The sequence below is a fragment of the Rhodovulum steppense genome (genome assembly GCF_004339675.1).
Lineage (GTDB): Bacteria > Pseudomonadota > Alphaproteobacteria > Rhodobacterales > Rhodobacteraceae > Rhodovulum > Rhodovulum steppense.
Genome location: NZ_SLVM01000008.1, coordinates 1 through 56,255, shown reverse-complemented (window position 1 = coordinate 56,255; position 56,255 = coordinate 1). Strand labels below are relative to the sequence as shown.

Annotated in this window: 51 protein-coding genes, 3 tRNA genes and 1 pseudogene (1 of these 55 running past the window's edge); 29 read left to right on the top strand and 26 right to left on the bottom strand. The window is 66.0% G+C overall.

Annotation, left to right across the window (positions count from 1 at the left end; genetic code table 11):
• The 7 genes from EV216_RS06895 to EV216_RS06865 form a co-directional block, all read left to right on the top strand.
• Positions 1-1,038 carry the 3' portion of an ABC transporter substrate-binding protein gene (locus tag EV216_RS06895; protein WP_132694326.1) on the top strand. Its footprint begins 555 nt before the window's first position, so the window shows 1,038 of its 1,593 coding nt (coding positions 556-1,593); its start codon lies off the left edge, out of view; the stop codon is at positions 1,036-1,038.
• Positions 1,039-1,103: 65 nt separating this feature from the next.
• Positions 1,104-2,198, top strand: coding sequence for a M24 family metallopeptidase (locus EV216_RS06890; protein ID WP_132694325.1), 1,095 nt, complete (start codon positions 1,104-1,106; stop codon positions 2,196-2,198).
• A complete protein-coding gene (locus tag EV216_RS06885) occupies positions 2,195-3,205 on the top strand; it encodes an ABC transporter permease subunit (protein ID WP_132694324.1) in 1,011 nt (336 codons plus the stop codon). The genes EV216_RS06890 and EV216_RS06885 overlap by 4 nt, the downstream gene beginning before the upstream one ends.
• A complete protein-coding gene (locus EV216_RS06880) occupies positions 3,202-4,080 on the top strand; it encodes an ABC transporter permease subunit (RefSeq protein ID WP_132694323.1) in 879 nt (292 codons plus the stop codon). The genes EV216_RS06885 and EV216_RS06880 overlap by 4 nt, the downstream gene beginning before the upstream one ends.
• 3 nt (positions 4,081-4,083) lie before the next feature.
• Entirely contained in the window at positions 4,084-5,049 is a 966-nt protein-coding gene (locus EV216_RS06875; RefSeq protein WP_132694322.1) for an ABC transporter ATP-binding protein, read from the top strand.
• Complete coding sequence (locus EV216_RS06870; protein WP_132694321.1) at positions 5,046-6,005, top strand: ABC transporter ATP-binding protein; 960 nt, start codon at positions 5,046-5,048, stop codon at positions 6,003-6,005. The genes EV216_RS06875 and EV216_RS06870 overlap by 4 nt, the downstream gene beginning before the upstream one ends.
• A 77-nt stretch (positions 6,006-6,082) precedes the next feature.
• Complete coding sequence (locus EV216_RS06865; RefSeq protein ID WP_132694320.1) at positions 6,083-7,891, top strand: SUMF1/EgtB/PvdO family nonheme iron enzyme; 1,809 nt, start codon at positions 6,083-6,085, stop codon at positions 7,889-7,891.
• Positions 7,892-7,895: 4 nt separating this feature from the next.
• On the opposite strand, the gene EV216_RS06860 is transcribed toward EV216_RS06865, so the two are convergent.
• The 9 genes from EV216_RS06860 to EV216_RS06825 form a co-directional block, all read right to left on the bottom strand.
• Positions 7,896-9,098 (bottom strand): OpgC family protein, encoded by a 1,203-nt coding sequence (locus EV216_RS06860; RefSeq protein WP_132694319.1) that lies wholly within the window; start codon positions 9,096-9,098, stop codon positions 7,896-7,898.
• On the bottom strand, positions 9,085-10,857 hold the full coding sequence (gene mdoH, locus EV216_RS06855) for a glucans biosynthesis glucosyltransferase MdoH (RefSeq protein WP_132694318.1): 1,773 nt from the start codon (positions 10,855-10,857) through the stop codon (positions 9,085-9,087). Before mdoH ends, EV216_RS06860 begins: the two co-directional genes overlap by 14 nt.
• 10 nt (positions 10,858-10,867) lie before the next feature.
• Positions 10,868-11,041, bottom strand: a complete 174-nt coding sequence (locus EV216_RS18185) for a hypothetical protein (RefSeq protein WP_165899179.1) — start codon at positions 11,039-11,041, stop codon at positions 10,868-10,870.
• The gene (locus EV216_RS06850) at positions 11,038-12,654 is read right to left on the bottom strand and encodes an OpgD/OpgG family glucan biosynthesis protein (protein ID WP_132694317.1); all 1,617 of its coding nucleotides are present in this window, start codon (positions 12,652-12,654) and stop codon (positions 11,038-11,040) included. Before EV216_RS06850 ends, EV216_RS18185 begins: the two co-directional genes overlap by 4 nt.
• Positions 12,655-12,992: 338 nt before the next feature.
• A complete protein-coding gene (locus EV216_RS06845; protein WP_132694316.1) occupies positions 12,993-14,360 on the bottom strand; it encodes an FAD-binding oxidoreductase in 1,368 nt (455 codons plus the stop codon).
• A 62-nt stretch (positions 14,361-14,422) separates the two neighbouring features.
• Positions 14,423-16,015 (bottom strand): ATP-dependent DNA ligase, encoded by a 1,593-nt coding sequence (locus EV216_RS06840; RefSeq protein WP_132694315.1) that lies wholly within the window; start codon positions 16,013-16,015, stop codon positions 14,423-14,425.
• On the bottom strand, positions 16,012-17,019 hold the full coding sequence (locus EV216_RS06835) for a ligase-associated DNA damage response exonuclease (RefSeq protein WP_132694314.1): 1,008 nt from the start codon (positions 17,017-17,019) through the stop codon (positions 16,012-16,014). The genes EV216_RS06840 and EV216_RS06835 overlap by 4 nt, the downstream gene beginning before the upstream one ends.
• Before the next feature lie 40 nt (positions 17,020-17,059).
• Positions 17,060-18,040 (bottom strand): alpha/beta fold hydrolase, encoded by a 981-nt coding sequence (locus EV216_RS06830; protein ID WP_132694313.1) that lies wholly within the window; start codon positions 18,038-18,040, stop codon positions 17,060-17,062.
• Between the two features lie 17 nt (positions 18,041-18,057).
• Positions 18,058-18,345, bottom strand: a complete 288-nt coding sequence (locus tag EV216_RS06825) for an SCP2 sterol-binding domain-containing protein (RefSeq protein WP_132694312.1) — start codon at positions 18,343-18,345, stop codon at positions 18,058-18,060.
• Between the two features lie 72 nt (positions 18,346-18,417).
• Between EV216_RS06825 and EV216_RS06820 the strand changes: the two genes are divergently transcribed.
• From EV216_RS06820 to EV216_RS06800, 5 genes are all read left to right on the top strand, one after another.
• Entirely contained in the window at positions 18,418-18,972 is a 555-nt protein-coding gene (locus EV216_RS06820) for a tetratricopeptide repeat protein (protein ID WP_132694311.1), read from the top strand.
• A gap of 21 nt (positions 18,973-18,993) precedes the next feature.
• Positions 18,994-21,744, top strand: coding sequence for a helicase-related protein (locus tag EV216_RS06815; RefSeq protein WP_132694310.1), 2,751 nt, complete (start codon positions 18,994-18,996; stop codon positions 21,742-21,744).
• A gap of 4 nt (positions 21,745-21,748) precedes the next feature.
• Positions 21,749-22,129, top strand: coding sequence for an RNA-binding S4 domain-containing protein (locus EV216_RS06810; protein ID WP_243642001.1), 381 nt, complete (start codon positions 21,749-21,751; stop codon positions 22,127-22,129).
• A gap of 51 nt (positions 22,130-22,180) precedes the next feature.
• Positions 22,181-22,519, top strand: coding sequence for a ferredoxin FdxA (fdxA, locus tag EV216_RS06805; protein ID WP_132694309.1), 339 nt, complete (start codon positions 22,181-22,183; stop codon positions 22,517-22,519).
• A gap of 271 nt (positions 22,520-22,790) precedes the next feature.
• On the top strand, positions 22,791-23,300 hold the full coding sequence (locus EV216_RS06800) for a CarD family transcriptional regulator (protein ID WP_132694308.1): 510 nt from the start codon (positions 22,791-22,793) through the stop codon (positions 23,298-23,300).
• 73 nt (positions 23,301-23,373) lie between these two features.
• Here the strand turns inward: EV216_RS06800 and EV216_RS06795 are convergent, their stop codons facing one another.
• Positions 23,374-26,109: a hypothetical protein gene (locus EV216_RS06795; protein WP_132694307.1), complete on the bottom strand. Its 2,736-nt coding sequence runs from the start codon at positions 26,107-26,109 to the stop codon at positions 23,374-23,376.
• A 169-nt stretch (positions 26,110-26,278) separates the two neighbouring features.
• On the opposite strand from EV216_RS06795, the gene EV216_RS06790 reads away from it, so the two are divergent.
• The gene (locus EV216_RS06790; protein ID WP_132694306.1) at positions 26,279-26,965 is read left to right on the top strand and encodes an SIMPL domain-containing protein; all 687 of its coding nucleotides are present in this window, start codon (positions 26,279-26,281) and stop codon (positions 26,963-26,965) included.
• 45 nt (positions 26,966-27,010) lie between these two features.
• Here the strand turns inward: EV216_RS06790 and EV216_RS06785 are convergent, their stop codons facing one another.
• From EV216_RS06785 to EV216_RS06775, 3 genes and pseudogenes are all read right to left on the bottom strand, one after another.
• A complete protein-coding gene (locus EV216_RS06785) occupies positions 27,011-28,297 on the bottom strand; it encodes an O-acetylhomoserine aminocarboxypropyltransferase/cysteine synthase family protein (RefSeq protein WP_132694305.1) in 1,287 nt (428 codons plus the stop codon).
• 245 nt (positions 28,298-28,542) lie between these two features.
• Positions 28,543-28,746: pseudogene (locus EV216_RS06780) on the bottom strand (hypothetical protein); the annotation flags it as partial.
• 199 nt (positions 28,747-28,945) lie between these two features.
• Positions 28,946-29,461: a hypothetical protein gene (locus EV216_RS06775; RefSeq protein WP_132694304.1), complete on the bottom strand. Its 516-nt coding sequence runs from the start codon at positions 29,459-29,461 to the stop codon at positions 28,946-28,948.
• Between the two features lie 323 nt (positions 29,462-29,784).
• Here EV216_RS06775 and EV216_RS06770 point away from each other — a divergent pair, with 323 nt between their 5' ends.
• The 3 genes from EV216_RS06770 (at position 29,785) to EV216_RS06760 (ending at position 34,661) form a co-directional block, all read left to right on the top strand.
• The gene (locus EV216_RS06770; RefSeq protein WP_132694303.1) at positions 29,785-32,088 is read left to right on the top strand and encodes an AAA family ATPase; all 2,304 of its coding nucleotides are present in this window, start codon (positions 29,785-29,787) and stop codon (positions 32,086-32,088) included.
• Positions 32,089-32,476: 388 nt separating this feature from the next.
• A complete protein-coding gene (locus EV216_RS06765) occupies positions 32,477-32,914 on the top strand; it encodes a terminase small subunit (RefSeq protein ID WP_165899178.1) in 438 nt (145 codons plus the stop codon).
• Positions 32,904-34,661 (top strand): phage terminase large subunit family protein, encoded by a 1,758-nt coding sequence (locus tag EV216_RS06760; RefSeq protein WP_132694301.1) that lies wholly within the window; start codon positions 32,904-32,906, stop codon positions 34,659-34,661. Before EV216_RS06765 ends, EV216_RS06760 begins: the two co-directional genes overlap by 11 nt.
• A gap of 234 nt (positions 34,662-34,895) precedes the next feature.
• Here EV216_RS06760 and EV216_RS06755 read toward each other — a convergent pair whose 3' ends face one another.
• Positions 34,896-35,159 carry a hypothetical protein gene (locus tag EV216_RS06755; RefSeq protein ID WP_132694300.1) on the bottom strand — a complete coding sequence of 88 codons (264 nt, stop codon included), beginning with the start codon at positions 35,157-35,159 and terminating at the stop codon, positions 34,896-34,898.
• A 465-nt stretch (positions 35,160-35,624) separates the two neighbouring features.
• On the opposite strand from EV216_RS06755, the gene EV216_RS06750 reads away from it, so the two are divergent.
• The 6 genes from EV216_RS06750 to EV216_RS06720 all read left to right on the top strand — a co-directional run bounded on the left by EV216_RS06750 (position 35,625) and on the right by EV216_RS06720 (position 41,245).
• Positions 35,625-36,161, top strand: coding sequence for a hypothetical protein (locus tag EV216_RS06750; protein WP_132694299.1), 537 nt, complete (start codon positions 35,625-35,627; stop codon positions 36,159-36,161).
• Positions 36,161-37,507: a phage portal protein gene (locus tag EV216_RS06745; RefSeq protein ID WP_132694298.1), complete on the top strand. Its 1,347-nt coding sequence runs from the start codon at positions 36,161-36,163 to the stop codon at positions 37,505-37,507. Before EV216_RS06750 ends, EV216_RS06745 begins: the two co-directional genes overlap by 1 nt.
• 128 nt (positions 37,508-37,635) lie before the next feature.
• A complete protein-coding gene (locus EV216_RS06740; RefSeq protein WP_165899177.1) occupies positions 37,636-39,384 on the top strand; it encodes a phage major capsid protein in 1,749 nt (582 codons plus the stop codon).
• On the top strand, positions 39,384-39,599 hold the full coding sequence (locus EV216_RS06735; RefSeq protein WP_132694296.1) for a phage head-tail joining protein: 216 nt from the start codon (positions 39,384-39,386) through the stop codon (positions 39,597-39,599). Before EV216_RS06740 ends, EV216_RS06735 begins: the two co-directional genes overlap by 1 nt.
• Positions 39,600-39,601: 2 nt before the next feature.
• Positions 39,602-39,934: a capsid cement protein gene (locus EV216_RS06730; protein ID WP_132694295.1), complete on the top strand. Its 333-nt coding sequence runs from the start codon at positions 39,602-39,604 to the stop codon at positions 39,932-39,934.
• Between the two features lie 255 nt (positions 39,935-40,189).
• On the top strand, positions 40,190-41,245 hold the full coding sequence (locus tag EV216_RS06720) for a tyrosine-type recombinase/integrase (RefSeq protein ID WP_132694293.1): 1,056 nt from the start codon (positions 40,190-40,192) through the stop codon (positions 41,243-41,245).
• A gap of 79 nt (positions 41,246-41,324) precedes the next feature.
• On the opposite strand, the gene EV216_RS18180 is transcribed toward EV216_RS06720, so the two are convergent.
• Positions 41,325-41,408 (bottom strand) — tRNA-Tyr (locus EV216_RS18180).
• 109 nt (positions 41,409-41,517) lie between these two features.
• Between EV216_RS18180 and rlmB the strand changes: the two genes are divergently transcribed.
• On the top strand, positions 41,518-42,303 hold the full coding sequence (gene rlmB, locus EV216_RS06715) for a 23S rRNA (guanosine(2251)-2'-O)-methyltransferase RlmB (protein WP_341539357.1): 786 nt from the start codon (positions 41,518-41,520) through the stop codon (positions 42,301-42,303).
• 202 nt (positions 42,304-42,505) lie between these two features.
• Positions 42,506-42,982, top strand: coding sequence for a CoA-binding protein (locus EV216_RS06710; protein ID WP_132694291.1), 477 nt, complete (start codon positions 42,506-42,508; stop codon positions 42,980-42,982).
• A gap of 67 nt (positions 42,983-43,049) precedes the next feature.
• On the opposite strand, the gene EV216_RS06705 is transcribed toward EV216_RS06710, so the two are convergent.
• The 4 genes from EV216_RS06705 to EV216_RS06690 form a co-directional block, all read right to left on the bottom strand.
• On the bottom strand, positions 43,050-43,361 hold the full coding sequence (locus EV216_RS06705) for a phosphoribosyl-ATP diphosphatase (protein ID WP_132694290.1): 312 nt from the start codon (positions 43,359-43,361) through the stop codon (positions 43,050-43,052).
• A complete protein-coding gene (hisF, locus tag EV216_RS06700; protein WP_132694289.1) occupies positions 43,361-44,119 on the bottom strand; it encodes an imidazole glycerol phosphate synthase subunit HisF in 759 nt (252 codons plus the stop codon). The genes EV216_RS06705 and hisF overlap by 1 nt, the downstream gene beginning before the upstream one ends.
• Positions 44,120-44,299: 180 nt before the next feature.
• The gene (hisA, locus tag EV216_RS06695; RefSeq protein ID WP_132694288.1) at positions 44,300-45,019 is read right to left on the bottom strand and encodes a 1-(5-phosphoribosyl)-5-[(5-phosphoribosylamino)methylideneamino]imidazole-4-carboxamide isomerase; all 720 of its coding nucleotides are present in this window, start codon (positions 45,017-45,019) and stop codon (positions 44,300-44,302) included.
• A gap of 81 nt (positions 45,020-45,100) precedes the next feature.
• Positions 45,101-45,403 (bottom strand): DUF6476 family protein, encoded by a 303-nt coding sequence (locus tag EV216_RS06690; protein ID WP_132694287.1) that lies wholly within the window; start codon positions 45,401-45,403, stop codon positions 45,101-45,103.
• Here EV216_RS06690 and EV216_RS06685 point away from each other — a divergent pair.
• The 3 genes from EV216_RS06685 (at position 45,402) to EV216_RS06675 (ending at position 48,662) form a co-directional block, all read left to right on the top strand.
• Positions 45,402-46,442: an RluA family pseudouridine synthase gene (locus EV216_RS06685; RefSeq protein WP_132694286.1), complete on the top strand. Its 1,041-nt coding sequence runs from the start codon at positions 45,402-45,404 to the stop codon at positions 46,440-46,442. The two genes, EV216_RS06690 and EV216_RS06685, sit on opposite strands and share 2 nt — an antisense overlap.
• A 177-nt stretch (positions 46,443-46,619) precedes the next feature.
• Positions 46,620-47,519, top strand: a complete 900-nt coding sequence (gene rpoH, locus EV216_RS06680; RefSeq protein WP_132694285.1) for an RNA polymerase sigma factor RpoH — start codon at positions 46,620-46,622, stop codon at positions 47,517-47,519.
• Between the two features lie 108 nt (positions 47,520-47,627).
• On the top strand, positions 47,628-48,662 hold the full coding sequence (locus EV216_RS06675; protein ID WP_132694284.1) for an ankyrin repeat domain-containing protein: 1,035 nt from the start codon (positions 47,628-47,630) through the stop codon (positions 48,660-48,662).
• Positions 48,663-48,668: 6 nt separating this feature from the next.
• Here the strand turns inward: EV216_RS06675 and EV216_RS06670 are convergent, their stop codons facing one another.
• Genes EV216_RS06670 through EV216_RS06640 form a run of 7 tightly spaced genes read right to left on the bottom strand, consistent with a single transcriptional unit; the run spans position 48,669 to position 55,111 of the window.
• Positions 48,669-49,598, bottom strand: a complete 930-nt coding sequence (locus EV216_RS06670; protein WP_132694283.1) for an AEC family transporter — start codon at positions 49,596-49,598, stop codon at positions 48,669-48,671.
• Complete coding sequence (locus EV216_RS06665; RefSeq protein WP_132694282.1) at positions 49,598-50,398, bottom strand: MBL fold metallo-hydrolase; 801 nt, start codon at positions 50,396-50,398, stop codon at positions 49,598-49,600. Before EV216_RS06665 ends, EV216_RS06670 begins: the two co-directional genes overlap by 1 nt.
• Positions 50,395-51,204 (bottom strand): TatD family hydrolase, encoded by an 810-nt coding sequence (locus tag EV216_RS06660; RefSeq protein ID WP_132694281.1) that lies wholly within the window; start codon positions 51,202-51,204, stop codon positions 50,395-50,397. Before EV216_RS06660 ends, EV216_RS06665 begins: the two co-directional genes overlap by 4 nt.
• 6 nt (positions 51,205-51,210) lie before the next feature.
• Positions 51,211-52,344, bottom strand: a complete 1,134-nt coding sequence (locus tag EV216_RS06655) for a DNA polymerase III subunit delta' (RefSeq protein ID WP_132694280.1) — start codon at positions 52,342-52,344, stop codon at positions 51,211-51,213.
• Complete coding sequence (gene tmk, locus EV216_RS06650) at positions 52,341-52,967, bottom strand: dTMP kinase (RefSeq protein ID WP_132694279.1); 627 nt, start codon at positions 52,965-52,967, stop codon at positions 52,341-52,343. The genes EV216_RS06655 and tmk overlap by 4 nt, the downstream gene beginning before the upstream one ends.
• Position 52,968: 1 nt before the next feature.
• Complete coding sequence (locus EV216_RS06645; protein WP_132694278.1) at positions 52,969-54,141, bottom strand: D-alanyl-D-alanine carboxypeptidase family protein; 1,173 nt, start codon at positions 54,139-54,141, stop codon at positions 52,969-52,971.
• A 13-nt stretch (positions 54,142-54,154) separates the two neighbouring features.
• Positions 54,155-55,111: an SPOR domain-containing protein gene (locus EV216_RS06640; protein WP_132694277.1), complete on the bottom strand. Its 957-nt coding sequence runs from the start codon at positions 55,109-55,111 to the stop codon at positions 54,155-54,157.
• 287 nt (positions 55,112-55,398) lie between these two features.
• Between EV216_RS06640 and EV216_RS06635 the strand changes: the two genes are divergently transcribed.
• Together EV216_RS06635 and EV216_RS06630 are read left to right on the top strand one after the other, a co-directional pair.
• Positions 55,399-55,488, top strand: a tRNA-Ser gene (locus EV216_RS06635).
• 474 nt (positions 55,489-55,962) lie between these two features.
• A tRNA-Ser gene (locus EV216_RS06630) sits at positions 55,963-56,052 on the top strand.
• The last annotated feature ends 203 nt before the right edge of the window (positions 56,053-56,255 follow it).

The following is a 56,255-nucleotide window of genomic DNA, read 5'->3' as shown; positions in this document are numbered from 1 at the left end:
GATGCGATGCTGGCCGCGGGCACGCCCGAGATGCTGAACCAGAAGCCCGTGGGCACCGGCCCGTTCCGCTTTGTCGCCTATCAGAAGGATGCGGTGATCCGCTACCAGCGCAATGCCGATTACTGGGACGCGGGCAAGCCCAAGGTCGAGAATCTGGTCTTTGCCATCACCCCCGATGCGTCGGTGCGCTACCAGAAGCTGAAGGCGGGCGAATGCCATGTCATGCCCTTCCCGAACCCCGCCGACATCCAGGCGATGAAGGACGATCCGGGCATCAACGTGCTGGAACAGGAAGGGCTGAACGTGGGCTATCTGGCCTACAACACCACCATGGCGCCGTTCGACAATGCAAGGGTGCGCAAGGCGCTGAACATGGCGATCGACAAGCAGGCGATCATCGACGTGGTGTTCCAGGGCTCGGGCGAGATCGCCAAGAACCCGATCCCGCCAACCATGTGGTCCTATAACGACGCCGTCGAGGACGATCCCTACGACCCCGAGGCCGCCAGGGCGATGCTGGAGGAGGAAGGCGTCAGCGGCCTGAACATGAAGGTCTGGGCGATGCCGGTGCAGCGGCCCTACAACCCGAATGCGCGCCGCATGGCCGAACTGATCCAGGAGGATTTCGCCAAGATCGGCGTGGGCGTCGAGATCGTGACCTATGAATGGGGCGAGTATCTCAGCCGGTCGCGCGAACTGGACCGCGATGGCGCGCTGCTTCTGGGCTGGACCGGGGACAATGGCGATCCGGACAACTTCCTGGCGGTGCTTCTGGGCTGCGACGGGCGGGGCAGTTCGAACCGCGCGCAATGGTGCTACGAGCCGTTCGAGGATCTGATCCAGATGGCCAAGGTCACGACCGATGTGGCCGAGCGCACCGCGCTTTACGAAGAGGCGCAGGTGGTCTTCAAGGACCAGGCGCCCTGGGCGACCATCGCGCATTCGGTCGTGTTCATGCCGGTGCGCCCCGAGGTCGAGGGCTACAAGGTGCATCCGCTGGGCGGGCATATCTTCACCGATGTAGGCCTTTCGCAGTAAGGCACTGAAAGAACCGGGGCGGGGCCTGTCAGCGGGCCCCGCCCCCTGCACGGGGGCGCGCGGACATGGCGGGATTGTCGGACTATGCGGGGCTTGCGGCCCGGCTGGGGGTGGATGCGGTCGCCATCGTGCCGGGGCCGAATTTCGCCCGGATGACGGGGTATGATTTCCACACCAACGAACGGCCGCTGGTGATCGTGATCCCCGCCGACGGGCCGCCCGCCGCGGTGGTGCCGAACCTTGAACTGGCGTCCTTCGATCTGCTGGGCTTTTCCGGCGCGGTCTTCGACTGGCGCGATCAGGACGGCTATCAGCCCGCCTTTGCGGCGCTGGCGCGCCATCTTCCGGTTGCCAGCCTTGCGGTCGAGGGGCAGGTGATGCGCGTCTTCGTCCAGCTTGCGCTGGCGGCAGCATGGCCGGGGCTGCGCATCGTCGATGCCGAGCGCGAGATCTCGGGGCTGCGCATCCGCAAGACCGCGGCCGAGATCGCCGCGCTGGAGCGTGCCATCGCGATTTCCGAACGCGCGCTGGCCAATGTGCTGGACAATGTGCGCATGGGGCAGACCGAGAAGCAGGTCGAAAGCCTGCTGGTGCAGGCGCTGTTCGCCCAAGGGGCCGAGGACATGGCCTTTGCCCCGATCGTGGCCGCGGCCGACAATTCCGCACGGCCCCATGCCAGCGCCCGGCCCGATTACGCGATCCGGCCCGGCGACGCGCTGCTTCTGGATTTCGGCGCGCGCTGGGGCGGGTTATGTGCCGACATCACGCGCACCGTCTTTGTCGGGCATGCAACCGACGAGGCCGAACAGGTCTATGACACCGTCCTGCGCGCCAATCAGGCGGGCCACGCGCACACGCGTCCGGGGGCGAGCGCGCATGAGGTGGACGACGCGGTGATCTCGGTGCTCGAAGCATCGCCCTTTGCCGACCGCATCCGCACCAAGACCGGCCATGGGCTGGGGCGCGAGGTGCATGAGGCCCCCTATATCATGCGCGGCAACCATCAGGTGCTGGAACCCGGCATGGTCTTTACCAACGAGCCGGGGCTTTACCGGATCGGCGGCTTCGGCGTGCGGATCGAGGACGACATTCTTGTGACGGATACCGGCTGCCGGTCATTGACAGCCTGCCCCCGCGAACTGATCGTGGTCGGGCCATGATCCGCTATCTGCTTGCCCGGCTCCTGACCTTCGTGCCGACCTTTCTGGGCGTGACGCTGATCTCGTTCGCCTTCATCCGCGTGCTGCCGGGCGATCCGATCATCGTGATGGCGGGCGAGCGCGGGCTGACCGAGGAACGCTATGCCGAACTTGTCACCCAGTTCGGCTTCGACAAGCCGCTGCCGGTGCAGTTCTGGACCTATCTGACGGGGGTGTTGCAGGGCGATCTGGGCGTGTCCTATGTCACCAAGCGCCCGGTCTGGGACGAGTTCTTTGCGCTGTTCCCGGCCACGCTGGAACTGTCGCTCTGCGCGATCGTCTTTGCCATCGCGATCGGCCTGCCCGCCGGGGTGATCGCGGCGGTCAATCGCGGCAAGCTGTTCGACAGGGCGCTGATGTCCACGGCACTTGTGGGCTATTCGATGCCGATCTTCTGGTGGGCGCTGCTGCTTATCATCGTCTTTTCAGGAAATCTGGGCTGGACGCCGGTTTCGGGGCGGATGGGGCTGCTGTACTTCTTCGAGCCGGTGACAGGCTTCATGCTGATCGACTCGGTGCTGTCGGGGCAGTCGGGGGCGTTCGGCTCGGCGGTGCGGCATCTGATCCTGCCGACCATCGTGCTGGGCACGATCCCGCTGGCGGTGATCGCACGCCAGACCCGGTCCGCCATGCTTGAGGTGCTGTCCGAGGACTATATCCGCACCGCCCGCGCCAAGGGCCTGTCGCCGCTGCGGGTGAACGGGCTGCATGCGCTGCGCAACGCCATGATCCCGGTCGTCACGGTGATCGGGCTCTCGGTGGGCACGCTGCTGGCCGGCGCGATCCTGACCGAGACGATCTTTTCCTGGCCCGGCATCGGCAAGTGGATGGTCGACTCAATCTTCCGGCGCGATTACCCGGTGGTTCAGGGGGGGCTGCTGCTGATCGCGTCGATGGTGATGGTGGTGAACCTGACGGTCGACATCCTGTACGGCTTCATCAACCCCAAGATCCGGGCACGCAAATGAGCGTGGCGCTGCGACAGGGGCCGCTGGCCGAGTTCTGGTACTATTTCCGCGAAAACCGCGGCGCGGTGATCGGGCTGTGGGTCTTTGCGGCCTTTGCCTTCGTGGCGCTGTTCGCGCCGCTGCTGGCCCCCTATGACCCGACCCAGCAATTCCGCCAGAGCGTCCTTCTGCCGCCTGCCTGGATCGCGGGGGGCGACTGGGCCTTTCCGCTGGGCACCGATCCCCTGGGCCGCGACATGCTTTCGCGGCTTATCCATGGGGCGCGCTATTCCTTCTTCGTCGGCATCGTGGTGGTGGTGGTCGCGGCCTCGGGCGGGATCCTTCTGGGGCTGATCGCGGGCTTCTCGCCGCGATGGCTGGACAGTCTGATCATGCGGCTGATGGACGTGATCCTTGCCTTCCCCTCGCTCTTGCTGGCGCTGGTGCTGGTGGCGATCCTGGGCCCGTCGCTGACGAACGCGATGATCGCCATCGCGCTGGTGCTGCAACCCCATTACGTCCGGCTGACCCGCGCCTCTGTGCTGTCGGAACGCACGCGCGATTACGTCGTCTCGGCGCGAGTGGCGGGGGCAAGGCTGCCGCGGCTGATGTTCGTCACCGTCCTGCCCAATTGCCTTGCGCCGATCATCGTGCAGGCGGCGCTGTCCTTTTCCACCGCGATCCTGGATGCTGCGGCGCTGGGCTTTCTGGGTATGGGCGCGCAACCCCCCACGCCCGAATGGGGCACGATGCTGGCCGAGGCGCGCGAGTTCATCCTGCGCGCCTGGTGGGTCGTGACCTTTCCCGGTGTCGCGATCCTGGTCACGGTGCTGGCGATCAACCTGATGGGCGACGGGCTGCGCGATGCGCTTGACCCCAAGCTGAAGCGGAGCTGAGGCATGGCGCTTCTGTCGATCCGCAACCTCTCGGTCGAGTTTGCAACCGCTTCGGGCAGCTTCCGCGCCGTCGATGCCATCGACGTGACGGTGGACCCGGGCGATATCCTGGCCATCGTGGGCGAAAGCGGCTCGGGCAAGTCGGTGTCGATGCTGGCGCTGATGGGGCTTCTGCCCTGGACCGCGACCGTCACAGCCGACGAGATGCGCTTTGACGGGAAGGACCTGCGCGCGATGACGCCGCGCACCCGGCGCAGGATCATCGGCAAGGACATCGCGATGATCTTTCAGGAGCCGATGTCCTCGCTGAATCCGTGTTTCACCGTCGGTTTCCAGATCAAGGAGGGGCTGAAGAAGCACCTCGGCCTTGACGCCCGCGCCCGCCATGCCCGCGCGCTGGAACTGATGGAGATGGTGGGCATCCCCGATCCCGTCCGGCGGCTGAGCGCCTATCCGCACCAGATGTCGGGAGGCATGAGCCAGCGGGTGATGATCGCCATGGCCATCGCCTGCCGCCCGCGGCTGTTGATCGCGGACGAACCGACGACCGCGCTGGACGTCACGATCCAGGCGCAGATCCTCGATCTGCTGACCGCGTTGCAGGCCGAGACCGGCATGGCGCTGATCCTGATCACGCATGACATGGGCGTGGTGGCCGAAACCGCGCGGCGCGTCAGCGTGCAATATGCCGGCCAGAAGGTCGAGGAACAGCCCGTCGGCCCGCTTTTCGCCACGCCCCATCATCCCTATACCTCGGCGCTGCTGGCCGCGCTGCCCGAACGGGCGACGACCCGGCTGTTGCCGACGATCCCGGGCGTGGTGCCGGGGCAGTTCGACCGCCCGCCCGGCTGCCTGTTCGCGCCGCGCTGCGCCTTTGCCGACGCGACCTGCCAGAACACGCCGCCCCCCGTGCAGCCGCCCGCCAAGGGGCTGGTGCGCTGCCATTACCCGCTGGGAGGCCCGGCATGAGCGCCGCCGTCCTGATGGCCGAGGGGCTGTCGCGCGTCTATGAAATCGGCGGGGGGCTGTTCGGTAAGCCGCGCGAGATCCGCGCGCTGTCGGATGTCAGTTTCGAGATCGCCCGCGGCAGGACGCTGGCCGTGGTGGGCGAGTCGGGCTGTGGCAAGTCCACGCTCGCGCGCGTCGTCACCATGATCGAGCCGCCCAGCGCGGGCCGCTTTGCCATCGACGGCACCGACGTGACGCCCGGGCGCTGGGCCGGGCTGCGCGATGCGGTGCAGATCGTGTTTCAGGACCCCTACGGCTCGCTCAACCCGCGCCAGCGGATCAGCGCGATCCTTGACGAACCGCTCAAGATCAACCGCAAGTCCCTGTCGCGTGCCGAGCGCGAGGCCAAGGTGCGCGAGGTGATGGCGCTGGTGGGCCTGCGCCCCGAATTCCACGATCGCTATCCGCACATGTTCTCGGGCGGACAGCGCCAGCGCATCGCCATCGCCCGCGCGCTGATGCTGGAACCCCGGGTGCTGGTGCTCGACGAACCGGTATCCGCACTGGATCTGTCGGTGCAGAGCCAGATCCTGAACCTGCTGATGGAATTGCAGGAACGGCTGGGGCTGACCTACCTGTTCATCTCGCACGACCTGTCGGTGGTGCGCCATGTCTGCGACGAGGTGATGGTGATGTATCTGGGCCGCGCCGTCGAGACGGGGGCCAAGGCCCAGGTCTTCGACAGCCCGCGCCACCCCTACACCCTTGCGCTGCTGTCCGCGACGCCGGTGGCCGACCCGGCCCGGCGCAAGGAGCGGATCAAGCTGACCGGCGAATTGCCGTCGCCGCTGGACATCCCGCTCGGTTGCGCCTTCGCCGCGCGCTGCTGGAAGGCGCAAGACCGCTGCCGGGCCGAACGGCCCGATCTTGAGGGCGATGGCCACAAGGTCGCCTGTTTCTTTCCCGAGGGGGGCTGAGGCTCGGGAACACGGCCTTGGCCAAACGCCCAGCGAATCGCTACCCTTGTGTCAGGGAGACAGCGCAGGCGGGAACCATGCGGATCATCGTCGGGATCGTGATCCTTTTCCTTGCGGCCCTGCCAGGGCGGGCAGAGCGGCGCGTCGCGCTGGTGGTCGGCAACGGGGCCTATGCCATGGCGCCCGCGCTTCCGAACCCGGGCAATGACGCCGAAGCGGTCGCTGCGGCACTGGAGCGGATCGGCTTCGAGGTGGAACGCGGGCTCGATCTGGACGGCGCGGCGATGCGCGCGCGCATCCGCGATTTCGGTCGGCAGGCAGAGGGGGCGGATCTGGCGCTGTTCTTCTATGCTGGCCACGGTATCCAGATGGCGGGGCGGAACTACCTGATCCCGACCGATGCGGCGCTGGAACGCGAGGGAGATCTGGACCTTTACGCCATGCCGCTGGATCTGGTGATCGCCGAGATGGAGCGAAGCGCCAAGACCAATATCGTGCTGCTGGACGCCTGCCGCGACAACCCGTTCGAGACGCAACTTTCACGCGCCATGGGGCAGGCGCGGTCCACGGCGCTTCTGGGCCGCGGGCTGGCGCCGGTCGAGACGGCCGGAGGTTTGTTCGTGGGATTCGCCACCGATCCGGGCCGCGTCGCCTTTGATGGGGCAGGGCGGCACAGTCCTTTCACCGAGGCGGTACTGGATCATGTCGCGACCGCGGGGCTGGAGATCAACGCGATGATGACCCGAGTGCGGGCAGATGTGTTCGAGACGACTGCCGGGCGGCAACGCCCCTGGTCGACCTCATCGCTGCTGCGCGAGGTCTACCTTTCCCCCGCAGCGCCCCCGCCGGCCGACGACACGGCGCAGGATATCGCGATGTGGCAGGGTTTGGGCGAAGCGGCCGGGGAAGAGGCATTGCGCGCCTATCTCGACGCCTTCCCGCACGGGCTGTTCGCCGAGGTCGCGCGCGACCGGCTGGGCGCGATCGAACTGGCGGCCCTCCTGCCCGAACGGGGCGCGCTGACCTCGTCCGATCCCCCCCTGGAACCTGCGCCTGCGCCGGTCGCCGTTGACCCGACGCGCGAGTGCGAGTTCTGTCCGACCATGGTCCGCGTGTCCGGCGGCGCGACAGTGCTGGGCTCGCCCGACCCGCAGGCTCCCGCCGCCGAGCGGCCCGCCACCCCCCAGACGCTCGCCCCCTTCCTGATGGCCGAGCACGAGGTCTCGGTCGGGCTTGTCCGCCGCTACGAGGCCGAGACCGGCCATACGATTCCGCGCGGCTGTTATGTCTGGACGGCGGATGGGCGCATGCGGATGGACCGGGCGGCCTATTGGCGCGCGCCCGGCTATGACGTGACGGATGCCTCGCCTGCCGCCTGCCTGAACTGGGAGGACGCCATGCGCATCACTGCCTGGTTGAACGAACAGGCGCCGGGCGCGGGCTATCGGCTGCCCTCCGAGGCCGAGTTCGAATTCGCGTTGAAGGCAGGGGGGGACGGCCCCTATCCTTGGGATGGCGGCGCCGAGAACGCCTGCGGCCATGCCAATGCGGCCGATGCCTCGTCGCGGTTTCGCTGGCGCAACACCGCCTGCGACGATGGCGCGCCCGATATCGCCATGCGCGGGTCGTTTCCGCAGAATGCCTACGGGCTATTCGATCTTGCCGGCAACCTGTGGGAATGGACGGCGGATTGCTGGAACGACAGCCACCGGGGCGCAGCCGCCGATGGCAGCGCACGCACCGAGGGACTGTGTTCCAGCCGCGTTTTGCGCGGCGGATCCTGGGACGATCCGCTGGCCAATCTGCGCGTCACCTACCGCGTGGGCATCCCCGCAGCGCAGCGGCAGGCGAATGTCGGGATGCGCGTCGTCCGGCCTGCGCCCTGAACGGTTATTCGGCCGGAACCGTCACCCCGGCGGAGGCGTGCGGCGCAGCCTCGGGGCGGGATCGCGGCCGGGACGCGGCCTCGCGCAGCGCCGCGATTGCCAGCAAGGCCAGAACCCCCAGCGGCGGCAGCACCCAGCGCAGCCAGACCTCATCGGGATAGCCCTGGAAGATCACCTGAAGGAACAGCGCGATCAGCGTGCCCGCGGCGAAGGTCAACAATCCCTGCCGTCCCAGCAGCCTGAGCGGCGCCAACGCGACACTTCCCGTTAGGCGCGTGACGGCCGGAATGCAGGACAGCACATAGACGAGCGCCAGGATATGCAGAAGGCGGGGCAGGGCCAGATAAGTCTTGTTGTGCGAGATCAGGTGGAACGGCGCCCCGGCCTTGCCAAGCTGCCAAAGCTGGTTGTTCATCCACTGGCCCAGCGGCCCGATCTTCATCCAGCAGATCACGAAGACCAGATAGCCCGCCGCCAGCGCGAAAAGGATCGCCGATTTCGGCACCAGCCGCTTGCCCTCGCGCAAGCGCAGCCCGATCAGAAGGCCGGTGAAGAACAGTGCCTGCCAGGACAGCGGGTTGAAGAACCAGCCGCCCGGATTGGGATAGTTCGGCAGGTTGATCCGGTAGAACCCCGCGCAGAACCAAAGGACCGCCGCAATCAGCGCTAGTCCAACCGTGCTGCGCAGCCCGATATAGATGGCCAGCGGCGTGGCCAGCAGCAACACCGCATAGGCGGGCAGGATGTTGACATAGCCCAGTTGGTGCATAAGCGCCGGAATGCCGATCAGCGCCGCTTCGGTGTTCTGGAAGACCTGCCTCAGGTTGATCTTGGTCAGCAGTTCCGGCAGCCCGAAGGTGGTTGCTCCCCAGGCGAAGATCGCGATGGCCCAGGCCGTCAGGAAGATCTGCGTCAGATACAGCGTCCAGGCCCGCCCCCAGACCGGCCGGACCGCCGCCCACAGCCCGTTCTGCGCCAGCGCGCCCCTCTCGAACCGCGCCGAATAGGCCAGCGCTGCCGCGATGCCCGACATCACGAAAAACGCCTCGGCCGCGTCGGAGAAGCCGAAATTCCGGCTGGTGAACTGCTCGTAGGGGTTCCTGGGCGCGTGGTTGATGAAGATCATCACCAGCGCGAGGCCGCGGAATGCGTCGATCCGCGGATCGCGTGGCCGCTTGAACCGGGGTTCGGGCTCACGCGGCCGCATCGAGTGCCTCCCTCGGCTGCGCGGCGGGCTGGCTCAAGCACGCCTGCCAGCGGTGGAAGGAGCGGATCACCGGGCTGGGGTCGGTCTCCTCGGGGGTGGTGAAAAGACCGCGGGCAATCGGGTGCGAACTGGCCCAGATCAGAAATGGTGCGGCCAGCATCGGCAGGCAGATCGGCAGCAGCCAGATCGCCAGCGACGGGGCGAGCATCTTGACCGCGGCCAGCGCGATCGCGCCCCCGGCAAAGATCCAGAACCCTGCCACCAGGCTCTGGCCAGGGCCCAGACGCCCCTCGCCGCGCTGGTTTGCGGGCCAGCCGCCATCGCGCCCCGCCAGCACCTGCATCACCGCACGGGACTGATACATCAGCATCACCGGGGCCAGCAGCGAGGACAGCACGATCTCGGCCAGTACCGAGCCTGCGGCCCGTGCCTTTCCGCCAAAGCGCCTTGTCCGGTCGGACAGCGCCGCAGCCCCCAGGATCGAAAGCTTGGGCAGCAGCAAAAGCCCCACGATCCCCAGCGCAAGCGTCACGATTTCCTTGGTCCGGTCCGAGGGGAAGACCGGGAAAAGCTGATAGGGTTCGGGGAAATAGTTCGGCGGCGGTGCCGTGACGGTGGCCGCGATCGAGGCGACAAGGAACGCGCCCCAGAACAGCGATGCGACATAGGCAAAGATGCCCTGGACAAAGACGAACCGGCTCCACGGTGCAAGGCCTGGGGCCGCCAGAAGACGCGCATGCTGGAGGTTGCCCTGGCACCAGCGGCGGTCGCGCCGCGCATGGGCAAGGATGTTGTCGGGGCCTTCCTCGAACGATCCCTCGATGGTCTCGTCGAGTTCTACCTTCCATCCCGCCCGCGCCAGCAGCGCCGCCTCGACATAGTCGTGGCTGAGGATGTGCCCACCGAACGGGGGCGGGCCGTCCAGCGCGGGCAGTCCGCAGCTTTCGGCGAAGGCCTTGACCCGGACGATGGCGTTGTGCCCCCAGAACGGCCCGGTCGCGCCCTGCATCCGCGCCAGCCCGCGGGCGAAAACCGGCGCGTGGAAGGCGGCGGAGAACTGCATCGCACGGCCAAACAGCGAACGCGCGCCGATGATTTTCGGCAATGTCTGCAATAGCCCCAGTTTCGGGTCGGCCTGCATCCGCGCGATCAGATGGCGGATCGTCTCGCCCTCCATCAGGCTGTCGGCGTCGAGGATAACGGCAAAATGGTAGGCACCGCCCGAGGTGCGGATGAAATCCTCGATATTGCCGGCCTTGCGGCCACGGTTGTCCATGCGGCGGCGATAGAACAACCGCCCCGCGCCGTCGGTCTCGGCCAGAAGGCGGGCGAAGGTGTCCCGCTCGCGCGCCGCGGCCAGGTCGTCACGGGTGTCCGACAGGATCGCGATGTCCACACTCAGCCCTGCGGCCCGGATCGAGCCGTCCATTGCAGCGATCCGGGCAAAGGTCGTCACCGGGTCCTCGTTGCAGATCGGCACCAGCACCACGGTCGGTGGTTGCGGGAGGGTCAATGGCGGCGGCACGGAGCGGTGGCGCCGGTTCGGCAAGCCGACAAAGGCCCCCGCCGCTCCCCAGGCAAGCCAGGCCGTGGTCACGAAGATCAGCGTGGTGCGCACCACATCCCACAGATGCACCCCGTCCTCGGTCGAGGCGGCGGCCAGCAAGGCCGCAGCTGCCCCCGCCGCAAGCACGGCGAAGCCGATCGCGGCGGTCCTCAGCGTCAGCGTCGGGAAGTCGGGGACGGGAACACGGGCCATGCCGGGGGACTCAGCCGTGCTGGACCGGACGCAGCAGAAGCCGCGTCAGCCAGGCGATCACGCCCGCGTGGTGAGGGGCTTCCAGCAACTGGCGCGGCATGTCCATCGGCGCGACGGGCGGAGCCCAATGCGCGGCCTCGACCGCAGTCACGGTCTGGGAGTCGATCAGACGTTCGGCACTCATTCCTTGATCCATTGGTAAAGCCAGGTTTCGCTGAGGTCGCGCCCGAAGCCGGTGATGCCCGCGCGCAATTCGACCAGTCCGCCATCGGGGGCGCTGGCCTCGATCACCAGCCGCCATTTATTCGTTCCCGAGACCCGGGACAGCACGGTCTCGACGATCTCGCCGCCGCCGGCATGGACTTCGGGCTCGAGCTTGGCGTCGGCGGGCAACCCGGACAGGGTGCCGCCTTCGAAGTCGATCACGAACTTCCGGCGGTCATGGACGTTGCGCACACCCGCGACGCCACCCTTGCCGACCCGGGTGCGGACGATGCGCGCGCGTTCGACGCACCCATCGCCCGGCGGTGTCATGCCCCAGTGCAGCCGGTAGGCGACCTCCAGCGCATCGCCCCTGCGGACCTTGCCCTCGGGCACCCAGAAGGCCACGATATTGTCGTTTCCTTCCAGATCCGACGGGATCTCGACCAGCCGCACAGAGCCCTTGCCCCAGTCGCCCAGCGGCTCGACGATCAGCGAGGGGCGCAGTTCGTAATGCGCGCCCGCGTCGAGATAGCTGTCGAAGGCGCGGTCGCGCTGGATCAGCCCGAACGAGGCCGGGTTGCGCGCGCCCAGATAGGAACTGGCCAGCCGCGGCGGGTTGTTCAGTGGCCGGATATAGGTGTCGCCGCTGCGGGTGTTCAGCACCAGCGCCTCGCTGTCATGCACCCGCGGACGGAAATCGTCGAAGGCGCCGCGGTCGTTGTCGCCCAGCAGATACATCGAGGTCAGCGGCGCGACGCCAAGTTGCGCGACATCCTCGCGCAGGAACAGCCGGGCCGTTACCTCCATCACCGTGGTCTCGCCCGGCACGATCTCGAATCGGTAGGCGCCGGTCACCGAGGGGCTGTCGAGGGCCGCGAACAGCGTGACGGCGGTCGCGCCGGGGGCCGGGCGTTCGATCCAGAATTCGCTGAAGAGCGGGAATTCCTCGGGTCCGCCGATGGCGGTGTTGACGGCCAGCCCGCGCGCACTGATCCCGTAGACATTGCCGCGTCCGAGCGCACGGAAATAGCTGGCGCCCAGGAATGCCACGACCTCGTCGAAGATATCGGCACGGTTCAACGGTGCATGCAGCCGGAAGCCCGCCACCGTGGGCAGCGCCATGTCGGCAGGAACCCGGTCGGCGAGCGTGCCCTCATACTCGAAATCCTCGGCCGAGAAGCCCATCGGCTGCACCACCCCGTCAACCACCTCGTGGACCGCGACCGGCGTCTTGAACAGCCAGCCCGGGTGGAAGGCATGCAGCCGGAAGAACGAGCCCTCGCCCTGCCAGCGGGCATGGTCGGGCCGGAACCGGATCCGGCGATAGGCGTCGTAATCGAGCCCGGCGATCAGGCCCTCATGCTGGGCGGCGGGGATATAGGCGCCGACGGCGCGCGCGCGCATCCGCTCGGCAAGGATATCGAACGAGAAGGTCTCGGGTTCGGGCAGGGGGGACATGTCCTGCTGCGCCAGGGCATGACTGGGCAGCAAGGCCGCTGCGGCGACCGAGCAGGCAAGTCCGCCAAGTGCCTTTCGGCGCGTCACATTCGCCACGGCGGTCCATCGTCCCGAGGTGGGAAAGCCTTCTGTCATCAGGTACCTCCTGCGCCGCGGCCTGCATCACTGGTTGCCACAAGAAACGCGCCCTGTCCCGGGATGTCGCAATTCCGACATGCTGCACGGCAGAATCACGCCGTTCCCGCGGGCGTTGTCGGCGGAATGTGGTGAATCTTTCAGCGGCTGCAATGTTACATTCGGCGCGCATGATTGAATTGCCCGCTAAACCCCTGCCTGATAGGCGGAAATCTGCTCAAGGACATGCTGTCCCGGCGATTCCGGGGGCGGTTCGCGACTTCGTTCCCGGCTCGGTAGGCCCGACGTGATGCTGCACATGCGAAGCCTTGGCGTCCGGGCCGATCCTGCCTCCGGACTTAGCCTTCGGGCGGCAGCATCTTGCCGGGATTCAGGATGCAGGCCGGATCGAACGCCGCCTTGAGCGTGCGCATCCAGTCCAGCGCGGCGCCGTGCTCGGCGGCCATGTATTTCTGCTTGCCGATCCCGATCCCGTGCTCGCCCGACACCGTGCCGCCCAGCCGCAGCGCGGTTTCGGCCAGCCGCCCCGAAAACTCCAGCGCACGGGCCATCTCGGCGGCGTCGTCAGGATCGACCCGCACGCCGCAATGGAAATTTCCGTCGCCGACATGGCCGACGATGGCGCTGGTCAGGCCCATGGCGCGGGCCAGATCCTGCGCCTCGACCACCGCTTCGGCGAGTTTCGAGATCGGCACGCAGACATCGGTGGCCAGCGTCCGCTTGCCCGGCTCCAGCGCGCCGGTGGCGTGGTGGGCGTTGTGGCGCATCGCCCAGAGCGCGTTGCGCGCCTCTGTCGTGGTGGCGTCCTGCCAGCCTGCGACGCCGAACCCGTCCGCAATCTCGCGGAAGGCGGCGGCCTGTTCGGCGACAGCGGCGGGGCTGCCGTGGAATTCAAGGAAAAGATGTGGGTTTTCAGGCAGATCGGTGCCGGAATGCAGGTTAAATCCGCGCACCATGGTTTCATCGACCAGTTCGATTCGGGCCATCGGAATGGCCGACTGGATGACCGCGATCACGCAATCGACGGCCGCCGCCACGCTGGCAAAGCGGCAGATCGCGGCCGAGATCGCCTCGGGCTGGGGATGCAGGCGCAGCGTCAGTTCCGTGATGATGCCCAGCGTCCCCTCGCTGCCCACCAGAAGATGGGTCAGGTCATACCCGGCGGAGGATTTCCGCGCCCGGCTGCCGGTGCGGATCACCGCGCCATCCGCCATCACCGCCTCGAGCGCGAGGACGTTTTCGCGCATCGTGCCATAGCGCACCGTCGTCGTGCCGCTGGCCCGCGTCGCTGCCATGCCCCCTAGCGAGGCATCGGCGCCCGGATCGACCGGAAAGAACAACCCCGTGGCGCGCAGATCGGCATTCAGGCGGGTGCGGGTCAGGCCCGGCTGGACAATTGCGATCTGGTCTTCGGGATGGATCGCAAGCACGCGGTCCATGCGCGACAGATCCAGACTCAGCCCGCCCCGGATCGGCAGATGCTGGCCTTCCAGCGAACTGCCCGTGCCGAAGGCCGTGATCGGCAGGCCATGCGCGGCGCAGGCGCGCATGATCGCGGCGATCTCGGCGGTGGTTTCGGGGAAAGCCACCGCCTCGGGCAGCGTCGGCGGGAAATGCGCCTCGTTCCGGCCATGCAGCGCGCGCACCGACTCTCCGGTCGATAGCCGCGGGCCAAGGATGTCGGCAATCTCGGCAAGGGCGCCCATTCTCGTCTCCTGTCGCGGGGTTCGGCCCCGATCAACCGCGTCGGGGGACGGATTGCAAGGGCTCAGCCGTGGCTGGCCAGCAGCGCGCGCAGGTCGTCCAGCGTGTTCGCCTCGGCCGGGGGCTTGTCGCGGCGCCAGCGCGCCATGCGCGGAAAGCGCAGCGCGATGCCCGACTTGTGGCGCGGGCTTCTCTGGATGCCCTCGAAGGCGATCTCGAAGACATGCTCGGGTTTGACCTGCCGCACCGGGCCAAAGCGTTGCAGAGTGTTCCGGCGCACCCAGGCGGTGATCTCGCGGAACTCGGCATCGGTCAGGCCGGAATAGGCCTTGGTGAAGGGCACCAGATCGCCCCCGTCCCAGACCGCAAAGGTGAAATCGGTGTAGAGCGTCGCGCGCCGGCCATGGCCCGCCTGAGCATAGATCATCACCGCATCGACCGTCAGCGGGTCGAGCTTCCATTTCCACCAATCGCCCTTCTTCCGCCCCGCCAGATAGGGCGCGGCGGCGCGTTTCAGCATCACGCCCTCGGCCCCCGCGGCGCGGGCGGCGGCACGGGTCTCGGCCAGCGCCGTCCAGTCGACAAAGGGCAGAAGCGGCGACAGGCGCAGCGGCGCGCGGTCGGGCAGGCAGGCAAACAACGCCTCCAGCCGGGCGCGGCGCTCGGCCAGCGGGCGGGGGCGAAGATCGGTGCCGTTCTCTTCTAGCAGGTCATAGGCTTTCAGCACCACCGGCGTCTCGGCCAGCAGCCGTTTCGACAGGCTCTTGCGGGTGATGCGTTTCTGAAGCGCGGCAAAGGGCAGGGGGCGGCCATCGGCCCAGCCAAGGATCTCGCCGTCGATCACGGTGCCCTGGGGCAGGAAATCGCGGGCCTGAGCCAGTTCGGGGAAGCGGTCGGTCATCAGTTCCTCGCCGCGCGACCACAGGAAATGCGTCCCGCCCCGGACGATCAGTTGCCCGCGGATGCCGTCCCACTTGTATTCCGCGCACCAGTCGGCGGGATCGCCCAGCGCCTGCGGGTCCCCCTCGATCTGATAGGCAAGGTAGAAGGGGTAGGGCCGCGACAGCGCGGCCGTCGGGTCGGGCGTTTCGATCAGCGCGGCCCATGTGGTCGTCGCGGGCGTCCAGTCGCCCATCAGCCGATGCGACAGATCGGCCTCGGCGATGCCGGTGGCCCGGGCCAGCGCGCGGGTCATCAGCGTCTGGCTGACACCGACGCGAAACCCCCCGGTGATGAGCTTGTTGAACAGCAAGCGTTCCGTGCCGTCGAGCCTGTCCCAGACAGTCAGGATATGCGCCTTGCGCGCGGGCTCGTCCATCTGTGCCAGGGCCGCGATCTCGGCCATGTGGTCCGACAGGCTGGCCGTGCTGGTGCCGCCTGCTTGCGGCAGCACCAGCGCGATGGTTTCGGCCAGATCGCCGACCACCGGGTAACATTCCTCGAACAGCCAGAGCGGCAGCCCCGCCCGTTCCGCCGCCCATTCGCGCAGCCGCGTGGTCGTGACCGCCCGGCGCGGGCGGCGGCCCGACAGAAGTGCCACGGTCCAGAGCCGGTCGGTCTGGGGCGCATCCGTGAAATAGGCGGCCAGCGCCTCGATCTTGGCATTGGTGCGGGTGGTCCGGTCCAGCGCGGTGAACAGGGCGGCGAAGCGTTTCATGGTGCGTCCTCGGCGCTGTCGAGGGTTTCGCCCTCGTAGGCGGTGCGCACGATCTCGGCGTCGTAGCCCTGATCGGCCAGCCAGCGGCGGAAGACGCTTGTATAGCCGTGGGTCACGAAAACCCGCTCGGCGCCCGTCTCGCGGATCGCGGTGTTCAGCCCCGACCAGTCCGCATGATCGGACAGCACGAAGCCGCGATCCGCGCCGCGCCTGCGCCGCACGCCGCGCAGCGCCATCCAGCCCGAGGCAAAGCCCGTCGCCGCCGCCCCGAAGCGCCGCGCCCAGGGCCCGCCCAGCGCCGAGGGCGGGGCCAGCACCAGCGCACCGGCATGTGCCTTGAGATCGGTTTCGGGCGTGACCGGCACGGTCGGGGGCAGGGCGATCCCCTGCGCGCGCATCACCGCACAGGTGGCCTCGATCGCGCCATGGGTCAGGATCGGGCCGATCCCGGCATCCACACCCGCCAGAAGCCGCTGCGCCTTGCCCAGCGCATAGGCGCCCAGCAGGCTGAAGCGTCCCTCGGCGGCATTGGCAGCCCACCAGTCGTCGATCCCGGCCAGAACCTGCGCCTGCGGCGCCCAGTTGAAGACCGGCAGCCCGAAGGTGCATTCGCTGACGAAGGCATGCGCCCGGACCGGCTCGAACGGTTCAGACAGGCCATCCGCCTCGGTCTTGTAATCGCCCGAGACGACCCAGACCTCGCCCGCCACCTCGATCCGGATCTGGGCCGAACCGGGCACATGGCCCGCGGGGTGAAAGGACACGAGCGCATCGCCGATCCGGCGGCGCTCGCCATAGGCGATCGTGTCCAGCGCGATGCCGCCCAGCCGGTGGCGGATCACCGGGGCAGCCGGGGCGGTGGCCAGATAGCGGCGATGGCCGGGGCGGGCGTGGTCGGAATGGCCATGCGTGATCAGTGCGCGGTCCACGGGCGCCCAGGGGTCGATGAAGAAGTTGCCGACCGGGCAGAAGATGCCGCGCTCGGTGAAGGTTAGGACGGACATGGAACGCAATATGGGTCGGGCGGCCGACCGGGCCACCGGATTACAACTGGCCGATGCGGTCGAGAACGCGCATGGGCGGGCGCGGCGCGGCGTAGTGCGTGAAATGCGCCGCCGCCTCGTCAAAGACGCGGGTGCGGGTGGGCGCGTCTCCCATCATCACCTCGTGGCGGGCGCCCTCGATCTCGCGCAGCGTGCCCGCGGGCCAGGCGCCCTTGAGCGTGCGGATCGCGTTCGGACAGACGATCCGCTCGTCGCTGCCCAGATAGGTCAGCGTGGGCACGCTCGGCGGCGGTATCCGCGCCAACAGGCGCGTCTCGCGTAGCGCCTCGTGCAGCCAGCCCAGGCTGGGCCCTCCAACCGCCAGTTCGGGCCGTGCGGCCAGTTGGCGCCGCATGTAACCGAACATCTCGGGATCGCCGGTCAACTCGTTGTCGTCGAAGTGGCAGGCCAGCACATAGGTCCTACCCCCCTTGGTCGGTGTGACCCGTCGGTCCAGCCCCAGCGGTCGACTTGCCGCGCTCAGCGCCCAGGCGGCGCGGCGCATCAGCGGCGAAAAGCGGATACCCCACATCGGCGCCGTAAACACGGCCGAGGCCACATCCAGCCCCTCATGCAGCGCGCGCAGACCGATGCAGCCGCCCATGGAATGAGCCAGCAGGTGAAACGGCCGGGGCAGGTCCAAAGCCTGTGCAACATCCAGCATCGCCGCGACATCGCGCTGGTAGGTGTCGAACCGGTCGACATGACCAAGCACCGGATCGTCATGCAGCCGGTCGGCCAGTCCCTGACCGCGCCAGTCGACGGCTACCGTGGCAAAACCGCGCGCCGCCAGCTCGCCAGCCGCGCGGCCATATTTCTCGACATATTCGGTGCGCCCGGGAAACAGCAGCACGGTTGCCCGCGCCTGCGCCGCCCCCCAGACCGCCACGCGGATGCGAACCCCGTCGGGAGCCATGACCCAGAACGCGGCGGTGTCCCCGGGGCCTTCGGCGATGTCGTTGTGAAAGGGCGCGCGGTCCATCGTTTCCTTGCGCTCGATCAGGTGAAGATATGAGCAAGCTGCATCGCCTTGCCCATGTCGCCCTCGATCCGCAGCTTGCCGGTCATGAAGGCGGTGGTCGGATTCAGATCGCCTTCCATCATGTCGCGGAACGTGTCGAGAGAGGCGGTCAACGTCACCTCGGCTTGCGTGTCGCCGGCATGGGCACCCTCAGAATCGACCATGATCGCGCCTTCGTCCTCGATCACGAACTTGGCGACGCCGTCGAAGCCCCCGTCGATCTTCGCGTTCAGGGTCTCGACTGCCTTTTCTATCACGTCGCTCATGGAAATCCTCCGGTCGTGAATGCGGGGATATCGCTTTTCCCGCAGGTTGCGCTAATCTTTCTGGTTATGGGCATGCGGCGGAACATTCTCAATCCTCTCGTCACGGCAATTTGCGCAGCATTCTGCCTGTCGGCCGCCGCTTGGGCGCAAGAGGACCGGGCGGACACGCTGCTGGACGAGTTGCAGCGGCCCGATCTGCCGAACTGGAAACAGGTCGAGCGCGAGGTCTGGGAGGAATGGGCGAAATCCGGCTCGCCTTCGATGGATCTGCTGCTCAAGCGGGGGCGCGAAGCGATCACCGTGGGCGCGTTCGAGACCGCGATTGCGCATCTGACCGCGCTGACCGACCATGCGCCGGATTTCGCCGAAGGCTACAACGCGCGGGCGTTGGCCTATTTCCGCGCCGGGCTTTACGGCCCCGCCATCGCCGATCTGGCGCGCACGCTGGAACTCAACCCGCGCCATTTCGGCGCGCTTTCGGGGCTTGGCGCGATTCTCGAGGAGAGCGGCCAGTTGCTGGCCGCGCGCGACGCCTATCTGGCAGCCCGCGCTATACATCCCCACGATCCCGACCTAGAAGGAGCCGTCGAGCGGCTGGAGTTGCTGACCTCTGGCCGCACGCTCTGAGGCTGGGCGAAAGGGCAGAAGATGTCAGATCAGGCGAGGGTCGTTGCGGTCCTCGGGCCGACCAATACCGGCAAGACCCATTACGCCATCGAACGCATGCTGGCCCACCGGACCGGCGTGATCGGCCTGCCGCTGCGGCTGCTGGCGCGCGAGGTCTATGACCGGATCGTTGCCCTGCGTGGGCCGTCCGTGGTGGCGCTGGTCACCGGCGAGGAACGGATCGTGCCGGATCGCGCGCAATACTGGGTCTGCACGGTCGAGGCGATGCCGGTGGGCACGGGGGCCGATTTCCTGGCGGTGGACGAGATCCAGCTTTGCGCCGATCCCGAGCGCGGCCATGTCTTCACCGACCGGCTGCTGAACGCGCGCGGGCTGCACGAGACCCTGTTCCTTGGCGCCGACACGATGCGCAGCGCCATCGCCGCGCTGATTCCACGCGCGCAGTTCATGCGGCGCGAGCGGTTCTCGGATCTGTCCTATACCGGCTCGAAGAAGATCAGCCGCATGCCGCCGCGGTCCGCGATCGTCGGCTTCTCGGTCGAGAATGTCTATGCCATCGCGGAACTGATCCGCCGCCAGAAGGGCGGCTGCGCGGTGGTGATGGGGGCGCTTTCCCCGCGCACCCGCAACGCGCAGGTCGAACTCTACCAGAACGGCGATGTGGATTACCTGGTGGCGACGGATGCCATCGGGATGGGGCTGAACCTCGACATCAAGCATGTCGCCTTTTCCGCCCTGTCGAAATTCGACGGCCGCCGGATGCGGCCGCTGCATGCCAACGAGCTGGCCCAGATCGCCGGCCGCGCGGGGCGGCACACCCAGCCCGGAACGTTTGGCGTGACCGGCGAGGCGCGGCCGCTGGAGGCAGAGGTGGCCGAAGCCATCGTCGAGAACCGCTTTGCCCCAGTGCGCAAGCTGGAATGGCGCAATTCCAGGCTGGATTTCGTCAGCCCCGAGCGGCTGATCGCCGCGCTCGAGGCGCGCCCCGCGGGCGAATGGCTGACCCGCGGGCGCGAGGCCGACGATCTGCACGCGCTCAAGACGCTTTCGGCGCTGCCCGATCTGCGTGACCGACTCGGGGATGCGCGCGACGTGAAACTTCTGTGGGATGTCTGCCGGGTACCCGATTTCCGCGGCATTTCCCCGGTCGAGCATACCGGCCTTCTGGAACGCATCTTCGGTTTCCTGCACCAGGGCGGGCGGGTGCCCGACGACTGGCTGGCGCGCCAGGTGCAGCGGATCGACCGGACAGATGGCGACATTGACACGTTGTCGAAACGGCTGGCCTATGTCCGGACGTGGACTTATGTCGCGCAGCGGTCCGGCTGGGTCTCGGACGAAGCCCATTGGCGCGGCGTCACGCGCGCTGTAGAAGACCGCCTGTCCGATGCGCTGCATGGCGCGCTGACGCAGAGATTTGTTGACCGGCGGACGAGCGTTCTCCTTCGCCGGTTGAAGCAGAAGGAGAGCCTTGTGGCCGAGGTGAACGACAAGGGTGAAGTGACGGTCGAGGGGCAGTTCGTCGGCCGTCTGGAAGGCTTCCGGTTCCGACAGGATGCCTCGGCCAGCCCGGACGAGGCGCGCACGCTGCGCCAGGCGGCGCTGGCGGCGCTGGGACCGGAGTTCCACCTGCGCGCCGACCGCTTCTACAATTCGCCTGATACCGAGTTCGATTTCACCGAACAGGGCGGGCTGATGTGGGGAAGCCATGCGGTGGGCAAGCTGGTGGCAGGCGCCGATCCGCTGAAGCCCCTGGTCGAGCCCTTCGTCGATGACGAGGCCGGCGTCGAGGTGGCCGAGAAGGTGCGCCGTCGGCTTCAGCATTTCATAGACCGCCGAGTAGCGACCCTGTTCGAGCCACTCTTGAACCTGCAGCGCGACGAGGCGTTGACCGGGCTGACCCGCGGCTTCGCCTTCCGCCTGGTCGAGGCGATGGGCATCCTGCCGCGCGATGGCGTCGCCCAGGAGGTCAAGGATCTCGACCAGGAAAGCCGCAGCGCACTGCGCAAGCACGGCATACGCTTCGGACAGTTCACGATCTTCATGCCGCTTCTGCTGAAACCGGCGCCGACGCGGCTGCGGCTGGTGCTGTGGTCGCTGCATCGGGGGCTGGACGAGTTCCCCGAAAGTCCTCCGCCCGGCCTGGTGACTATCCCCTCGGTCGAGGCGGTGCCGGTCGAGCATTACACGCTGGCGGGCTATCGCCCTGCAGGCGCGCGGGCGATCCGAATCGACATGCTGGAACGGCTCGCCGACCTGTTGCGCGCCGAGGATACTCGGGGCGGATTCGAGGCAAAACCCGACATGCTCTCGATTACCGGCACCACGCTGGAACAGTTCGCCGACCTGATGCAGGGGCTGGGCTACAGCGCCGAGCGCGGCGAGCGGCCCAAGCACAAGCCTGCGCCCTTGCCGCCGTCCGATGAGGCGATGGCGGACGGGGCGGAAGCACCCGTCGCCGAGGCCCCCATGCCCGAGCCGGAGGCAGAGCCCGCCCCGGCAGAAATCGAGATTTTCTATACCTTTGCCTGGATGCCTCAGCGCAAGGGCGGCGGCCAGAAGCCCCGCGGCGGCGAGCGCCCGCAGGGCAAGGGCAAGCCGGGCGGCCGGTCCGATGGCAAGCCGCGCGGCGGCAAGCACAAGGGCAAGCCGGGCGGTCCACGCCCCGACAGGCCGCAGAATTTCGAGGCCCGCCCGCCGCGCAAGGAAAAGCCCATCGACCCCGACAACCCCTTCGCCGCCGCGCTAATGGGGCTGAGGGACAAGTCCTGACCGCGTGAGCGATTCCGGCCCAAGCCCAACGATAAGGCTGGACAAGTGGCTCTGGCAGGCGCGGTTCGTCAAGTCGCGCACGCTGGCCGCCGCGCTGGTCGCGGGCGGGCATGTGCGGGTCAATGCCAACCGTACCGACAAGCCGGGCGCCCGCGTGGGGCCCGGCGACACGCTGACATTCCCGCAGGGCCATGAAATCCGCGTGGTGCGCATCCTTGCGCCCGGCGAGCGCCGCGGTCCCGCGACCGAGGCGCGCACCCTTTACGAGGACTTGACCCCGATCAAGGCAAGCCCACCCGAAAACCCACGATATGAGGGCAACGGGCGCCCTACGAAAAAGGACCGTCGGCAGATCGAGCGCCGGGACAAACCCCCGCTTGAATGATCCGCCCCGGTGTTCTAGTTCCTGCCCGACAAGGAAATCGAGAGCCTGCACATGACCTATGTCGTCACCGACAACTGCATCGCCTGCAAATACACCGACTGCGTCGAGGTCTGCCCCGTGGACTGCTTCTACGAGGGCGAGAACATGCTGGTGATCCACCCCGACGAGTGCATCGACTGCGGCGTGTGCGAGCCCGAGTGCCCCGCCGACGCGATCCGGCCGGATACCGAGCCGGACATGGACGAATGGGTCGAGTTCAACCGAAAGTATTCCCAGGTCTGGCCCGTCATCATCACCCGCAAGGACCCGCTGCCCGAAGCGACGGAACGTGACGGCGAGACCGGCAAGCGCGAGAAATATTTCTCCGAGGTGCCGGGCGAGGGCGGCTGACGCCCCGTCGGCGGCCAGTCGGCCCGTTTTCGGGCATGAAATGACCTTGCTGCCCAAGCTCTTGGTGTCGGCGCAGAGCTACGGTGCTTTTCCTGCGCCGTTTTTTATGTTACGTTGCCTTAATAAATGGCCGACCGAATCCTGATCGCCACGCGCAGAACATGTCGTCTGCGGGGTGGTTTTTCAGCGCCAAAGTGCCCAGATGGCCGGAAAAAATGCTTTCCCGGCGAAGCTTTGGTGCTGTGCAGGGGTCCATGCGAGGAAGAACTGAATGTCGAAGACCAAGAGAGCCGAGTTCCGCCCCAACGACTTCGTCGTCTATCCCGCGCATGGCGTGGGCAAGATCGTGTCGATCGAGGAGCAGGAGATCGCGGGCATTCCGCTCGAACTTTTCGTGATCTCGTTCGAGAAAGACAAGATGACGCTTCGCGTGCCTACCAACAAGGCGACCGAGATCGGGATGCGTTCGCTCTCGACGCCGGATATCGTGTCCAAGGCCATGGCTACGTTGAAGGGCAAGGCCAAGGTCAAGCGCGCGATGTGGTCGCGCCGCGCCCAGGAATACGAGCAGAAGATCAATTCGGGCGACCTGATCTCGATCGCCGAGGTGGTCCGCGACCTGCACCGTGCCGATGATCAGCGCGAACAGTCCTATTCGGAACGCCAGCTCTACGAGGCTGCGCTGGAGCGTCTGACTCGCGAAGTTGCGGCCGTTTCGGGCGTGGACGAGGCCGGTGCGCAGAAGCAGGTTGACGAGGTCTTGGTTTCGCGCGCGGCCTGACCCGGCTTTCGCAGGAACTGAAAAGGCCGCGGCCTCGCGCCGCGGCCTTTTCGTTTTCCTTTATCGCCGAGGATCAGCGCCCCGGCAGGTCCAGCACCAAATTGCGTCCATTCTTGACATAGCGCAACTGGTTTTCCCCGATTACGGCGACGCGACCGCCATCCAGCCGGTCGCCGACCTTGACCTTCTCGTAGCGCCCGTTCGCCAGGCGGACCAGCGCACGTCGGTCGCCTGACGCGCCATAGACCCCGATCAGGTTGATCTGGCGCAGGTTGATCGCCTTGGGCACTGTGGCTTGCCGCGCAACATTGGCCGTGGTCGGAATGCGCGGCGCGGCGGCAGCGGCAGTGACAGGAATGGCAGGAGCGGTGCTGCTGCCCAGATCCGAGGGGCGGGACGAGGGACGGATCGAGCGGGCGATCGCAAGATCCGATTCCGCGGCCTCATCCGCTGCGGCTTCCTCGGCGGCGAGGGCGGCGGCGAGGGCGGCCTCGATATCGGTCGAGCGATCGGCCATTGGCGGGGGGGCAGCGGCTGCCAGCGCCGCCGGTCGCGGGGCCGGGCGCAGAGCGGGTACGTTCACGCTTGCCGTGGTGGTGGCCTGGGCTTCGGTTGCCAGATCGCTCGGACGCAGGCGCGGACGATACGCGGCAAGCCGTGTCGCGACGGCCGGGTCGGAGATCAGCGCCGCGGCGTCCGGCAGGGCCGCGGAGTCTGCCTCGAGACTTGCCGCGTTCGCGCCGGTTCCAGCTCGCGGAGCCACCCTGACCTCGTCTCCGGTGCCGGGTTCAGGGTCGGACCTTGCGTCGGGCTCTGTTGTCGTGTCGGGCGCCGTCGGAGTCTCGATCTCGGCCGGGGCGGTAATCGGCTCTGGCTGCGAGCGTTCTGGCGGCGTGACCGGGGGGCGTCCCATGACGACCGGCACGACGAACTCGGGACGTTCGGGCGGGGTGACTGTGGGCGCTCCCTCAATGACGGTGACGCCTTCCTCGCCCCCCCTCGTCGCCTCGGCCAGCCCGGATCCGGCGTCTTCGCCTCCGGCCTCCGCGGCGGGGACCTCCGATATCGCGGCGGCGTCTGCCGCGGTTTCGATACGGTCTGCGGGTGCGGGCTCGGGTATTTCGGCGGTGACGGCTTCGGGAGCCGCGGCGGGGTCGGCTGCCCGGCCGCGCGGCAACAGGGGAGGCTGGCCGGCAAAGACCATCACGCCGTCCGGCGTCAACGCACCCTCGGGGGTCGCGGCGACAAGGCCCCTGTCGTCCAGCACGAAGACCTGATCGTGCCCGGGTGGATCGGCCTGCAACGCCAGCGGCAGATCAAGGGCCCGGCCAAGCTGGGAATCGGGCAGCGTGGATGAGACGGGCGGACGGATGGAGGGGTCGAGTGCGGCGACGAACAGGTCGTCGATCCGCCCGGGCGGCGGCGCCGTCATTGGATCGGGCGCAAGCTGCCACAGTCCGGTCGTGGCATAGCTTTCCGCAGCCTCGGTTTCACTAAGCGCTGGCAGCGCCACGATATCCGCATCCGACGCTTCCTCGGTTGGGTCGGACTGGGCCGCGAATTCCACGGCGGCCCCTGTGGACGGGGTGTCGGGGGCGGCCGCCGACTCGGCAATTGTGCTTGGCGCGTCGGCGCTTTTCTCTCCGCTGGGGAGCAGCGACCAGAGCACCACGACCGCCATCACCACCACCAGGCCGCCCGTCAATGCCAGGCCAAGCCGCAATTTACCGTCCTTGACCGCCGATACGGGCTCATCCTTGCCCAGCGGCCAAGGGGAAGGTGGTCTTGCGCGCGGGGCTGTCGGGGTGGCAGGTATGGCGTCCCGCCCGGGATCTGTCGGTATCCCGCTGACCGGTGCCGCGCGGGTTGTGGGCGTGGGCGGGGGGGCAGCCCGGACCGCCTCCTCGATGTCAGCCTGCGTGGCGGATGTCGCGGTACGGGCGTCACCGCCATCCGGCTCATCGGGCTTGTTCAGCGTCAGTCTGGTGGTCGCGGTTGCCCTGGGCGGGCGGCTATCGGCCGGTGCTGGGGGGGCGTCCTCGGGGCGGTGCGTCGAGGCGAACGAAAGCGCCGTTTCTACCGGATCCGCAGCAGAAGGCGCCGACGGGGGCGGCGTCGATGCAGCGGGTGCAGCCGGTTGCGAAGAGGAGGCAAGCTTGGGTTCAGCCCTTGTCTTGCGCTTATGCGCGGGCAAGGTTGAAGTTCTGGCTGCCGTGGACGCGCTTGCAGCGGGGCGATCGCCGCCCGTTTCGGGCATGGCCCGGCCTTCCTGATGGGCCGCCGGTCCCTCGGGTTCGGGTGTCTCCCCCTTCGGAAGCAGAGTCGCCGCAAGCGCAGTCGGGCCGAAGAAGGCCTCCCCCTCGAACCTGTCATCCGGGGGGGCGGCCACCCAGCAGACCGGGTTGAACATGTGCAGTGTGGCAAAAGCCTCGGCCTCGGCCAGAGTCTCGCGCGCGACCACGGCCAGCCGGGCGGTGCCCGCGCCGACTTCCTGCCAGTCGAAGACAAGATCGTCCAGCACATAGGGTGTTAGCCCGTCCAGCCCGCGCCGCAGGCTTGTCCTCTTCTCGGCCGGACTGTCGCCGACGAAGGGCAATGTGGTGTAAAGCACCTGGCTGTCGGGGATGACCAGCTTGGTCAGAAGCCGCCCGCCCGCGAGGCTCTCGGCTGTACCGCGCATCAACCGCAGCGTTTCGCCAAGCCCCGGATCGTCGAGTAACACATCGCCCAGCCGCCGCCATCCGCCCCTTGTGCGGTGCAGAAGCCCGATCCCGTCCTCGGAGAGCGTGAGCGCGAAGCCTGGTTTCATTACTGCCTTCTAAACCGGTCGCCAGCCGGTTCCAAACCAGTGTCGGGGGAGTATAGCAGGAAACCGCCGAGGCTTAGAAGAGCCTCGCGAGAAATTCAGGGGAAATGCCTTGCCGCGGATTCCGCGCCGCGCGATGCTCGGCCCGATTTCCAATCACAGGACCACGACCATGACACGACCGCTCGCCCTTCTGGTGATCCTTGCCGTGCTTGCCTTCCCGGCCACCGCCGACACCCCTGCCCGGGTGACCGTCGTCGGCGAAGGTCTGGCCGAGGCCGTGCCCGACATGGCAACGATCACCCTGGGCGTCACGCATGAGGCCGAGACCGCCGAGGCGGCGATGGACCGGGTTTCGGCCGATCTGGCGGCGGTGCTCGACAGCCTGCGCGCCGCGGGAATCGAGCCGCGCGACCTGCAGACGGCCGGGCTCTCGCTGTCGCCTGTCTGGAGCGGGCACGAGCAGGGCCAGCGGTCGCGGATCACCGGCTATTCCGCCTCGAACACGTTGAGCGTGCGGGTGCGCGAACTGGACAATCTGGGCGGGACGCTCGACCGGGTGATTTCCGAGGGCGCGAACCGGTTCCAGGGGCTGAGCTTCGGAATGCAGAACCCCGATCCCCTGCGCGACGAGGCCCGCCGCCGCGCCGTGGCAGAGGCGCTGCGCAAGGCCGCGCTGTTGGCCGATGCTGCCGGGCTGGCATTGGGTCCGGTGCTGTCTCTTGAAGAAGAAGGTGCCGACATGCCGCATCCGGTCAGGTTCGAGGCCGCCCGGATGGGGGGCGACGCGGTCCCCGTCGCGCCGGGTGAATTGGCCATCGAGGCGCGGGTCCGGATGGTCTTTGCCTTGGGCGAGTAATCCCGAGAAGGGCAGGGCGCGCCACCGCGCCCCGCCCGGACTGCCTCAGACCCTGGCCAGCGCCTGTTCCAGGTCGGCGATGATGTCGGCGGCGTCCTCGATCCCGATCGAAACGCGCAGCGTATCGGGAGCGGCACCGGCGGCGACCTGCTGCGCCTCGCTCAACTGCCGGTGCGTGGTCGAGGCCGGGTGGATGATCAGCGAGCGCGTGTCGCCGAGATTCGCCACATGGCTGAACAGGTTGACCGCGCCGACCAGCCGGACACAGGCCTCATAGCCATCCTTCAGCGCGAAGGTGAACAGCCCACCGGCACCCTTGGGACAGATCCGCGCAACCCTCTCGTGCCAGGGCGAGGAGGGCAGCCCGGCATAGGTCACACGGGCCACCTTGGGATGGGTTTCCAGCCAGCTTGCGACCTTGACCGCATTCTCGACATGGCGCTGCATGCGCAGCGACAGCGTCTCGATCCCCATCAGGGTGTAATGCGCCGCTTGCGGGTTCATCGTCATGCCGAGATCGCGCAAGCCCACGGCGATGCCGTGGAAGGTGAAGGCCAGCGGTCCGAAAGTCTCGTGGAATTTCAGCCCGTGATAGGCGGGTTCGGGGGCGGCGAGCGAGGGGAACTTGTCCGAGGCCGACCAGTCGAACCTGCCCGAATCCACAATGGCGCCGCCGGTCACGGTGCCGTTGCCGGTCAGGTATTTTGTGGTCGAATGAACAACCAGCGTCGCGCCATGCTCGATCGGGCGGCACAGATAGGGCGTCGCCGAGGTGTTGTCGACGATCAGCGGCAGGCCGGCGGCGTCAGCCACGCCCGCGATGGCGTCAAGATCGGTGATGTAGCCGCCCGGGTTGGCGATCGCCTCGCAGAATATCGCGCGGGTGTCCTCGTCGATGGCGGCCCGCACCGCGTCCAGATCGTCGAAATCCACGAATTTCGCAGACCAGCCGAAGCGTTTGATCGTCTGGCTGAACTGCGTGACCGTGCCGCCGTAAAGCCGGGTCGAGGCGACGACATTGCGCCCCGGCCCCATCAGCGGGAACAGCGCCATGATCTGCGCGGCATGTCCCGAGGAACAGCAGACACCGCCCACGCCGCCCTCAAGCGTGGCGATGCGTTCCGCCAGCACGGCCACCGTGGGATTGGTGAGCCGCGAGTAGATATAGCCTACTTCCTGAAGGTTGAACAAAGCCGCGGCATGGTCGGCATCGCGGAACACATAGGCCGTGGTCTGGTAGATCGGCGTCTGCCGCGCGCCGGTGGCCGGGTCGGGGCGCGCGCCCGCATGCACCTGCAACGTGTCGAAACCGTATTGCGGAGCCTCGCTCATCGGAACTCTCCCTGTTGTCCGTTTGCCGCCAGCATTAGGCCATCGCCCGCAACCCGGCAACATGGGGCCGGGCAAAAGGACAGCCTTCCGCGGCTGCCGCCCGGGCCGGAACGCTGGCCCTGCGGCGCTGGTCCGGCCGGTCCGATCATCCGCCTGTCCCGCTCAGCGCATCCAGAGAGTGTGCCGTTTCAGAATGCTGCGGATCGCCTGTTCGCGCCGGGGCAGGGCCCCGAACTCGCCCAGCAACGCGCGCCGGGATCGTCCATGCGCGGATCGGCGGGCCAGAGCGGCCCCGGCTGCGGCTCGGCCACGATCAGGCTGCCCGCGAAATCCGGATCCGAGGCGCGCAGCGCGGCGGCGAACAACACCGCCTCGTATTGCAGCCGTCCGGCCTGGCCGACGATCACGACATCGAACCGGTCGCCCGTTTCCGTCCTGCTCCCTGCCATCCGTCCCTGTCCTGCCCGTCTTTCGGCGCTACTATAGGCAAATCGCGCCAAAGGCTTGCATGGTATTCGCTCGCCAATGCAAATCGCGCGACGGCCAGCCGGGTTGATCCCCATACGGCCCTTGTGCCGCCTGCCGACGCCTGACCAGTTCCACAGGGCCGTGGAAACTACCTGCCCCCGGCTTCGGCTGGGGGCTTTTTTATGCTTCTTCGCTATCAAGACGATCGAGCATCTGGACGATGAAGGATGTAAACGCTTCGCCCCATTTCGTCGCACGTTTCATTTCTTCGACTGGAACGGCGTCAACGGCCAAGTTTTCGTTACCAACCCTTTCAAAGATTGCGAAAACAACAAAATTTTCATCAGCCGTCAGATAGCCTGCACAATGCCCGTGGGCTATTTTGTTTCTAGATTTGGAATGTCGTTCGTAAGATTTTTTATGTTTTTTCAGAAAGTTGACCGCTTCTTCGGCAGGACCGCCTTCCTTTATCAAGCGGATCGCTTCTGCAAGCTTTCCCGAACCGCTTTGCTTTCCGATGGTATCGGCGGCTTCGTGATATGGAAGACCCATGACCGTGGCTAGAAGCATTGCTAGAGCACCGTCAAGTGTTCCCCATGCAAGAACTAGATCAAGCATGGCTTCGCGGTGTATGGTTTTTAGCGGAAGCTTGAAGTTTCCGGCTTCAATTTCGCGGTTGAGTTGATTGCTGTCCATGACACACCCTGCGCTTCGGCGACAATGATGCAGCGCAACCGAAGCTTCGGGCAAGCGAACGATTCACGAAAGCGTGAGTGTTTCCGGGCTGCTATGGTTTGAAGTCGCCCAGTTGGTTGCCTTAGGCAATCCTAAGGCAGAGTCACCAATCTCTAAAAAAATCCAATGATTTCAAAGGGGAATGGTGGGCGACCCTGATATGACACAGTTAAGCGAATACAAGTGCTTAGAGTGTCAAACGACCCAGAGTCGGCTTGCTGAAATTCAAGTAAATTTCCAGAGATTGTCAAACCCTCTGCGGGGCCTCAGAGCGAGGAACCGCGATGACCTACATGAACCAACTCGACCTTGCGGATCTTCTGGGACCGCCAAGGGCTGAAAAGGAAAACGCCGCCCCGGCTGGACCCCGGAACGGCGCAAAGATCGATGGAAATATTGACACCACGGAACATAGCACAAGCCCGGACTCGTCGCTAGACCTGCCGTTGTCACTCACTTTCTTCTGCAGCAAGACCGACACGACGCCCCAAAACGAAACGCTGACACTGCGCCAGTTTGTCGAACGGGCCGGCAGCGTCTTTGCCGATGAGAAGGCCGAGCTGCCTTTGGTGAAGCTGGGCACGTTCAAAGGCGGCAGGAAGGCCGAACACCTGACCGCACGCCACGGAGTCGAAATCGACTATGACGCGGGCGAGGTGACTCCGAACGAAGCCGCGGCAAGGTTGCGGGCGGCAGGACTCGCCGCTGTCGTTTTCACCTCTTCAAGCCATACACCCGACAAGCCCCGGTGGCGTGTTCTACTGCCAACCGCTGCCCCCGTGAGCCCGGCAGCGTCCGCGGTCCTGGTGGAACGTGTCAACGGCGCCCTTGGGGGCATTGCCGGCAAGGAGTCTTTTGACCCGTCGCGCTGCTACTTCTTCGGACGTGTCAGGGGCAACGCGCCGCCCGAGATCCACATGATCGATGGGCGAACGATCGACCATGCAACCGACCTGCCGCGCATCGGCAAACGGGCGGCGCCGATCGATGACCTTGCCGAGCTGCTAGGGCCAGACACGCCCGCGCCGATTGCCACGGAACAACGGCCGCTGTCGCTGACAGCCGCACAGGTCCGCGATCTGATTGAACACCTGCCGAACCCGAATGATGCTGACCGCTGGCACCGGAAGGAAACCGTCACGCTGGCGCTAAAGCACCAGTTCAGCGGCGATGCTGAAGGACTCGAAATCCTGCACTCATGGGCAAGGAAGATCGGTCCCGACTATGACGCGAAGGAAGTTGCCAAGGAATGGCAACGCCGCAAGGTGACGCCGCCGAACGGCCGCGCTGCGATCACGCTGGCGAGCCTTGTTGCCGAGGCGAAGGCGCACGGCTGGTCCTGGCCCGAGATGGAAATCAGTGACTCCGACTTCGAAGACCTGCCGGAACTTCCGCGCGCCAAGTCGCGCCTGTCATTCCTGAGCCCTTCCGAATGCGAAGCTGCCCCGTCGCGCGGCTATGTCCTGAAGGGCTTCCTGGCACCGGGCGACGTGGGGTGCATTGTGGGGGCACCGGGCGCCGGCAAGTCGCTGCTCTCGCCCTTCCTTGGATATGCCGTTGCACAGGGCCGGGAGGTCTTCGGAATGCGCGCGAGGGCGGGCGGCGTGTTCTATGTCGCGGCCGAGGATCCGCACGGGATGCGCGGCAGGGTGAAGGCGCTGAAATCCATCTATGGCGATGCACCCGAGTTCCAGCTTGTCGCAGGCGTGTCCGATCTTCTGGCGAAGGAGTCGCCCGATTTGGTCGCGCTTCTGGAAGCTGTGAAGGCGCAACGCCCCGCATTGATCTTCCTCGACACGCTGGCAATGGCGTTTCCCGGACTCGAAGAGAACAGCGCGGAAGGAATGGGCCGGGTTGTCAGCGTCGCGCGAAAGTTGACCAGATGGGGCGCTGCCGTGCTTTTGATACACCACGATACAAAAGACGGGCAACAGGGACTGCCGCGGGGCCATAGCTTGCTGAATGGCGCTCTTGACGTGGCGCTGCATATCAAGCGCGACGAGTCAGGCGTGGTGCGGGGCCGGCTGACCAAAAACCGCAACGGGCCATGCGACAGGGATATCGCGTTTACCATTGGCACGATTGCCGGCGGGACAGATGAAGACGGCGACGAAATCCGGTTGCCCTACGCCGCGCCATGTTCGGCCGCTGCAAGCTACGCATTCGAGAAACTGCCAAGGTCGGAACAAGCGGCGCTGGACGTTCTAGAGCGTGAGGGCGGCAGATTGCCTGAAGCAGATTACAAGGACGTCATGGCGAGCGGGCGCGACGTGTCGGCGTCCGACAACGCAAAGTCGCGTCGCGACGTTGCAACTAGGGCGATCCGGGGGCTTCTGGAAAAGGGACGCATCAAGTTTAAAGATGGGTTCTACTGCATCCCCGACGACTTCGACGACTTGGACACAGAGTTTGTCGCTGACGCGACAGCGCGACACGACGCGACAGAAGCGCGACAAGTCGCGATTGTCGCCACCCGGCAAACCGATGCGCCAGCGCGACCGACGCGACAGCAGCCCTTTAGGGCTGTCGCGTTGTCGCGTCGCGTCGATGCCCTGAGTTCGGTTGAGATAGAGGGGATGGTTTCATGATCCCCCTGCCGATCTGCACCACGGATGCCGCGTCGCATGAACCGCGAACGTTGGCTGAAATCGATCATGCAACTGGTTCGATCCTGCATTCAGTCGCATCGGCAGCGGGTCCTTGCCTCGGGGGCGGCCACGCGGGGGACTCCGACCGCGAAAAAAACCGCTCTTCAGAAATTTTCAATCTTGGGAGTCCGATATGTCAGGACCTGTGACCTTCATTGACGACTTGGGCGAACTGCTAGGGGATGAACCGGAACCCGGCAGCCGCCATGTGCCGCCCCGCTTAATGGGAACTTCAAGGAACGATGACTCGGGGCAATCCGCTGCCGGTGGACCCGCCGCGCCTGAAGGGCCTCCTGAGCCCATTCCTGCGATTACCGACGAGTCGGGCATGGCGGCGCTTCTGGGAATTGGAGCAAGTCAGATCCGCACGAAGGCACGCGACGGAATCCTGATCCGATCGGGGCGCGGCCGGTACGATGTTCGGGCCAGCCTTGCACGTTACCTGGCGCAGTTGCGCGATGCCGCGTCGCGCGGCGGCAGACAGGGGCAAGAGGAAGCCAATCGCGATCTGAAAGCGGAATCGATCCGAGTGAAGCGGGCGCAGGCCGACGCGCAAGAACTGAAGAACGCTGCATCGCGCGGCGAACTGCTGGAGGCAACCGCCGTCGAACGGCAGTGGGCATCGATCCTGCGCGATGTTCGGGCCGGGCTTCTGGCGGTGCCGTCCAGAGTTGGCGCCAAGCTGCCGCACCTGACCGCGCATGACCTTGCCGAGATCGACCGAGAGATCCGGCGCTCACTTGAAAGGTTGTCGGATGGGAATTGAACTGACCGCAAGCAACGCGCTGCAAGCCCTACGCCCGCCGCCAGCCATTCCGCTGGCCGACTGGATCGAGTCAAACATCTACCTTCCACAGACTGCATCGGCATTGCCCGGAAAAATGCAACTCTGGGCCTATCAGCGCGGCATCTGCGATGCGATCGACGATCCTGAAATTGAGCGTGTCACAGTCCTGAAGTCAGCGCGCATCGGCTATACCGCGCTCCTGTCGGGTATCATCGCGGCGCATGTGGCGAACACGCCTTGCCCGATCCTGTCAGTTCTGCCGACCAGTGACGATGCCCGAGATTATGCCGTCGATCTGGAAGGCATCTTCGAAGCTTCGCCGGAACTTCGCGGCCTGCTGTCCGACGAAGCCGACGAGTCCGGCCGCTCGACCATGCTCAACCGCAGGTTCGCAGGGGGAAGCCTAAAATTCGTCGCGGCCAAGTCGCCCCGAAATTTGCGACGGCACACTTCCAAGCTGCTGATAATGGACGAAATAGACGGATTCGAAGTCAGCCAGGAAGGCGACCCGATCGAACTGGCGACCATGCGCACACTGACTTTTCGCGATCGGAAAATCATTGCAGGATCGACTCCCGTCTTCGATTTCGGGCCTGCGACGCGGCTTTACGATCAATCCGACAAGCGGGTTTTTGAAGTGTGCTGCCCGAGTTGCGGCGATTTTGCGGAAGTCCGGTGGGCTGATTTGCGATGGACCGAAGGCGACCCGGACTCGGCGCATTGGGTTTGTCCGTCGAACGGCTGCATCGTGGAAGAGCGGCACAAGCCTGCGATGGTCGCGGCAGGGCGTTGGCGAGCAACGGCGCCGGACGTGAAGGGACATGCGGGCTTCAGGATCAACGCCCTTGTCAGCCCGCATTTCAATGCCCGATGGGGCAAGCTGGTGGCCGAGTTCCTGAAGGCGAAGCGTAGCCCCGATACACTTCAAACGTTCACGAACCTGGTTCTAGGCGAACCGTGGAAGACCGAAGGTGAGGATCTGGACGAACGCGCCCTGTTCGAACAGCGGGAGACTTTCAACCTGGAGGCATTGCCGCCGGAAGTCTTGTTCCTGACAGTAGGAGTCGATTGCCAAGACGATCGGCTTGAGGCTGTCATTATGGGGCACGGCGAGTCTGACCTGTTTATTCTGTCGCATGAAGTGTTCTGGGGGCCGATCGACGGCGAAGCGATCTGGGCGGACCTGGACTACCTGTTGCGGGAACGTTGGAAGCACCCGAAGGGCGGCACGATCGGCATTGATGCCGCCTGCGTCGATAGTGGCGACGGCGGGCACACTGAGATTGTGCACGGCTTCACGGCACCGCGGTTCGGGCGCCGTGTGGTCAGTATCAAGGGCGTTCAGGGCTTCAGCCGCCCGTTCCTTCAGCGATCTGGGTCGAAGGGCAGCCCGCTTTGGCTCGCTGGCGTCGATGCGATAAAATCGCAGTTGTTCAACCGCCTTTCGCGCGGGCAAGGTGTCCGGTTTGGCGATGCGTTGGAAAGTGTATACTTTGAACAGTTGACAAGTGAACGTCGCGTGGTGCGATATACGCGAGGAACGCCGCAAGCTCGGTTTGAGCGGATCAAAGGGAAACGGGCGGAGTCACTGGATGCGACGGTTTACTCTTGGGCAGCGCGGCATTTGATCGGGCAGAAGGTTGAGGCACGGGCAGCAGAACTGGCGAGTCCTGCGGCACCAAAAGCAAAGTCTAGAGTTAGTCGATCACATTGGATGGGGAGATAAGAAAATGGGTACAATTATGCATTTCGGAAATCGGAAGGTTGTAGATAACTTTTCGGGAAAAGAGGTAGATTTGGAACTCGGTACTTCGGGAGCCATGGGCAACGGCCCACAACTCTACTTGAACCTAAACGGACAGAGCATTTGCCTTTCGCATGAAGATGCGAAGGTATTCTGCGAAGCTGTAGATGGAGTAGCGAAATATCTTGGTTACTAGGTAATTTGCGACACATCCGATTACGATGCCTTTTTAGAACAGCACATCGCTTGAGCGAGCTCCTTTGCTCGCACGCTTGCCTCCGAAAGTGAGGCACAGGCTAAGTCGGCGCGTGAGATAAAGCCGTTGCCGGCAAAGTAACCCGGCATCATCCCTGCGTCGCCTTGAAGGACGGCGGCTTGTCCGGCCGACGCTTCAAGCGCATCTCCGAACCACGGGCCACGCCATACAACGGACTCCGGTTCGATTTCGTTTATCGGAATTGATATGATCGGTGCAAACATCTGCGACTCCTTCTTCTGAGAAGTCCAGCTTAGCAGATTCGCCCAACATTCCTACGGACGTCTAAAGTGATCGTCACTTAATAAGTGAATCAATCGTAGAAGGCGCAGAATGCAATGTCCAGATTCTCACCCGTGATCGGAAGCCCGCGTGTTTGCAGCCATTTTGCGACACATGCTGCCGCGAACTCGAAGGGCACCCCGGAAGCGTTCAACGCCTTTGCGTAGTTCCGGACCGCGCGTCGTTTGGCATTTGGCATGGGTCAACTCCGTGAGGGTGCGGGCGGCAGGGCCGAGGATGACGAGTCTTAAGCCCCGCCGCCCGCGTTGGCAGACATGGCAACATCACTCCCATGATGCAGCAACACCCTTCTAGCACATTCGGAATTAGTAAATCCAGCAGAATCTTTGATGTTGACTCATCATTTTGCGTATCGGTATGCTGGCCGGAACAACGGAGGTTCCGCCATGCAAACCCGGATTTACACACTGCGCGACTTCACAACGGTTATCAGTGAAACCGAGAAACGGCCGAATACCGAAAAGGTATTCAATCAGTTAAAGGGTCTTGCTGCGCGCGGGCTCATGCGCCCGTTGCCTGACCGCTACGGGCCGAAGGGGGCGCTTCTGTTCACGGCGTCAGAACTGTTCCGGGCGCGCGTCCTGATGGCAGCGATCGATATGGGGCTGTCATCCGAGAACTTGGCAAAGCTGGGTTCTGATCTGGACGACAAAGCCCTGATGGAACGGGCGATTACTGACCTGTCAGCCGCGCAACCTTCGCTGTGGCTGATTGAAATTAGTTGGATTCGCGTTCCCGAGCAAGAAAGCGCTGGCGTTTACGGCAACTGGCTGCGGGATGAAGTGCGGATGCGCCGCGGCGCTGCTGATCCGCTGGCGCCTGACACTGTAAGTGTTTCAGGAACGATCGAAGGTGCACTGTATATCCGGTTCACTTCTATCGCGCTGCCGCTTCATGCCGCCTTGCACGAGTCTGAAGTCTGATGGGCCTTCTTTCGCGCCTCTTCACCCGCAAAGCTGAACCGCCAGCCATTCGCCGCTTCGACGGTGCGGCCGGGGGCCGGCGCGCATCGGGCATGGGCAGTTTTGGCAAGATCAACCCGGAAGTCGCCGCTGCCGGTGCATCGCTCCGCAGCCGCGCGGCCTATCTGGCGAACAACAACCCTTGGCTTTCCCAAGGCGTGGCGAACTGGACCGGGGCGCTTGTCGGCGCCGGCATCCAACCGACTTCGCGGCACCCTGACAAGGCAACGCGTCGCGCGCTGAATGCGTATTTTGAAGCGTGGGCGACTGAGGCGGACGCCGAAGGGCGGGCCGACTTTTGGGGCATTCAGGCGCAGATTGCGCAATCGATGGTCACTGCGGGCGAAGGTCTGGCGCTGCTGATCGACACTGACGAAGGGCCACGCCTGCGCGCCCTGCCGCCCGAACTTCTGGACGAAAGCAGAACTGCCGAGTTGCCCGAGGGTCGCGCGATCTTCGCAGGCGTGGAAGTTGACGCGAACGGGCGTCGCGATGCCTTCTGGATCATCCCCGAACGCCCGGCTTCGGTCTTCGCGAACTATGCCCCGGCGCAGCGTATCGACGCCGCAAACGTCTTGCACGTCTTCCGGCCGATCGCGCCGGGACAACTCCGCGGCGTGTCTTGGCTGGCGCCAGTCGTGTTGCCGGCATCCGATTTCGATCAACTTTGCGATGCGCTCCTAGTCGGGGCGAAGACCGCCGCCATGTTCTGCGCATTCGTCACAAATCAAAACGCTGTTGGTGGGGAAGACCCGTTTGAAGGCGAAGACGTGCCGTCACTCGAACCTGGCACCCTGCAACGCTTAGGGGGCGGATGGGATATTAAATTCGCCAGCCCGCAACAGGCGCAACAGATCGACTCGTTTCTGAAGTTGAACCTGCGCCAGCTTGCCGCCGGTCTTGGGCTGCCCGATCATCTGCTTTCCGGCGATCTGACAGGAGCGAATTACAGTTCATTGCGCGCTGGTCTGCTTCCGTTTCGGCAGCGCGTCGAACAGATCCAGTATCAGATTCTTGTGCCGCAACTCCTGGCGCCGACCTGGCGGGCAGTCATTCGGCACGGAATCCTGACGGACCAAATCGATGCGCCGGATTTCGAACAGAATCCCGGCCACTATTTGCGCGCGGATTGGCTGCCGCCGAAACCGCTGCAAGTCGATCCGCTGAAAGACATCAACGCGACTGTCGCTGAAATCGAAGCGGGTTTGACAAGTCGCCGCAAGGCAATAGCGGAACGCGGATGGGTTCCCGACGACCTTGAAGACGAAATCGCAGCCGAAAGGACGCCCAATGCGAGCGAAGATTGAACCGACCGAACTGCGGCGCCGCTTCACTGTGAACGTTGAGCGGGCAACCCGGATATTCGTGCCGCGAACCGGGCAATACCTCGACCGCGATGGGCGACCCATGGCCGATGCTCAAAAGGAGTCGATCGATGACCGGACATGATATTGCCCTGCATCGGTCAGCGTCTTTGTCGATCGGCAGCTTCGACGCTGACGCCCGCACGGTTGAAGCGACCATTTCCACCTTCGCGGACGTGACCCGGCGCGATGCGCGCGGCGCCTATGTCGAACGTCTCGACCCCGCCGGCCTCGACCTGTCGAACCTGACAGGCGTTCCGCTACTGGACGGGCACCGGCAGGGCAGTGCCCGCGACGTTATCGGCGTTTTGGAAACTCACCGGATGGAGAGCGGACAGCTTGTCGCAACCTTCCGCCTTTCCGGCGCCGCCGATGCAGCGCCGATCATCGAACGAATTTCTGAGGGCACCCTTCGCGGCGTGTCAGTCGGATACCGCGTGACCCGTTGGCAGGAGTCCCGAGATGGGCAAGGCCAGCGGGTTCGAACCGCCGTCGCCTGGCAGATTCACGAAGCCAGCGCCGTCGCAATCGCTGCCGACCCCGGCGCAACTTTCAGGAGTGGAACCCCCATGCCCCTAGACAATGAAAACGACCGCGCCGAGCTGATTCAGCGCATCCGCAGTGCCCATGCCCTTCCCGAAGATTGGGCAACCCGCATGACCGAAGCCGCCGACGAACTGACCGACGACGAAATCCGGCAGTCGGGCCGCGACGAAGCCCTGACCCGGCGCCGCAGCCTTCCGCAGATCCGCGTTGGGCATTCTTCCGACGATCCAGCAGCCCTGCGCACGCGGCAGGCCGATGCACTTGCATTCCGCATGGCCGGTGGCGAGCTGCCCGAAGCGAGCCGTGATTTCGTGGGCCTGAGCCTGAAGGAAATGGCTGCCGATGCCCTGGCCCGTTCGGGCGTGTCCGTCCGCGGACTTTCGACCGACGAACTGTTTCAGCGCGCAGCGCATGGCACGTCCGACTTCCCCCTGGTTGTGAGCAACGCCATGGGCAAGGTCGCGGCTGAAGCCTACCGGGCAGCCGAAAGCCCGCTGAAGGCGCTGGCGCGGCAACGCACCCTGCCGAACTTCAAGGAGTCGACGTCGATCCGCCTTGGCGAGATGGGTCGACTCGAAGAGATGACGGAGCAAGGCGAGTTCAAGGCCACGTCCCGTGCCGAGAACGGCGAGACGCTTCACCTTCGCACCTTCGGCCGCAAGATCAACGTCAGCCGAAAGCTGATGATCGATGATGACCTGAACCTTCTGGGCGACATGACCGCCGCGATGGGGCAGGCCGCAGCGCAGACTGAAGCGGACGAACTGGTTTCGCTGCTGACGGCAAACCCGGACCTGAGCGACGGAACGCCGGTCTTCGACGCCAGCCGGGGCAACCTGGGCACGGTCGATTTCAATCAAGCGGGACTCTTCGACGAAGTCGCGTCGGCGCGCGCCCACATGCGCACAGTGAAGGGACTCGACGGCAAAACCATCATCGATGCCGCGCCGAAGTACCTGATCGTTTCGCCGGCGATGGAAACCGACGCTGAACGTTTTCTGTCCGCGATCTACGCCCCGAAAACTGACGACGCGAACCCGTTTGCAGGGAAGTTGGAACTGGTCATCGAGCCCCGCTTGACCGGCGCAGGCTGGTTCCTGATGGCGGATCCGGCGCGGCTGGCGTCGCTCCAATACGCCTATCTTGCGGCCGCGCCGGGCGTCCAAATCCAGCGCATGGAATCCTGGGAAACCCTCGGAATGTCGTTCCGGGCCTTCCTCGACTTTGGCTGCGGCTGGCTCGACTGGCGCGGCGCCTACTATTCGGCCGCGTGATGGCGACGCTTGCGCAACTGACCGAATGGCGCACCCGGCTTCAGGAGTCCCGCTACGGCGGGCTCCGCGAAGTCCGGGACAGCAACGGCGAGTCTGTCTTCTACAAGTCGGACTCGGAAATGGCACGGGCGCTCGCTGCGATCGATGCCGAGATTGAGTCGATGCACAGGCGCCCTGCCTCTCGCATCCTTCCCCAAACATCGAAAGGACTCTGAACATGAAGAACTTTGAACAAGCCGGATCGAACCTGACGATCCCTGCACCCGCTGCCGTGGTCTCTGGAGGCGTTGTCATCGCTGGCGAGATCCGGGGCATCGCTGCCGGTTCCGCCGCGATCGGCGCCAAGGTTGACGTTGTGACTACCGGAGTGTTCCGGCTTCCCAAAGTCGCAGCCGACAACATCACTTTGGGCGCTGCCGTCTACTATGACGCCGGCGAATCCCTGGTCACGATCGACGACGACGAAGGCACGAACGTCAAACTTGGCGTTGCCGTCGAAGCTGCTGCCGCGACGACCGGCAGTGTTGCCGTTCGCCTGTCGGCGTTCTGAACCGATGCAAAGCCAAGCCCGCCAGCCTTCGCAAGTGATACAACCGCCGTTCCGGCGCGGATTATCGCGAGCCGAGGCGGCGGGCTACATCGGAGTCAGCCCTTCCACCTTCGACAAGCTGATTGCCGCAGGCGAGATGCCTGGCCCCAAGCGCATATGCAGCCGGAATATCTGGGATGTGCGCGCTTTGGACTTGGCGTTTGAAGCACTTTCGGGCGACGCTACAGAACCCGAAACCAATGATTGGGACTGAGCATGAAGCAACTCCGAAAACCACCCAAGTATTGCCAAGGCTTCGAAGATCGACACGGCAAAATGCGCTGGTACTTTCGACGCCCTGGCTTCCAACGCCGCCCGCTGCCGGGCCTGCCGTGGTCTCCGCAGTTCATGGCAGCTTATTCCGATGCAATGGAATCGGATAAAGCAGAAGTCGGAAAAGCAAAGGTCGCGCCGGGTAGCGTAGCCGCACTTGTTGCCAGCTACTATCGCAGCGCCGAGTTCATTGGCCTTGCTGAATCCACGAAACGCGCAGTCAGGAACATCCTTGAACGCTTTCGCGCCGAACATGGCGAAAAGCGGGTAGCACACATGGAAAAGCGGCACGTCCAAAGGATCTTGGCTGAGAAGGTGAGCACGCCTGATGCAGCGAACCGACTGCTTAGGTTGCTTCGAAGCCTCATGGTTCATGCCGTCGATCTGGGCTGGCGCCGCGACGATCCGACCTTGGGCATTAAGAAAATGCGGCACAGGTCGGAAGGCTTCGAAACCTGGCAGGAAGACCACATCGCAGCCTTCCTCGACCACCATAAGCCCGGCACCCGCGCGCATTTGGCCTTGTCGCTCCTGCTCCACACGGGGCAGCGACGCGGCGACGTGGTGCGCATGGGCCGACAGCATGTGAAAGCTGGAGTCCTAACCATCGTTCAACAGAAAACAGGTCAGGAAGTGAGCATCCCGTTGCACCCGGAACTTCGGGCATCTCTGGACAGTTTGCCGAAGGACAACCTGACTTTCATTCTGTCGGATCGCGGCAAGCCGCTGACTCCCGAGGGGTTCACCAACTGGTTTAACAAGATGGTGAAGGCAGTTGTGGACAAGGACGGCAACCGATTGCTTCCCGATGGTCTGTCGCCGCACGGCTTGCGCAAGGCAACGTGCCGGAGGTTGGCCGAGGCGGGATGCAGCGCGCATGAAATCATGTCCATCAGCGGCCACCAAACGCTTGCCGAAGTGACTCGATACACTGTCGCGGCCAACAGAATCCATCTTGCCGAACGTGCTGTTGCGGCATTGGGACGGAAAGAACAGTGAACACTACCTGTCAAACCTAACCCGTAGGTTGACAAAACCGCCCCGCAGGGCGTTGATTTATCTCAATTAAAAATGGAAATGGTGGGCGACCCTGGAATCGAACCAGGCATGGGTCTCCCCGGCGGATTTACAGTCCGCTGCCGCACCTTGCAGCGCGTCGCCCTGAGTGAGCGGGTGGATACGCCGGGGCCCGGGGCGCGTCAACAGGAAAATCCCTTGCGGAGGACGGACCAAGGCCGCAAGGTCCGCGCCACCTTGCAAGGGGACTGGACGTGGCGAAGAAACCCACATGGGTGATCGAGAAGGAACGCGCCCGGCGCGCGGCGGCGGCCGAGACGGTGTGGCTGTTCGGGCTGCATGCGGTGCGCGATGCGCTGGAAAACCCACGCCGTGAAAAGCTGCGGCTGATGGTGACCAAGAACGCGGCCGACCGGCTGGCCGAGGCCATCGCGGCCAGCGGAATCGTCCCCGAGATCTGCGACCCGCGCCGCTTCGAGGCGCCGCTCGATCCCGGTTCGGTGCATCAGGGCGCAGCGCTCGAGGTGCGGCCGCTGGATTGGGGGCGGCTTGCCGATCTGTGCGTCGCGGGGCCGCGGGGGCGGGTCGTGCTGCTCGACCGGGTGACCGATCCGCATAATGTGGGCGCGATCCTGCGCTCGGCCGAGGTGTTCGGCGCGGCCGCCGTGATCGCCCCGCACCGCCATTCCGCGCCCGAGACCGGCGCGCTGGCCAAGACCGCCTCGGGTGCGCTGGAACGCCAGCCCTATCTGCGGGTGCCGAATCTGGCCCGCGCGATGGAGGAACTGAAGGAAATCGGCTACCGGCTGATCGGGCTCGATGGCGCGGCCGAGGCGACGCTGGCGCAGGCGCTGGCGGATCAGGCGGATGGGCCGGTGGGGCTGGTGCTTGGGGCCGAGGGGCCGGGGCTTCGGCAACTGACGCGCGAAAGCTGCGATGCGCTGGCCCGAATCCCGGCGGCGGGGGCGTTCGGCTCGCTCAACGTCTCGAACGCGGCGGCCGTGGCGCTTTATGCCGCAACCGCCGATCCGGCCGGATAGGCCATGCCGCGACATTGCGCTCCCTCGACACGGCCCGATCACAGTTCGCTGAGCGCACTGGAAGCCGGGGCGCGCGCTTCCTATCTGATCAACCAGAGGGCAAGGCCCCGGAACGGTCTTGTCCTGCTTCACTGTCCCTCGTTCCGCGACTCGCGCCCGGGAGCAACTCGCCCGGGCGCCTTTTTGTGTTAGGCTTCGTGCCATGAGTGTCTATTCCGACGACTTCCTGAAAGAGACGCTGATCCGCTCGCGGGTGATCGCGGTGGTGGGCGTCTCGCCCGATCCGGTGCGGCCAAGCCATTATGTCGCGCGCTATCTCGGGCTGCGCGGCAAGCGGGTGATCCCGGTCAACCCCGCCCATGTCGGCAAGACGCTGTTCGGCGAGACGATCCTGCCCGATCTTGCCGCGATTCCCGCCGGGATCCCGGTCGACATGGTGGATATCTTCCGTCGCTCCGACCATGTCCCTCCGATTGTCGACGAGGCGCTGACGCATCTGCCCGCATTGACGACGGTCTGGATGCAGATCGGCGTCACGAATGCGGAAGCTGCGGCGCAGGCAGAGGCGGCGGGCAAGCGGGTGATCCAGAACCGTTGCCCCAAGATCGAGTATCAGCGGCTGTTCGGCGAATTGCGCATGGGCGGGTTCGCAACGGGGATCATTTCCTCCCGCCTCTGAGGACCACTCGGAGACATCCTGACGACGATTTTCCCAATATCTCCAGATAATTGGGGTGCAAAGGACCTCAGCGCCGCGCCGCCTTCTCGGCGAGTCCTCCCGTTCCCTCGCGCCGCTCAAGCTCGGCCAGCACCGCATCCAGCGTGACGTCACGCGCCGCCAACATCACAAGCAGATGATACAGCACATCCGCAGCCTCGGCGGTCAGTCGGTCGCGGTCGCCCCGCACCGCCTCGATCACTGCCTCGATCGCCTCTTCGCCGAACTTCTCGGCGCATTTCTCGGGCCCCTTGGCCAGAAGCTTGGCGGTCCATGAACTCTCGGGGTCGGCGCCCTTGCGGGCCTCGATGATGTCCGCCAGCCGTTCAAGAACCGTCATCACAGCCGCACCGGAATGCCGGCGGCGGCCATGTGGGCCTTGGCCTCGCTGATGGTAAACTCACCGAAATGGAAGATCGAGGCCGCCAGCACGGCGCTGGCGCCGCCTTCCGTCACGCCCTCGACCAGATGGTCGAGCGTGCCCACACCACCCGAGGCGATCACCGGTACGTCCACCGCATCCGAAATGGCTCGTGTCAGGGGAATATTGAACCCCGCCCGGGTCCCGTCGCGGTCCATGCTGGTCAGCAGGATCTCGCCCGCGCCCTTCGCCACCACGGTCTTCGCGAACTCCACCGCGTCGATCCCCGTCGCCTTGCGGCCGCCATGGGTGAAGATCTCCCATTTGTCGGGAGTGACGCGCTTGGCGTCGATGGCGACGACGATGCATTGGCTGCCGAACTGCTCGGCGGCCTCGCGCACCACGTCGGGGTTGGCCACGGCCGCCGAGTTGAAGCTGACCTTGTCCGCGCCCGCCAGCAGCAGCGCGCGCACATCCTCGACCGTGCGCACGCCCCCGCCCACCGTCAGCGGCATGAAGCATTGTTCCGCCGTCCGCCGGACCACGTCGAACATGGTGCCCCGGTTCTCGTGCGTGGCGTGGATGTCGAGGAAGCACAATTCGTCTGCACCGGCCGCGTCATAGGCCTTGGCCGCCTCGACCGGATCGCCGGCATCGACGAGGTTCACGAAATTCACGCCCTTGACCACGCGGCCATCGGCCACGTCGAGGCAGGGGATGATGCGGGTCTTGAGCATGCACGGCTCCTTTGGTGCCCTCATAGCCCGGGCGCGCGCGAGTTGAAAGCGTCGGAGGCGGGGCGCTGCCCCGCACCCCGGGATATTTGAGGCCAGAAGAAGTTGCAAAGGGGCTTCTTCTGGCCGGAAATATCCCGGGGGGAGTCCGAAGGACGGGGGGCAGCGCCCCCCTTCGCGGCTTCAGCTGCGCAGCGCGACCAGCGCCGCGGCGAGGTCGAGCGCCCCGTCATAGAGCGCGCGCCCGGAGATCGCGCCGGAAATCACGCCGGTATCGCGCAAGCCGATCAGGTCGGCCAGCGACGACACGCCGCCCGAGGCGATCACCGGAATCGCCACGGCCCGGGCCAGGTCTTCCGTCGCGGCGATATTGGGTCCAGCCATCGCTCCGTCGCGGTCGATATCGGTGTAGATGATCGCCGCCACGCCGGCGTCCTCGAAGGACCGGGCGAGATCCGTGGCCGTCACGTCGGTGTCTTCGGCCCAGCCCCTGGTTGCCACCTTGCCTTTACGCGCGTCGATGCCCACCGCCACGCGACCCGGAAAGGCACGCGCAGCCTCGTGCACCAGCGCCGGGTTCTCCACCGCCACGGTGCCGAGGATCACCCGGGCGATGCCGCGCGACAGCCAGCCCTCGATCGTGGCCATGTCGCGGATGCCGCCGCCAAGCTGTGCGGGCAGGTTGACCGCCGCAAGGATCGCCTCGACCGCCGCGCCGTTCACGGGCTGTCCCGCGAAGGCACCGTTCAGATCGACAAGATGCAGCCATTCGCAGCCCGCCTTCTGGAAGGCCAGGGCCTGTGCCGCAGGGTCGTCGCCGAAGACCGTGGCCTTGTCCATCTCGCCGCGCAGCAGGCGCACGCATTGGCCGTCCTTCAGGTCGATGGCGGGGTAGAGGATCACGGGCAGGCTCCGGCGGTTGTTTCGGCTGGCGCGCCGGTTATGCCCGAAAGCGGGTGGAATGCAACGCGTCCCGTGCGGCCGCTACCTCTCGATCCGGACGGTCTGGCGCAGCGCACCGGTTTCGGCGTCGAAGATCAGGATGCGGTCGTCGGCGGTGACCACCGCGACCCAGTCGCGCCCGCGGGTGAAGGCCGTGGCCGTCGCGCCATCGGGCAGGCGCACCGCCTCGGGCAATGGCAATGTGCCGCCCCCAGGCATCCGGATGACAAACAGCGCGACGATGACTAGAAAGCCTGCGATCATGGTGACCATCAGCACGGTGACCAGCACGCGCAGCAGTTTCAGGTTCGGGGGCAGGGCCTCCGGCTCCGGGGAATCGTTCATGTCCACGCCCATCTCCACGCCGCGGCGGCTGACGGTCGTCATCGGACCGAACCCGCCTGACCGCCTTGATAAGGCGCTGGCCCGCGATGTGCCAGAGGCCGAGGGGTTGACGCGATCGCGGCTGGCCAAGCTGATCGCGGCGGGCGGCGTGGCGCGCGGCGGGGCCGTACTGAGCGAAGCCCGCGCGCGGGTGGCCGAGGGCGACGAGATCGAGATCGCCTTTGCCGAACCGACCGAGGTCGCGACCTCGGCCCAGGCGATTCCCCTGAATGTCGTCCATGAGGATGACGAGTTGATCGTGATCGACAAGCCCGCGGGCATGGTCGTTCATCCCGCGCCGGGCTCGCCCTCGGGGACGCTGGTCAACGCGTTGCTGGCCCATTGCGGTGACAGCCTGTCGGGGATCGGCGGCGAGAAGCGGCCGGGCATCGTGCATCGCATCGACAAGGAGACGAGCGGGCTGTTGGTGATCGCGAAAACCGACAAGGCGCATGCCGCGCTGTCCGCGCAATTCGCCGCCCACAGCGTCGAGCGGCACTACAACGCGCTGGTCTTCGGGGTCCCGGATCCGGGCGATCCGCGCCTGCGGGGCCTTGACGCTATCAGTTTCGAGCCAGGCGGGGTCATGCGGATCGCCACCCGGATCGGGCGCCATCCTTCGGACCGGCAGCGCCAAGCCGTTCTGAACTCGGGTGGTCGGCATGCGGTCACGCGGGTCCGCGTGGTCGAGACCTTTGGCGCGCCGCCGACGGCGGCGCTGGTCGAATGCTGGCTGGAGACCGGCCGCACCCACCAGATTCGCGTGCATCTGGCCCATGCGGGCCACGGTCTGATCGGCGATCCGGTCTATGGCGGGCGGCGGCGTCTGTCCGAGCGGGCAGTGGGGACGGATGCGTCGGCGGCGGCGGCGGAGTTTCCGCGCCAGGCACTGCATGCCGCGACGCTGGGCTTCGTTCACCCGGGAACGGGCGAGAAGATGCGATTCGAGTCCGCGCTGCCCGAAGACATGGCCCTGCTTGCCGCGGCGCTACGATTCTGACAACCTGCGCAATCCTGCGTGATCCGCTGACATGTTTACCGGATCTTTATCCCTTCTCGACGGAATCCGGTCCATTCTGCGTGAACAGGTGAATGGAAAGTGAATCGACATAACTTGAACTGATCGGTTCAGTTTCTAGATCGTCAAGAAACGCACGAGGGAGCAAAAGGGATAGACATGAGCACATATGCCAACCTTCCCGCCCCGTCTCCGGAGCAGGGGCTTAACCGCTATCTTCAGGAGATCCGCAAGTTTCCGCTGCTGGAACCGGAAGAGGAGTACATGCTGGCCAAGCGCTGGGTCGATCACCACGACACCGAGGCGGCGCATCGCATGGTCACTTCGCACCTCCGGCTGGCGGCCAAGATCGCCATGGGCTATCGCGGCTACGGCCTGCCCCAGGCCGAGGTGATTTCCGAGGCCAATGTGGGGCTGATGCAGGCGGTCAAACGCTTCGATCCGGAGAAAGGTTTTCGCCTCGCGACCTACGCGATGTGGTGGATCCGTGCCGCGATCCAGGAATACATCCTCAGATCGTGGTCCCTGGTGAAACTGGGTACGACCAGCGCGCAGAAGAAGCTCTTCTTCAACCTGCGCAAGGCCAAGGCCAGGATCGGTGCGCTGGAAGAGGGCGACCTTCGTCCCGAGAATGTCGCGCGCATCGCCCATGACCTGAACGTGACCGAGGACGAGGTCATCGCGATGAACCGCCGACTCTCTGGGGGCGATGCGTCGCTGAATGCGATGGTGGGGGGCGCGGACGGCGATACCTCGACCGAGTGGCAGGACTGGCTTGAGGACGAGGATGCCGACCAGGCCGATGCCTATGCAGAGCGGGACGAGCTGGAAAGCCGCCGGGCGCTTCTGGTGCAGGCAATGGATGTGCTGAACGAGCGCGAGAAGGACATCCTGCTGCAGCGTCGTTTGCAGGACCAGCCGGTGACGCTGGAGGAATTGTCCAGCGTCTACGATGTCAGCCGCGAGCGCATTCGCCAGATCGAGGTGCGTGCCTTCGAGAAACTTCAGAAGCGGATGCAGGAGATGGCGCGGGAAAAGGGCATGCTGAAACCCTATTGACCGGACAAGATGCCTAAAATTTGTCTAGGTTCGACAGGAAATCTGCCAGAATCCACAACTATGACGCGTACTCGGGGGCACGCGTTCTAGTATTGTTTGGTGACTGGTATGGGTATGAATCTGGCCGATCTTTTGTCGGAACTTGAGGGGGCATCCCGCAGCGGTGCATTCGACCGGTTCGAAGACTTGGTGACAAGGGTCGAGGCGGCGGTGGAGGCGATGACGCCGGATATCGGGGGTGAGGCCGCGAGGGCACGGCGCAGGATTGCCGCGTTGCGTGTCGAACTGGTTCGCAGTCCGGGTTTCACTGCCGAGAACGACAGGTTGTGCGCGGCGCTTGCTGCGGCCGAGGCCGAGGGCGATACGTTGCTTTCCCAGCGGCTGTCCGAGGCACTTTACCGGCGCGGCAAGGCCATCATGGCAACGCTGCGCGTTCGCGAAGACGAGGCCGAGCCGACAGACGAACCGACGCGGGAACTGTTCGCCGCGATCGCCGCGGATGACGTCGACCGGCTGCGCGCCTGCCTTGCGGGGTCCGATATCGACGCGCGCCATGGGCCGTTGCAGGAAACTGCGCTGTTCCATGCGCTGTCGGTCGAGGGCCGGTCGGTCGCGATGGTGGAATTCCTGCTGGCCCAAGGTGCGGACCCGAATGCGGGCATGGCCGACGGCTACCGTCCGCTGCATGCCGTTGCAGCCTATCCCTGGGGCTGGGAAAGCGCTACGATCAAGGCGGTCCTGACCGATCTACTGGTCAAGATGGGCGGCGATATCGAGGCCCGAACCGAAAGCTGGGGCTGGACGCCCTTGCACCGGGCGGTTCTGGAAGGCTCGGCTGACGAGCTTGAGGCGCTGCTGCGGGCGGGGGCCGATCCCAACGCGCCGTTCGACGAGCGGTCGCAGCCTTGGTTTACCCCCGGTCGGCTGCCCCTGCAGATCGCGGGGCATGACACGGCCAAGGTACGGCTGCTGCTTGATTACGGTGCTGATCCGCGCAGGACCGATGGGTTGGGCGAGGATACCGCCAGCTATCTCCGCATGTTGATTGCCGAACATCTGGCCCACCGCGCCGAGGAGGACGCCCATCGCGCGGGGCTGGAACGCTCGCTTGAACTGGTGCGCGACTGGCCGGCGCGGTCCTGACGCCGGTCAGGGAAGCACCGCCAGCCACAGCCACGCGGTCAGGATCGAGGCGGCCGTTCCCATCAGCACCGAGGATGCCGCGACCCGCCGCGCCGCGCCATACATGTTGGCAAAGATATAGGCGTTGACGCCAGGCGCCATCGCGGCGGTCACGACGGCCGAGCGGAACTGCCCAGTCTCCAACTCAAGCTGCGTGCCCAGCATCCAGACCACGGCGGGGTGGATCACCAGAGAGATCGCGCAGGCATAGGCGATCACGCGCAGATCGCCCTCGGGCCGGTAGCGGTAAAGAACGCCCCCCAGCCCGAACAGCGCCGCCGGAAGGGCGGCGCGGATCATCAGATCCAGCGCATCCGTCAGCACGCCGGGCAGCGCCAGCCCGGTCAGGTTCACCGCCAGCCCCAGCGCGATCCCGATCACCAGCGCGTTGCGGAACATCGCCTTGAGGATCGCGCCCGAGGTGCCCAGGACGCCTGTGCCGCGATTGCGCACGATCTCCATCGCGGTCAGTCCCAGCCCGTAGCAAAAGGGCGAATGCATCGCGATGATTGCATAGTTCGGCGCCAGCGCCTCCGCGCCATAGGCCCGTTCGGTGATCGGCAGGCCCAGCAGCAGCGAGTTGGAAAACAGCCCGACAAAGCCGATGGCGACGCTGTCTTCCCAGCTTCGGCGGAACAGGAGCCGCGCGCCGAACAATCCCAGAAAGAACCCGATGGTCGCCCCGGCATAGAAGCTCGACAACAGCCGCCAGTCGAATTCCTGCCCCAGATCCAGCGTCGAGACCGCGCGAAACAGCAGGCAGGGAATGGCGAAGTTCTGGGTGAACTTCATCAGCCCGTCGACGCCCGCCTCTGAGAACAGCCCGCGCCAGACCGCGACATAGCCGAAGCCCAGCACCAGAAAGACCGGCAGGATGACGTCCAGAAGCGCCTGCATCAGACCGGCAGGCTCAGCACCATCCCGTCATGGGCGGGGGTGACATGGGCGGGCGTCTCGGCCGCCACCGTCTCGTAATCGAGGTCGATATGCATGTTGGTCAGCACCGCGCGGGCGGGCGCCAGGCGCTCGATCCAGTCAAGCGTGCGCTCCAGATGGAAATGCGTGGGATGCGGCGTCCGCCGCAGCGCGTCGATCACGAGGATATCGAGCCCCTGAAGCATCGGCAGGCTTTCGGCATAGATCTCGGCCACATCGGGCAGATAGGCCAGCCCCCCGATGCGGAACCCCAGCGCGTCGATGGCACCGTGATTGACCCGGAACGGCATCAGCGTCACCCGCCCGCCCGCGCCGTCCACATGCACCGGCCCGTCGATCGTGTGCATGGTCAGGATCGGCGGATAGGGCGAGCCCTCGGGCTGGGTGAAGGCATAGCCGAAGCGGGAATAAAGCGCATCCTGCGTCGCGCCATCGGCCCAGACCGCCAGCCGCTGGCGGGTGTTGAACACGATCTGGCGCAAATCGTCGATGCCATGGACATGATCGGCATGGGAATGGGTATAGACCACCGCGTCCAGCGTGCCGATCCCGGCGTGAAGCAATTGCTCGCGCAGGTCGGGCGAGGTGTCGATCAGAACGCGGGTCGTGCCCTCGACCCCCGCGCGCTCGACCAGCATCGAGCAGCGCAGACGGCGGTTGCGCGGGTTGTCAGGGTCGCAGGCGCCCCATTGCGCGCCCAGCCGCGGCACGCCGCCCGACGAGCCGCAGCCCAGGATGGTGAACCTGAGCGCGCCGCTCACGCGGCCTCCTGCCAGCGTGCGGCCTTCCAGAACAGCCGATCGAAATTCGCCTGCGTCCGGGCGGCGAAATCGGCATAGTCGAGGCCGAAAAGCTCGGCGCCGACCCGGGCGGTATGGACGGTATAGGCCGGTTCGTTGCGCTTGCCGCGATGGGGCGGGGGGGCCAGATAGGGCGCGTCGGTTTCCAGAAGGATCCGGTCCAGCGGCGCGGCGGCAAAGATCTCGCGCAGCTCCTGCGATCTGGGGAAGGCCGCGATGCCCGACATCGACAGGTAGAACCCCAGATCGAGCGCGGCGCGCGCCAGCCCCGCGCCAGAGCTGAAGCAATGCATCACGCAGCCATAGGGGCGCGCGCGGTATTCCTCGGTCAGGATGCGCGCCATGTCCTCATCGGCGTCGCGCGCGTGAACGATCAGCGGCAGCCCGGTTTCCTGCGCCGCAGCGATATGGATGCGCAGGCTTTCCTCCTGCACCGCCGCGCTGTCGGCCGTGTAGTGATAATCGAGCCCCGTCTCGCCGATGCCGACGAATTTCGGATGCCGGGCCAGTGCGATCAATTCCTCCAGCGTGGCCATCGGTTCCTCGGCCGCGCTCATCGGATGGGTGCCGGCGGCGTAGAAGACCGGGGGGTAGGCGTCGGCGATGCCGCGTACCTGCGGCTCGTTTCTGAGCCGGGTGCAGATCGTGACCATCCGCGTCACCCCGGCGGCAACCGCGCGGTTGACCACAAGATCAAGCTCGTGCCCGAAATCGGGAAAGTCCAGGTGACAATGGCTGTCGGTGATCCGGGGGGTGGGTTGGGTCATCTCGCCTCAGGCGGCCAGCCGGCCGGCGGTCTCGTCCATTCTGAGAACCGTATCGAGGATGAGCGAGGCAGGGTCAAGGTTGACGGCCCGCCCCTGTCGCGCGCGGGCGGTCAGGATCTGCGCGGCCTCGGACCAGCCGCGGGCGGCATCGGGGCCGGGGGCAAGGCGTGCCAGCATCGCCGCCTCGCCCGGCGCGGCCTCGGGGGGCGGGGTGCCGGTGGCGCCGGTGCGGGCCAGCCGGGCCAGCATCAGCTCGATCAGCCGCAGCGTCAGGTCGAACCGCGCCTCGGCTGCCCGGCCCGCGGCAGATTCGGCCAGACGGATCGCGCGGGGCCGGTCCAGCCGCGGATGGTCCGAAAAGATCGTCACAAGCTCGGCATAAAGCGCGAGCCCCTCAAGCTGGGCCAGCCGGATCGCCTCGCCGACCGATCCGCCCGACAACTCGGCCAAGGCCGCCGGATCGCCCGGCACCTCCTGTCCGGCGGCGGCCAGCGCCTCGGCCATCGCGGCGGGGGAAAGGGGTGAAAGCCGCAGCTCGCGGCAGCGCGAGCGGATCGTCGGCAAGAGCCGCGCGGGCTGGTGGCTGACCAGAAGCAGCGTCGCGTTGGCGGGCGGTTCTTCGAGCAGCTTCAACAGCGCGTTCGCGGCGCTGGCGTTCATCTCGTCGGCCGCATCCACGATCACCACGCGCCGCCCGCCCTCGGCCGCCGACATCCCGAAGAAGCCGCGCAACCGGCGCACCTCGTCCACGGTAATGACGGTCTTCAGCCGCTTCTTCTCGTCATCCCAGCCGCGCCGGATCATCATCAGCCCCGGGTCCGACAGCGCCGAAATCCGGCGGGCGACCGGGTGATCGGGCGCGATGTCCAGCCGGTCGGGGGCAGGGGGCGCGTCGCCGAACAGCCCGCCCCCCGTATCGCCCATGGGCTGGGCCAGCAGGAACCGCGCGATGGTCCAGGCCAGCGTCGCCTTGCCCACCCCGCGCGGCCCGGTCAGCAGCCAGCCATGATGCATCCGCCCGCCCGTGAAGGCGTCAAGGAACGCCGCCTCGGCCGCACCTTGCCCGATCACGCGGGCGGTTTCGCGCGGATGGGGGGCGCCCTCGACGCGGTCGGGTTCGGGGATGGCCTCGTCGCTCATGCCAGCGCCGCCTGCGTCAGCGCGGCAATCTCGGCGGCGATGGCATCGGCCTCGCGGGTTGCGTCGATCACCCGGCAGCGCGTGGCGAATTCCTGTGCCAGATCCAGAAACCCCGCCCGCATCCGCACCTGCATCGCCTCGCCGAAATCCTCGAACCGTTCCTCGGTGCCGTTGCGCCCCCGCGCGCGCGCCAGCCCGGTGCCCGGGTCCATGTCCAGCACGAAGGTCAGGTCGGGCTCGCGCCCGATCATCAGCGCGTGCAGCTTGTCGACCACCCGGCGCAGGTCGCCCCGCGTTATGCCCTGGTAGACGCGGGTGGAATCGGCGAAGCGGTCGCAGATCACCACCCGGCCCGCGGCCAGCGCCGGTTCAATCGTCTTTTCCAGATGGTCGCGCCGGGCCGCGGTGAACAACAGGATTTCCGTCTCGGCCGACCAGCGATCGGGATCGCCTTCCAGCACCAGCCGCCGGATCTCCTCGGCGCCGGGGCTGCCGCCCGGCTCGCGGGTCAGCACGACCTCGCGGCCGCGCGCGCGCAGATCCTCGGCAAGGCGCCGCGCCTGGGTGGATTTGCCCGAACCGTCGATGCCTTCGAAGGTGATGAACCGCGCGGCCCCGCCCATGTCAGAGGCCCGTGGCCTCCCGTCCCAGCCCGATCAGAACCTCGCTGGCGCTGCGCAGCCGCGGCACGAAACCGCCGCGCCCGACCGCGCGCTCTGCCACCAGCGGCACCCGCAGGGGGTCCATCTCGGGCCGCGTTATGACCAGTTCGCCCAGTTCCTGCCCCGCCTCGATCGGGGCGAGGATGGGCGTGCGATAAACCACCTCGGCCTCAAGCTCACCCTGCACCAGCGCGGGCAGAAGGATCGCGATATCGTCGGGCGCGACCAGTCCGACCTGCTCGATCTCGCCCATCCAGACCCTGGTTGCCGCGACCCGCTCGCCCTTGCGCAGGACCTCGCGCTGGACGAACTGGCGGAAGGCCCAGTTCACGATCCTCTCGCCTTCCTCGGCCCGCTGTGCCTCGGTTTCGAGCCCGGTTATCACGAAGATCACCCGCCGCCCGTCCTGGATCGCCGAGCCGACAAGCCCGAAGCCTGCCTCGCGCGTATGGCCGGTCTTCAGCCCGTCGGCGCCGATCCCGAGTTTCAACAGCGGGTTGCGGTTGAACCGGTTCTGCGGCGCGCGACCGTCAAAGGGGTATTCCGCCTCGGCGAAATAGCCGTAATATTCGGGGAATTCCTCGATCAGCCGCTCGGCCACGATGCCCAGATCACGCATGCTCATCCGCTGGTTCGGATGCGGCCAGCCGGTGGAATTGGCGAAGGTGGATTGGGTCATCCCCAATGCGCGCGCGCGCTCGGTCATCAGTCGGGCGAAGGCCTCTTCCGTTCCCGCAAGCCCCTCGGCCACCACGACGCAGGCATCGTTGCCCGACTGCACGATGATGCCGCGGATCAGTTCCTCGACCATGGGGCGGTCGCGTTCGTTCAGGAACATCGTCGAGCCGCCGATCGCCATGGCGCGCGACGACACCGAGAACCGGGTTTCGAGTGTCACCCGCCCATCGCGCAAGGCCTCGAACAGCATGTTCAACGTCATCAGCTTGGCCATCGAGGCAGGCGGCATCGACTCGTCGGCATTCTTGGCCAGAAGCACGGTGTCGGTGGTCGGATCATAGACATAGGCCGCGGTCGCACGGGTCTCGAAGGCCGCGCGGGCCGGCCCGGCCAAGACAAGCGCGACAATCGCCGCAAGCATGGTCAGGGTCTTGGCTCGCGGGAAGGTCTGTTCCATGGTGCGCAGCGCCTCACTTTGACACATAATAGGCATCGGTGTAGCCGAGCCCCTTGACCTTCTCAAGCAGCGCGGCCTGATCCTCGCGGCTGACCGAAGGTCCGATGACGATGCGCCAGAGGGTCTTGCCCCCCCGCCGCTGTTCCCGGATCGAGGGCACGATCCCGGCCTTGCCCAGCGTCTGGGCGGCGTCGCGTGCATTCTGCTCGACAGTGAAGATGCCGACCTGGATGAAGGGTCGATCCAGCGTCGAGGCACGCGGGACGACGGGCATCGCCGCGGTCTGGGCTGCCTGGGCCTCGCCCGGGATCGCGACTGTTCCTGGGGCGGGGGCGGCGATGTCGGCTGGTGCCATCGCGGCCGCGCGGGGGGGCGCTGCAGGGGCAGCCGCGGCCGGGCCGGTCGCGGGCGGCGTTGCGGCGCGGGCGGGGCGAGGGGCGGGAGGCGTCGATCCCGCAGCCGCCGGACGGGGGGCTGCGGCGGCACCCGGTGCGGGGGTCGTTTCGGTTGTCGCGGCCTCCGGCGCCCGTTGGCGGCGCAGCGCCACCACACGCAGTTCGGTCGGCTGGCCAGCCAGAAGCGCAAGCGCCGCTGCCGCATCCGAGGAAACCTGCAATTTCGGCCCGGGCATCTCGCGCTCGCGTCGAAAAAGCGCCCCTTGCACGGATTTGCCATTCGCCATGTTGCGGATAAGCACCCGCTGAGGGCTGGACACATCGGGATGCGCGATCCAAACGCCGCCCAGCGAGGGTCGACCGTCCCACAACCCGCTTTCGGCGGTCGAGAAAATCTCGGGCGCCTCGATATCGCCCTGGCCGATCGCATCGCCACCCGCCGCATCGGCGACCGCCTCTGCGTCCGCTGCGCGCTCCTGAAACGCCGCGAAGGGTCCGCTACCGTCCTGGCAGCCCGCCACGATGGCCGCCATGCCCAAGGCCATGGCCAGCCGCCCGATCCGGTTTCCCGTCATGCCTTGCCCCCTCTGCGCGCAGGTGTCCTGCGTCGTGCCCTTATCTGCCGGGCTTCCGGTGATACCGGGACAAACCGGCCTCCCGGACAGCCCGCACCGCCTGCCCATGCATCATAGCGCCAGCCCCGGGGCAAGGAAAGACTCGCACCTGATCCCGCGCGAAATTCAGCCCGCTCATTCAGCCTTTGCGTTATCGCGGCTGCACCATGGTACTGGACCCTGGGGCCGGAATATGCTTTCAAGCAGAACAGCGTGTCCGGGCTCGTCGTCGGGCGCCCGATCGGCTGGGAAGCGTGGCCGAGTGGTTGAAGGCTCCAGTCTTGAAAACTGGCGTACGGGAGACCGTATCGTGGGTTCGAATCCCACCGCTTCCGCCATAGAAGTCCCATAAGGCATTGATTAAAAGCGAAAATTATCATTTGCCCCCAAGGGCATCCCCCCTTTTCGCCCTCATCCTGCTTCGGAATGACGCGCCCGGCCCTAGTGTCTCCCCGCTGCGAATGTCGCCCGGCGACCAACGCTGACCGGAAGGCTCAGGCCCTGATCTACCTCCAAGGCCGACTCGCCACCGCGACCCTGGCCCGGCATCCGCCCCTATGCCGCCGCGGTCCGTGACCTCGCCTCTGCCCGCCTTGCTCGGCCCGGCCCCCGTCTGGCAATCCTGTCCTCGCCGCCCCCTGGGACCACCTGCGCGCCCAGCCGCCCGCAACGGACGCGGACCTTGAAGCCTTCGCCCAGACCCACCTTGGCACATCGACGCCGTCGGGGGCGGTCACATCATCAACGCCCGCACCAAGCAACAAAGTCTCTCTTGCACAATCACATAAGGTGAGGTTAGGAACCATCTTCATGGAGAGGTGGCCGAGTGGTCGAAGGCGCACGCCTGGAACGCGTGTAGGCGGGAAACTGTCTCCAGGGTTCGAATCCCTGTCTCTCCGCCATTTCCTTTTAAATCAGCAGCTTAAGAGTTGGGCAGGCAAGTGCGACACAAAGTGGAGCACCACGCCCATGAAACTGTCCGCCTTCCTTTCGCCGTCGCGCCACGGGGTTGGTCTTGCCCCCGTTTCACCGGACACTCAGGCGGTTGCGGTTTGAGCTGCGATGACCTCGCGGGGCGAGCGCATTTTCAGCCCTGAGTGCGGGT

Bases quoted from the DNA above. Each gene is read 5' to 3' on its own strand.
- EV216_RS06890 (WP_132694325.1), top strand. From the start codon at position 1,104: ATGGCGGGATTGTCGGACTATGCGGGGCTTGCGGCCCGGCTGGGGGTG.
- EV216_RS06885 (WP_132694324.1), top strand. From the start codon at position 2,195: ATGATCCGCTATCTGCTTGCCCGGCTCCTGACCTTCGTGCCGACCTTT.
- EV216_RS06880 (WP_132694323.1), top strand. From the start codon at position 3,202: ATGAGCGTGGCGCTGCGACAGGGGCCGCTGGCCGAGTTCTGGTACTAT.
- EV216_RS06875 (WP_132694322.1), top strand. From the start codon at position 4,084: ATGGCGCTTCTGTCGATCCGCAACCTCTCGGTCGAGTTTGCAACCGCT.
- EV216_RS06870 (WP_132694321.1), top strand. From the start codon at position 5,046: ATGAGCGCCGCCGTCCTGATGGCCGAGGGGCTGTCGCGCGTCTATGAA.
- EV216_RS06865 (WP_132694320.1), top strand. From the start codon at position 6,083: ATGCGGATCATCGTCGGGATCGTGATCCTTTTCCTTGCGGCCCTGCCA.
- EV216_RS06860 (WP_132694319.1), bottom strand. From the start codon at position 9,098: ATGCGGCCGCGTGAGCCCGAACCCCGGTTCAAGCGGCCACGCGATCCG.
- mdoH (WP_132694318.1), bottom strand. From the start codon at position 10,857: ATGGCCCGTGTTCCCGTCCCCGACTTCCCGACGCTGACGCTGAGGACC.
- EV216_RS18185 (WP_165899179.1), bottom strand. From the start codon at position 11,041: ATGAGTGCCGAACGTCTGATCGACTCCCAGACCGTGACTGCGGTCGAG.
- EV216_RS06850 (WP_132694317.1), bottom strand. From the start codon at position 12,654: ATGACAGAAGGCTTTCCCACCTCGGGACGATGGACCGCCGTGGCGAAT.
- EV216_RS06845 (WP_132694316.1), bottom strand. From the start codon at position 14,360: ATGGGCGCCCTTGCCGAGATTGCCGACATCCTTGGCCCGCGGCTATCG.
- EV216_RS06840 (WP_132694315.1), bottom strand. From the start codon at position 16,015: ATGAAACGCTTCGCCGCCCTGTTCACCGCGCTGGACCGGACCACCCGC.
- EV216_RS06835 (WP_132694314.1), bottom strand. From the start codon at position 17,019: ATGTCCGTCCTAACCTTCACCGAGCGCGGCATCTTCTGCCCGGTCGGC.
- EV216_RS06830 (WP_132694313.1), bottom strand. From the start codon at position 18,040: ATGGACCGCGCGCCCTTTCACAACGACATCGCCGAAGGCCCCGGGGAC.
- EV216_RS06825 (WP_132694312.1), bottom strand. From the start codon at position 18,345: ATGAGCGACGTGATAGAAAAGGCAGTCGAGACCCTGAACGCGAAGATC.
- EV216_RS06820 (WP_132694311.1), top strand. From the start codon at position 18,418: ATGCGGCGGAACATTCTCAATCCTCTCGTCACGGCAATTTGCGCAGCA.
- EV216_RS06815 (WP_132694310.1), top strand. From the start codon at position 18,994: ATGTCAGATCAGGCGAGGGTCGTTGCGGTCCTCGGGCCGACCAATACC.
- fdxA (WP_132694309.1), top strand. From the start codon at position 22,181: ATGACCTATGTCGTCACCGACAACTGCATCGCCTGCAAATACACCGAC.
- EV216_RS06800 (WP_132694308.1), top strand. From the start codon at position 22,791: ATGTCGAAGACCAAGAGAGCCGAGTTCCGCCCCAACGACTTCGTCGTC.
- EV216_RS06795 (WP_132694307.1), bottom strand. From the start codon at position 26,109: ATGAAACCAGGCTTCGCGCTCACGCTCTCCGAGGACGGGATCGGGCTT.
- EV216_RS06790 (WP_132694306.1), top strand. From the start codon at position 26,279: ATGACACGACCGCTCGCCCTTCTGGTGATCCTTGCCGTGCTTGCCTTC.
- EV216_RS06785 (WP_132694305.1), bottom strand. From the start codon at position 28,297: ATGAGCGAGGCTCCGCAATACGGTTTCGACACGTTGCAGGTGCATGCG.
- EV216_RS06775 (WP_132694304.1), bottom strand. From the start codon at position 29,461: ATGGACAGCAATCAACTCAACCGCGAAATTGAAGCCGGAAACTTCAAG.
- EV216_RS06770 (WP_132694303.1), top strand. From the start codon at position 29,785: ATGACCTACATGAACCAACTCGACCTTGCGGATCTTCTGGGACCGCCA.
- EV216_RS06765 (WP_165899178.1), top strand. From the start codon at position 32,477: ATGGCGGCGCTTCTGGGAATTGGAGCAAGTCAGATCCGCACGAAGGCA.
- EV216_RS06760 (WP_132694301.1), top strand. From the start codon at position 32,904: ATGGGAATTGAACTGACCGCAAGCAACGCGCTGCAAGCCCTACGCCCG.
- EV216_RS06755 (WP_132694300.1), bottom strand. From the start codon at position 35,159: ATGTTTGCACCGATCATATCAATTCCGATAAACGAAATCGAACCGGAG.
- EV216_RS06750 (WP_132694299.1), top strand. From the start codon at position 35,625: ATGCAAACCCGGATTTACACACTGCGCGACTTCACAACGGTTATCAGT.
- EV216_RS06745 (WP_132694298.1), top strand. From the start codon at position 36,161: ATGGGCCTTCTTTCGCGCCTCTTCACCCGCAAAGCTGAACCGCCAGCC.
- EV216_RS06740 (WP_165899177.1), top strand. From the start codon at position 37,636: ATGACCGGACATGATATTGCCCTGCATCGGTCAGCGTCTTTGTCGATC.
- EV216_RS06735 (WP_132694296.1), top strand. From the start codon at position 39,384: ATGGCGACGCTTGCGCAACTGACCGAATGGCGCACCCGGCTTCAGGAG.
- EV216_RS06730 (WP_132694295.1), top strand. From the start codon at position 39,602: ATGAAGAACTTTGAACAAGCCGGATCGAACCTGACGATCCCTGCACCC.
- EV216_RS06720 (WP_132694293.1), top strand. From the start codon at position 40,190: ATGAAGCAACTCCGAAAACCACCCAAGTATTGCCAAGGCTTCGAAGAT.
- EV216_RS06710 (WP_132694291.1), top strand. From the start codon at position 42,506: ATGAGTGTCTATTCCGACGACTTCCTGAAAGAGACGCTGATCCGCTCG.
- EV216_RS06705 (WP_132694290.1), bottom strand. From the start codon at position 43,361: ATGACGGTTCTTGAACGGCTGGCGGACATCATCGAGGCCCGCAAGGGC.
- hisF (WP_132694289.1), bottom strand. From the start codon at position 44,119: ATGCTCAAGACCCGCATCATCCCCTGCCTCGACGTGGCCGATGGCCGC.
- EV216_RS06685 (WP_132694286.1), top strand. From the start codon at position 45,402: ATGTCCACGCCCATCTCCACGCCGCGGCGGCTGACGGTCGTCATCGGA.
- EV216_RS06690 (WP_132694287.1), bottom strand. From the start codon at position 45,403: ATGAACGATTCCCCGGAGCCGGAGGCCCTGCCCCCGAACCTGAAACTG.
- rpoH (WP_132694285.1), top strand. From the start codon at position 46,620: ATGAGCACATATGCCAACCTTCCCGCCCCGTCTCCGGAGCAGGGGCTT.
- EV216_RS06675 (WP_132694284.1), top strand. From the start codon at position 47,628: ATGGGTATGAATCTGGCCGATCTTTTGTCGGAACTTGAGGGGGCATCC.
- EV216_RS06670 (WP_132694283.1), bottom strand. From the start codon at position 49,598: ATGCAGGCGCTTCTGGACGTCATCCTGCCGGTCTTTCTGGTGCTGGGC.
- EV216_RS06660 (WP_132694281.1), bottom strand. From the start codon at position 51,204: ATGACCCAACCCACCCCCCGGATCACCGACAGCCATTGTCACCTGGAC.
- EV216_RS06655 (WP_132694280.1), bottom strand. From the start codon at position 52,344: ATGAGCGACGAGGCCATCCCCGAACCCGACCGCGTCGAGGGCGCCCCC.
- tmk (WP_132694279.1), bottom strand. From the start codon at position 52,967: ATGGGCGGGGCCGCGCGGTTCATCACCTTCGAAGGCATCGACGGTTCG.
- EV216_RS06645 (WP_132694278.1), bottom strand. From the start codon at position 54,141: ATGGAACAGACCTTCCCGCGAGCCAAGACCCTGACCATGCTTGCGGCG.
- EV216_RS06640 (WP_132694277.1), bottom strand. From the start codon at position 55,111: ATGACGGGAAACCGGATCGGGCGGCTGGCCATGGCCTTGGGCATGGCG.